General features: G+C 69.2%; 45 protein-coding genes and 6 pseudogenes (1 of these 51 only partly in view). 14 read left to right on the forward strand and 37 right to left on the reverse strand.

The features are described 5' to 3' along the window. The first annotated feature begins 273 nt into the window (after positions 1-273). Entirely contained in the window at positions 274-552 is a 279-nt protein-coding gene (locus tag QSK39_RS53175) for a cupin domain-containing protein (RefSeq protein WP_353051116.1), read from the forward strand. Here QSK39_RS53175 and QSK39_RS44295 read toward each other — a convergent pair. Continuing rightward, the gene (locus tag QSK39_RS44295) at positions 455-3,994 is read right to left on the reverse strand and encodes an indolepyruvate ferredoxin oxidoreductase family protein (RefSeq protein ID WP_285483809.1); all 3,540 of its coding nucleotides are present in this window, start codon (positions 3,992-3,994) and stop codon (positions 455-457) included. The genes QSK39_RS53175 and QSK39_RS44295 overlap by 98 nt on opposite strands. A 57-nt stretch (positions 3,995-4,051) precedes the next feature. After that, complete coding sequence (locus QSK39_RS44300) at positions 4,052-5,452, reverse strand: serine hydrolase domain-containing protein (RefSeq protein ID WP_285483810.1); 1,401 nt, start codon at positions 5,450-5,452, stop codon at positions 4,052-4,054. A gap of 24 nt (positions 5,453-5,476) precedes the next feature. Between QSK39_RS44300 and QSK39_RS44305 the strand changes: the two genes are divergently transcribed. After that, positions 5,477-7,396 carry a PucR family transcriptional regulator gene (locus tag QSK39_RS44305; protein ID WP_285483811.1) on the forward strand — a complete coding sequence of 640 codons (1,920 nt, stop codon included), beginning with the start codon at positions 5,477-5,479 and terminating at the stop codon, positions 7,394-7,396. A 25-nt stretch (positions 7,397-7,421) separates the two neighbouring features. On the opposite strand, the gene QSK39_RS44310 is transcribed toward QSK39_RS44305, so the two are convergent. From QSK39_RS44310 to QSK39_RS44375, 14 genes are all read right to left on the reverse strand, one after another. Then, the gene (locus tag QSK39_RS44310) at positions 7,422-9,008 is read right to left on the reverse strand and encodes an N-acyl-D-amino-acid deacylase family protein (protein ID WP_285483812.1); all 1,587 of its coding nucleotides are present in this window, start codon (positions 9,006-9,008) and stop codon (positions 7,422-7,424) included. Further along, positions 9,005-9,361, reverse strand: a complete 357-nt coding sequence (locus tag QSK39_RS44315) for a RidA family protein (protein ID WP_285483813.1) — start codon at positions 9,359-9,361, stop codon at positions 9,005-9,007. The genes QSK39_RS44310 and QSK39_RS44315 overlap by 4 nt, the downstream gene beginning before the upstream one ends. Positions 9,362-9,412: 51 nt before the next feature. Then, positions 9,413-10,528, reverse strand: coding sequence for an NAD(P)/FAD-dependent oxidoreductase (locus QSK39_RS44320; RefSeq protein WP_285483814.1), 1,116 nt, complete (start codon positions 10,526-10,528; stop codon positions 9,413-9,415). 103 nt (positions 10,529-10,631) lie between these two features. Next, on the reverse strand, positions 10,632-13,985 hold the full coding sequence (locus QSK39_RS44325) for a serine hydrolase (protein WP_285483815.1): 3,354 nt from the start codon (positions 13,983-13,985) through the stop codon (positions 10,632-10,634). Positions 13,986-14,052: 67 nt separating this feature from the next. Then, a complete protein-coding gene (locus QSK39_RS44330) occupies positions 14,053-14,325 on the reverse strand; it encodes an MFS transporter (protein WP_285483816.1) in 273 nt (90 codons plus the stop codon). Between the two features lie 49 nt (positions 14,326-14,374). Then, positions 14,375-15,322, reverse strand: a complete 948-nt coding sequence (locus QSK39_RS44335) for an ABC transporter ATP-binding protein (protein WP_285483817.1) — start codon at positions 15,320-15,322, stop codon at positions 14,375-14,377. Continuing rightward, positions 15,319-17,295 carry a dipeptide/oligopeptide/nickel ABC transporter permease/ATP-binding protein gene (locus QSK39_RS44340; protein ID WP_285483818.1) on the reverse strand — a complete coding sequence of 659 codons (1,977 nt, stop codon included), beginning with the start codon at positions 17,293-17,295 and terminating at the stop codon, positions 15,319-15,321. The genes QSK39_RS44335 and QSK39_RS44340 overlap by 4 nt, the downstream gene beginning before the upstream one ends. A gap of 1 nt (position 17,296) precedes the next feature. Next, positions 17,297-18,283 carry an ABC transporter permease gene (locus QSK39_RS44345; RefSeq protein ID WP_285483819.1) on the reverse strand — a complete coding sequence of 329 codons (987 nt, stop codon included), beginning with the start codon at positions 18,281-18,283 and terminating at the stop codon, positions 17,297-17,299. Beyond that, on the reverse strand, positions 18,280-19,872 hold the full coding sequence (locus QSK39_RS44350; RefSeq protein WP_285483820.1) for an ABC transporter substrate-binding protein: 1,593 nt from the start codon (positions 19,870-19,872) through the stop codon (positions 18,280-18,282). Before QSK39_RS44350 ends, QSK39_RS44345 begins: the two co-directional genes overlap by 4 nt. Before the next feature lie 354 nt (positions 19,873-20,226). Then, a complete protein-coding gene (locus QSK39_RS44355) occupies positions 20,227-21,513 on the reverse strand; it encodes a serine hydrolase domain-containing protein (protein ID WP_285483821.1) in 1,287 nt (428 codons plus the stop codon). Positions 21,514-21,664: 151 nt separating this feature from the next. Further along, positions 21,665-22,354, reverse strand: a complete 690-nt coding sequence (locus QSK39_RS44360) for a response regulator (RefSeq protein ID WP_285483822.1) — start codon at positions 22,352-22,354, stop codon at positions 21,665-21,667. Then, positions 22,351-23,529, reverse strand: coding sequence for a sensor histidine kinase (locus tag QSK39_RS44365; RefSeq protein WP_285483823.1), 1,179 nt, complete (start codon positions 23,527-23,529; stop codon positions 22,351-22,353). Before QSK39_RS44365 ends, QSK39_RS44360 begins: the two co-directional genes overlap by 4 nt. A 110-nt stretch (positions 23,530-23,639) precedes the next feature. Beyond that, positions 23,640-24,044 (reverse strand): hypothetical protein, encoded by a 405-nt coding sequence (locus QSK39_RS44370; RefSeq protein ID WP_285483824.1) that lies wholly within the window; start codon positions 24,042-24,044, stop codon positions 23,640-23,642. Beyond that, on the reverse strand, positions 24,041-24,799 hold the full coding sequence (locus QSK39_RS44375) for an alpha/beta fold hydrolase (protein WP_285483825.1): 759 nt from the start codon (positions 24,797-24,799) through the stop codon (positions 24,041-24,043). Before QSK39_RS44375 ends, QSK39_RS44370 begins: the two co-directional genes overlap by 4 nt. A 166-nt stretch (positions 24,800-24,965) precedes the next feature. Here QSK39_RS44375 and QSK39_RS44380 point away from each other — a divergent pair, with 166 nt between their 5' ends. Further along, the gene (locus QSK39_RS44380; RefSeq protein ID WP_285483826.1) at positions 24,966-25,565 is read left to right on the forward strand and encodes a TetR/AcrR family transcriptional regulator; all 600 of its coding nucleotides are present in this window, start codon (positions 24,966-24,968) and stop codon (positions 25,563-25,565) included. A gap of 56 nt (positions 25,566-25,621) precedes the next feature. On the opposite strand, the gene QSK39_RS44385 is transcribed toward QSK39_RS44380, so the two are convergent. After that, positions 25,622-28,372, reverse strand: coding sequence for an MMPL family transporter (locus QSK39_RS44385; RefSeq protein ID WP_285483827.1), 2,751 nt, complete (start codon positions 28,370-28,372; stop codon positions 25,622-25,624). 297 nt (positions 28,373-28,669) lie between these two features. Continuing rightward, positions 28,670-29,674, reverse strand: coding sequence for a cyclase family protein (locus QSK39_RS44390; RefSeq protein WP_285483828.1), 1,005 nt, complete (start codon positions 29,672-29,674; stop codon positions 28,670-28,672). Positions 29,675-29,703: 29 nt separating this feature from the next. Here QSK39_RS44390 and QSK39_RS44395 point away from each other — a divergent pair, with 29 nt between their 5' ends. Continuing rightward, positions 29,704-31,755: an ATP-binding protein gene (locus tag QSK39_RS44395; protein WP_285483829.1), complete on the forward strand. Its 2,052-nt coding sequence runs from the start codon at positions 29,704-29,706 to the stop codon at positions 31,753-31,755. Positions 31,756-32,004: 249 nt separating this feature from the next. Here QSK39_RS44395 and QSK39_RS53180 read toward each other — a convergent pair. Beyond that, a pseudogene (locus QSK39_RS53180) lies at positions 32,005-32,745 on the reverse strand (FAD binding domain-containing protein); the annotation flags it as partial. Next, a complete protein-coding gene (locus tag QSK39_RS44400) occupies positions 32,742-33,584 on the reverse strand; it encodes a xanthine dehydrogenase family protein molybdopterin-binding subunit (RefSeq protein ID WP_285483830.1) in 843 nt (280 codons plus the stop codon). The pseudogene QSK39_RS53180 and the gene QSK39_RS44400, both read right to left, overlap by 4 nt. On the opposite strand from QSK39_RS44400, the gene QSK39_RS44405 reads away from it, so the two are divergent. Next, complete coding sequence (locus QSK39_RS44405) at positions 33,498-34,109, forward strand: SDR family oxidoreductase (RefSeq protein WP_285483831.1); 612 nt, start codon at positions 33,498-33,500, stop codon at positions 34,107-34,109. The two genes, QSK39_RS44400 and QSK39_RS44405, sit on opposite strands and share 87 nt — an antisense overlap. Positions 34,110-34,393: 284 nt before the next feature. Here the strand turns inward: QSK39_RS44405 and QSK39_RS44410 are convergent, their stop codons facing one another. The 5 genes and pseudogenes from QSK39_RS44410 to QSK39_RS44430 all read right to left on the reverse strand — a co-directional run bounded on the left by QSK39_RS44410 (position 34,394) and on the right by QSK39_RS44430 (position 40,726). Next, positions 34,394-35,416 carry a TRM11 family SAM-dependent methyltransferase gene (locus QSK39_RS44410; protein WP_285483832.1) on the reverse strand — a complete coding sequence of 341 codons (1,023 nt, stop codon included), beginning with the start codon at positions 35,414-35,416 and terminating at the stop codon, positions 34,394-34,396. 302 nt (positions 35,417-35,718) lie between these two features. Further along, a complete protein-coding gene (locus tag QSK39_RS44415; RefSeq protein WP_285483833.1) occupies positions 35,719-36,792 on the reverse strand; it encodes an NAD-dependent epimerase/dehydratase family protein in 1,074 nt (357 codons plus the stop codon). 34 nt (positions 36,793-36,826) lie between these two features. Further along, positions 36,827-38,852, reverse strand: a pseudogene (locus QSK39_RS44420) (CocE/NonD family hydrolase). Positions 38,853-38,872: 20 nt separating this feature from the next. Beyond that, positions 38,873-40,057 carry a zinc-dependent alcohol dehydrogenase gene (locus QSK39_RS44425; RefSeq protein ID WP_285483834.1) on the reverse strand — a complete coding sequence of 395 codons (1,185 nt, stop codon included), beginning with the start codon at positions 40,055-40,057 and terminating at the stop codon, positions 38,873-38,875. A 69-nt stretch (positions 40,058-40,126) separates the two neighbouring features. Continuing rightward, entirely contained in the window at positions 40,127-40,726 is a 600-nt protein-coding gene (locus QSK39_RS44430; RefSeq protein ID WP_285483835.1) for a hemerythrin domain-containing protein, read from the reverse strand. Positions 40,727-41,432: 706 nt separating this feature from the next. On the opposite strand from QSK39_RS44430, the gene QSK39_RS44435 reads away from it, so the two are divergent. The 3 genes from QSK39_RS44435 (at position 41,433) to QSK39_RS44445 (ending at position 43,615) form a co-directional block, all read left to right on the forward strand. Then, on the forward strand, positions 41,433-41,870 hold the full coding sequence (locus QSK39_RS44435; RefSeq protein ID WP_285483836.1) for an Hsp20/alpha crystallin family protein: 438 nt from the start codon (positions 41,433-41,435) through the stop codon (positions 41,868-41,870). 75 nt (positions 41,871-41,945) lie between these two features. Next, positions 41,946-42,383 carry a DUF6292 family protein gene (locus QSK39_RS44440; protein WP_285483837.1) on the forward strand — a complete coding sequence of 146 codons (438 nt, stop codon included), beginning with the start codon at positions 41,946-41,948 and terminating at the stop codon, positions 42,381-42,383. 131 nt (positions 42,384-42,514) lie between these two features. Continuing rightward, positions 42,515-43,615, forward strand: coding sequence for an iron-containing redox enzyme family protein (locus QSK39_RS44445; RefSeq protein ID WP_285483838.1), 1,101 nt, complete (start codon positions 42,515-42,517; stop codon positions 43,613-43,615). Here QSK39_RS44445 and QSK39_RS44450 read toward each other — a convergent pair. Further along, positions 43,577-43,732, reverse strand: a pseudogene (locus tag QSK39_RS44450) (hypothetical protein); the annotation flags it as partial. The gene QSK39_RS44445 and the pseudogene QSK39_RS44450 sit on opposite strands and share 39 nt — an antisense overlap. 285 nt (positions 43,733-44,017) lie before the next feature. Here QSK39_RS44450 and QSK39_RS44455 point away from each other — a divergent pair. Further along, positions 44,018-44,236: pseudogene (locus QSK39_RS44455) on the forward strand (glutamate-cysteine ligase family protein); the annotation flags it as partial. 121 nt (positions 44,237-44,357) lie between these two features. Here QSK39_RS44455 and QSK39_RS44460 read toward each other — a convergent pair. Then, entirely contained in the window at positions 44,358-44,510 is a 153-nt protein-coding gene (locus QSK39_RS44460; RefSeq protein ID WP_285483839.1) for a hypothetical protein, read from the reverse strand. A gap of 145 nt (positions 44,511-44,655) precedes the next feature. Here QSK39_RS44460 and QSK39_RS44465 point away from each other — a divergent pair, with 145 nt between their 5' ends. Further along, positions 44,656-45,018 (forward strand): VOC family protein, encoded by a 363-nt coding sequence (locus QSK39_RS44465; protein WP_285483840.1) that lies wholly within the window; start codon positions 44,656-44,658, stop codon positions 45,016-45,018. 355 nt (positions 45,019-45,373) lie between these two features. Here the strand turns inward: QSK39_RS44465 and QSK39_RS44470 are convergent, their stop codons facing one another. Both QSK39_RS44470 and QSK39_RS44475 read right to left on the reverse strand, forming a co-directional pair. Beyond that, complete coding sequence (locus QSK39_RS44470) at positions 45,374-45,583, reverse strand: hypervirulence associated TUDOR domain-containing protein (RefSeq protein WP_285483841.1); 210 nt, start codon at positions 45,581-45,583, stop codon at positions 45,374-45,376. Positions 45,584-46,341: 758 nt separating this feature from the next. After that, a pseudogene (locus QSK39_RS44475) lies at positions 46,342-46,666 on the reverse strand (DUF3140 domain-containing protein). A gap of 378 nt (positions 46,667-47,044) precedes the next feature. Here QSK39_RS44475 and QSK39_RS44480 point away from each other — a divergent pair. Then, positions 47,045-47,911: an alpha/beta fold hydrolase gene (locus QSK39_RS44480; RefSeq protein ID WP_285483843.1), complete on the forward strand. Its 867-nt coding sequence runs from the start codon at positions 47,045-47,047 to the stop codon at positions 47,909-47,911. 267 nt (positions 47,912-48,178) lie between these two features. Here the strand turns inward: QSK39_RS44480 and QSK39_RS44485 are convergent. The 5 genes and pseudogenes from QSK39_RS44485 to QSK39_RS44505 all read right to left on the reverse strand — a co-directional run. Beyond that, positions 48,179-48,424, reverse strand: a pseudogene (locus tag QSK39_RS44485) (transposase); the annotation flags it as partial. A gap of 120 nt (positions 48,425-48,544) precedes the next feature. Next, entirely contained in the window at positions 48,545-48,877 is a 333-nt protein-coding gene (locus QSK39_RS53185) for an STAS domain-containing protein (protein ID WP_353051117.1), read from the reverse strand. A 174-nt stretch (positions 48,878-49,051) separates the two neighbouring features. Then, complete coding sequence (locus tag QSK39_RS44495; RefSeq protein ID WP_285483845.1) at positions 49,052-49,486, reverse strand: ATP-binding protein; 435 nt, start codon at positions 49,484-49,486, stop codon at positions 49,052-49,054. Next, a complete protein-coding gene (locus QSK39_RS44500) occupies positions 49,401-49,874 on the reverse strand; it encodes an STAS domain-containing protein (protein ID WP_285483846.1) in 474 nt (157 codons plus the stop codon). Before QSK39_RS44500 ends, QSK39_RS44495 begins: the two co-directional genes overlap by 86 nt. Before the next feature lie 127 nt (positions 49,875-50,001). Next, positions 50,002-50,367, reverse strand: a complete 366-nt coding sequence (locus QSK39_RS44505; RefSeq protein ID WP_285483847.1) for an STAS domain-containing protein — start codon at positions 50,365-50,367, stop codon at positions 50,002-50,004. Positions 50,368-50,629: 262 nt separating this feature from the next. On the opposite strand from QSK39_RS44505, the gene QSK39_RS44510 reads away from it, so the two are divergent. The 3 genes from QSK39_RS44510 (at position 50,630) to QSK39_RS44520 (ending at position 53,025) form a co-directional block, all read left to right on the forward strand. Continuing rightward, the gene (locus tag QSK39_RS44510; RefSeq protein ID WP_285483848.1) at positions 50,630-50,962 is read left to right on the forward strand and encodes a plasmid stabilization protein; all 333 of its coding nucleotides are present in this window, start codon (positions 50,630-50,632) and stop codon (positions 50,960-50,962) included. 600 nt (positions 50,963-51,562) lie between these two features. Next, positions 51,563-51,877 (forward strand): hypothetical protein, encoded by a 315-nt coding sequence (locus QSK39_RS44515; protein ID WP_285483849.1) that lies wholly within the window; start codon positions 51,563-51,565, stop codon positions 51,875-51,877. 20 nt (positions 51,878-51,897) lie between these two features. Then, complete coding sequence (locus tag QSK39_RS44520; protein WP_285483850.1) at positions 51,898-53,025, forward strand: glutathione-independent formaldehyde dehydrogenase; 1,128 nt, start codon at positions 51,898-51,900, stop codon at positions 53,023-53,025. On the opposite strand, the gene nrfD is transcribed toward QSK39_RS44520, so the two are convergent. The 3 genes in view from nrfD to fdh are tightly spaced (each overlapping or abutting the next) and all read right to left on the reverse strand, a layout consistent with a single transcriptional unit that may run on beyond the window. Beyond that, positions 53,016-53,936, reverse strand: coding sequence for an NrfD/PsrC family molybdoenzyme membrane anchor subunit (gene nrfD / locus QSK39_RS44525; RefSeq protein WP_285483851.1), 921 nt, complete (start codon positions 53,934-53,936; stop codon positions 53,016-53,018). The two genes, QSK39_RS44520 and nrfD, sit on opposite strands and share 10 nt — an antisense overlap. After that, a complete protein-coding gene (locus QSK39_RS44530; RefSeq protein ID WP_285483852.1) occupies positions 53,933-54,766 on the reverse strand; it encodes a 4Fe-4S dicluster domain-containing protein in 834 nt (277 codons plus the stop codon). Before QSK39_RS44530 ends, nrfD begins: the two co-directional genes overlap by 4 nt. Next, positions 54,759-57,671: the 3' portion of a formate dehydrogenase gene (fdh, locus tag QSK39_RS44535; protein ID WP_285483853.1), read on the reverse strand. It continues 300 nt past the right edge of the window; the window shows 2,913 of its 3,213 coding nt (coding positions 301-3,213); its start codon lies beyond the right edge, outside the window; it ends in the stop codon at positions 54,759-54,761. The genes QSK39_RS44530 and fdh overlap by 8 nt, the downstream gene beginning before the upstream one ends.

The raw sequence follows: 57,671 nt of genomic DNA on the forward strand, positions 1-57,671 counted from the left end.
TTCCCGGCCAAAGACATGAGCTTTCTCGCCGAACAGGGCACGGTGTCGGGCCGAGTACTGGATGAACTGGTGGCGCCGCAGCCCGGAGGGCGTGGTCGCCAACCTGCGCTACGTACTGGACCCCGGCCGCGGCGTCTTCTACGACTATCAGAGCTGTGAGTACGTCGCTTTCCTCTGCGACAACGGCCGACAGGCGAGGCGGTGCTTCGCCGGTCCCCCGACGGAAAACGCGTGGCGGGATCTTTCAAGGAATCCGGAAGCATCACATGGTGATTGCCGTTCGACGAGTTACTCTACGTGATCCACGGTCAGGCGACGGTGACTGTGGAGGGCGTCGGCACCGTCCGGCTGGAACCGGGCGATGTGTGTTACCTGACGCAGGGGCAGACGTCGACTTCGACATGTCCGAGGATTTTCACGACGTCACCGTCCTCATGTCCGACCAAGAGATCGTTTATCGACCTGTCCCCAGAGGCAGTTCGTTCAGGTCCTCCAGCTCCTGTCTCGTCGCGACCAGCTCACGGCGATAGTTCTCGACGTTTCCGAGCTTGATGGATTCGTACCCGCGGATGCCATCGGGGAGGGTGGCGATCTTGACCACCAAGTGCGCGTTCTCCAGGCGCAGCGTCGCGAGGGACTCGGCGACCACGGAGCGGTATTCGGTGACGAGTTCGCGTTCCACTTTCCTGACGTGGGCATAACCGAAGAAGTCGAGCCTCGTACCCCGGACACGGCGCAAAGCGACCAAGACCCGGAAGACAGGCTTGAACCACGCTCCGAGGCTGATCTTCTTTCGCATGCCCAGCGCACGCAGCACGGGTGGGTGCAGGCGGTAGGCGATCCTGGCACCGGATCCGAACTGGGCCTGGACGGCGTCCAGGGCGTCCGGCGCCAGCGAGAGCCGTGCGACCTCGTACTCGTCCTTGTAGGCCATGAGTTTGTACAAGTAGCGGGCGACGGCCTCGCTGATCGCGGTGGACCCCGGAACCCGCTCGGCCTCAAGCCGGCGCACCATGCCGACGAACTCGGCGTAACCCGTGGCGTAGTGGACGCTCTGGTAGCCGACCAGATCGGGGATCCGGATCGAGACCAGGCGGGACAGTTCGGAATCTGGCGGGGCCCCGACGTTCGCGACCAGGGTCCGCACCGCGGGTGAGAGGGTCGCCGGGACGTCGGCGACGTCCGGGAGCGCACCGACCGCGGCGTGGAAGGCGGCCGGGTCACTGACGAGCTGCCGGCCTCGGCGGAACGCCTGCGTGTTGCTGTCCACCTGAACGTCGTTGAGGGTGATCGCTTCCTCGATCGCACCGGCCGGGATCGGCAGCGCGCCCGACTGGCAGGCCGCGCCCACCAGCAACAGGTTCGCGAACTGATCCTGACCGAACAACGCGTTCGACACGGCCCGCGCGTCGAAGAACACACCTCGTTCACCGTCGGTGGATTCCCGGACTCGGCCGGTGAGGGCGGCGAGATCGGGAAACGTCCGGGCCGGGTCGGAAACCATGCCACCTGTGGGCACCTTGCCGGTGGAGACGACCGCGACAGTGCGTCCGGGTTCCGCTGCCATCAGGTGCGCCGGGTCGGCGGCGACCAGCAGGTCGGCGCCGACGTACAGGTCGGCCTCTCCGGTCGCGGCCTTGTTCGCGCCCTCGAATACCGCGGTGCTGATCTTGACGTCCGAAACGACGGCACCGCCCTTCTGCGCGAGACCCGTTTGATCGAGGGACTGAACGTGCAAGCCCGCGTTGGTCGCGGCGACGCTGAGGATCTGGGAAACCGTGACGACGCCGGCGCCCCCGATGCCGAGGATGCGGGTGGTGTGGTGATCCGAGCCGGTCAGCTCCACCGTCGGTGGCTCGGGCAGCGACGTCGCGTCCAGGCGGTCCGCGCGTGGACGGGCAGCCTTCTCCTTCGCCGCGGCCGGAATGACCGTCAGGAACGACGGGCAGTCACCCTTGAGGCACGAGAAGTCCTTGTTGCAGGAGGACTGGTCGATCCGCGTCTTGCGCCCGAACTCGGTGTCGACGGGCTGGACCGAGAGGCAGTTCGACTGGACGCCGCAGTCTCCGCAGCCTTCGCAGACGCGTTCATTGATCACGACGCGCTCCGCCGGCTCCGGAGCGAGGCCGCGCTTGCGCTTGCGGCGTAGTTCGGTCGCGCACTCCTGATCGTGGATGAGCATGGTGACGCCTTCGACCGTGGCGAGGACCTCCTGCGCCTCGATGATCCGATCGCGGTGCCAGACTTTTACGCCACGCGCCAACGAGCGACGCCGGTAGGACCGGGGTTCGTCGGTGGTGACGATGATCTTCTTGACGCCTTCGGCGCGCATGGCCCGCGTGATCTCGCCGACGGTCATCTGACCTTCGGCCTGCTGCCCGCCGGTCATCGCGACGGCCGAGTTGTACAGGAGCTTGTAGGTGATGTTCGCGCCGCCGGCGATGGCCGCACGGACGGCGAGACTGCCGGAGTGATGGAAAGTGCCGTCGCCGATGTTCTGCAGCATGTGCGTGCGGGTGAGGAACGGTGACATTCCGAGCCACTGGGCACCTTCGCCGCCCATCTGGGTCAGCCCGGCGATGTCTCCGACCAGTTCGGGGCTCATGACCAAGGCCAGGGCGTGGCAGCCGATGCCCGCACCCACCAGCGACCCCGCGGGCGTCTTGGTCGAGGTGTTGTGCGGGCATCCGGAACAGAAGTACGGCGTCCGGACAGCGAGGGGAAGCGAGATGCGGGACGAGCGCGGACGGCGGCCGTCCTGCCATTTCGCGACCGCCGGCACGTCGCTGTGGGCCAGGATCCGTTGTGCGAGAACGTCCGTGATGACCTCGGGGCCGAGTTCACCCTGCGTGCTGAGCAGCTCGCGGCCGTCCGCGGCCCTCTTGCCGGTCACGACGGGGGCGTCATGGCGGCCGTACAGCTGTTCCTTGATCGCCGCTTCGAGGAAGGGGCGCTTCTCCTCGACGACGACGATCTCCTCGAGCCCTGCGGCGAATCGATCGATGACGGCCGGTTCGAGCGGGTAGATCATGCCCAGCTGCAGGAGCCTGATGCCGTACTTGGCCAGGTCGTCCTCGGCCAGGCCGAGCGTGCGCAGGCTGTGGCCGACGTCGGCGAAAGTCTTGCCGGCGGCGACGATCCCGATCCGGGCGTTCTCTTCGGCGCCGGAGAGGGTGTTCAGGTCGTTGAGCGCGGCGTAACGGCGGGCGAGTTCGAGGCGCGGGCCGTTACGGCTGCGTTCTAGCGCCATCAGCGTGGGGCCGGCCAGTTTGGCGGTGACCTCGTGCGTGAAGGGCTCGCCGTTCACCTCGAGGCTGGGCATGCTACGGGTCAGGCGATCGGCGTCGACGTGGACCGTGCCGGAGCCGTCGGCGACGTTGGTCACGATCTTCACGGCCGTCCACAACCCGCTCGCACGGGACAACGCGACGGCGTGCATGCCGAAGTCGAGGACGTCCTGCTGCGTCGCCGGGTAGAGCGTGGGGATGCCCAGATCGGCGAGCAGCATCTCCGACGCCCCGGGGACGGTGGACGACTTGGCGGTGGGATCGTCCCCGACGAACAGCACCGCGCCGCCTGCGGGGTGCGTGCCGCAGAGGTTGGCGTGGCGCAGTGCGTCCGACGCGCGGTCGAGCCCGGGCGACTTTCCGTACCAGAAGCCGGTGATGCCGTCGACGCGCTTGTCGTTCATCGTCGCGGCGAGCTGTGTGCCCTCCACCGCGGTGGCGGCGAGCTCTTCGTTGACGGCCGGCCGGAAGACGACGTCGTGCTCTTCGAGGAGTGCGGAGTGCTTGCCGAGTTCGAGGTCATAGCCGCCCAGGGGCGAGCCTTCGTAGCCGGAGATGTAGAGAGCGGAGTCGTGGCCGGCGAGCGCGTCGGCGCGTCGCACGTCCAGCGCCAGTCGCGCCAGGGCATGAATCCCAGTCATATGGACGACGCCCTCGGTCGCGGTATAGCGCCGATCGAGAGATGCACGGGCGGTGCTGTCGGCCATCAGAGGTCCCTTGCCGTTCTGAGTGGTGGATGTTCACGTTTCCGGGCCGCGCGGCTCTCAGGTCGCCGACGCGATACGGCTTCGAGTGCTCGGCGGTTCGGTCGCCGGGCCGCCCACGCGGGGTGTGGCCTGGGAAGCGAAGTGGAGGTAGCGGGTCCCGTCCGGGAGCCGGTAGAACACCGCCGGCGACCATCCCGGCTGACCGGGAACCTGCGCCAGGTAGGTGTTCGGCGCGAACGGGATCAGGGGGCACTCGAGTTCGTCCGCACCGACGTAGGTGGCGAGCACCCCGCTCGGCCGTGCGGTGAGCACGAACCCGCTGTCGCGTTCGTCCACGACGAACTTCATGGAGGCGCGCTCGTAGCGGCCGGCGATGTCCGCGGAGTCGTCAGCCACCGGCTCGGCCGCGGGTGTCAGCCGGGGCGGCATCGTGATGCCGGCGTGCTCGGCCAACAGTTCGGCGAACAAGTCCTGGTACAGCTCTTCGGCGTCACCGCCGGTGACGAGCAACGCGATGGCGACCGGCTCCGGTCCGGGAACGATCCGCAGGTACGCGTTTTGGCCGAGCGTCACTCCGTCGTGACCGAACACCGGACGGCCCCAGTCGTAGAGCATCCAGCCGAGGCCGACGTTCGAACCCGACGTCCAGGGTTCTGGCACTTCGACCCGGGGAATGCGCATGAGCTGTGCGGAGTCGGCTGACAGCACTCGATCGCCGGCGGCGTTCACACCGTCGGCGAGGTGCAGCCTGGCGAACGCGAGCAGATCCAGGGCACGCGCGTGCACCAGCCCCGAGGGGCCGGCGCACCGAGGCAGCGTCCACTGTGGGGTGACGTCGGTCCCGAAGTGGCCGACAGCCGTGCCCCACAGCAACGCCTCTTCCGGCAGGGTGCCGGCCGATGCGAGTCCGAGGGGCGCGAACAGGCGTTCGCGCACCACCGCGTCCCAGGACGCCCTGCGCACCACTTCGACGAGCCGCCCGAGCAGCACGAAGCCGGCGTTGCAATAACTCATCGTCGCCCCGAGCGGGTGACTCGCGGGAAGGCCGGACATCTCCCTGACGTAGCGTTCGAGGCAGTCGTCCCCGCGTCCGGTGTCGGGGAAGAAGTCTCCACTGATGCCACTGGTGTGGTCGAGCAGGTGCGCGGCGGTCACCGACGCAGTGATCTCCTCGTCGGCGACTCGGAAGTCCTTCAGGTAGTGGACGATGGGAGTGTCGAGGTCGAGAAGTCCTTCGTCGACGAGCTGCATCGCCAGGGTGGCCGTCCACACCTTGGTGATGCTCCCGATCTGGAAGACGCTGTCGGCGGTGACCGGTGCGCCGGTACGCCGGTTCAGCACGCCTGTTGCGGCCGTGGCCGTTTCGTCGCCGGCCGCGACGGCCAGGCTCGCGCCGACGACGTTGTGCCGTTCGGCGAGAGAGCTCAGCCGATCGTGCACCGTGGTGGAATCCAGCATCATGCCTCCGGGAAGATGGCTCCGATGTGGTCACGCCGGACGCAAGGCTGCTTCACCGGCCGGGCCAACGGGTTCATGTATGCACGTTATCTGCGGCGCCGTGCGACCGTCCTCGTGCTCGGGCACAAGCCGGGCGTTCACGGGTGGTGGCTTACCACCAACTTCCTGGACAATGCCGACGCTGTCGCTGTCCCGAAGAATGATGATAATGTCACGCAGCGTTCCGCATGGGACAACCAGCCAGCCCTTTTCGGTCGGCCACTCACGAAAATGCGCATGCGCACGTTCCGGGTAATTGTGTTACGTGCTGCTGAAGTCTTGTATACCGCCTCGACGGGAGGAGTTGACGTGGCATCCGTCCACGAGCTGATGACACAGCTCGGGCTTGACCTGATCACGGCACCGGTCGTGCCGGCCGATCTCGCCGTCGAGTTCACCAACGTGGTCATCTACGACTCCTTGGAGATACCCGAGTTCGGCGACGACGACCTCGTCCTCGCGGTCGGGGTGAGCGCGACGTCGCCCTTGGCGCTCCGGCTCGCGGCGGCCCGGCCCGCGGCGCTACTGCTGCGTCACGACGGCCCGCTGGAACAGCGCCTGCAGGCCGAAGCGCTCAACGCCGGGGTCATTCTTCTCGTCGTGCCGAACAGTTGCGGATGGTCACACCTGCACACGATCGCCGCGTCACTGCCCGGTGTGGTGCCCCTCGACCACGTCGACTCCGCAACCGGCTCGGAAGTGATCAGCGACCTGTTCGCGGTGGCCAACGCCCTCGCCGACACCCTCGACGCGCCGATCACCATCGAGGACAACCAGTCACGGCTACTGGCCTACTCCGCGCTGCAGGGCACCGCGGACATCGCCCGGTCGGCGACGATCCTCGGCCACCAGGTGCCCGACGAGTTCCGCCAGGAAGTACGCCGCCTCGGCGTCTCCAAGCGGATTCTGACCGCGACCGAGCCGTTCTTCCTGAGTTCGACCATGGCGGGCATCACCTCACGCACCGTGGTCACGCTGCGTGCGCATGGCGAGGTGCTCGGCTCGATCTGGGCCGTCACGGCCACCCCGCTCGACGATCGGCGCACGGCGGCGCTGGCCGATGCGGCCCGGACCGTCGCCATCCGGCTGGCGCATCACCGGCTCACCGCCGACCTGCGGCGCCAGCACCAGACCGCGACCATGACGTTGCTGCTGCGTGGTGGAGTGTCCGCGGTCGAGGCAGGCCGCCGGATGGGGATGGACGGCGGCGGCTACCGGCTGGCCGCGATCGTCGCCGGCCACCCGGACGGTACGCACGATGACGCCCTGCTCGACCGGTACGCGACCGCGCTGGTCCGACAGCTAGCGCTCACCCGCACCATCGGAGCGACCGCGCGGATCGAGAACACCGTCTACGCCGTGGTTCGCGGTCCCGAAGATCACGTCGAGAGCCTCCGCGGGCTTCGCGGTGTGCTGCTGGCCGCACGTGCCTCGGCGCGCCCGGAAGCGCCGGACCAGGTGACGGCCGGGATGAGCGGATCCCTGGAGAGCCTGGCCGACCTCGCCGGCGCCCGCGAGCAAGCCGAGCGGGTCCTGCAGGTCCTGGCCGGTGCCCGTAGCCACGACGGCTGCGCCGAAGTTGACGAGGTCGGACTGGCGGTGAGCGTGTTACGGCTCGCGGACCTGGAGTCGGCCCGGCGCGGTGGCCGGCGCAGCGCCCTGGACGAAGTCGATGACTACGACGCGGCACACGCCGCCGACTATGGCCGGACACTCCGGGTCCACCTGGCCTCCTTCGGGGATCCGACCGTCGCATCCAAGGCGTTGAAGGTGCACACGAACACGCTGCGCTACCGCCTGCGCCGGTTGAACGACCTGTTCGGCCTGGACCTCACCGATCCGGATACCCGGTTCGGGCTGATGGTGGACATCCGGCTCAAGGGCCACCAGCCCGGTCACGGCTGATGGCCTTTGAGCCGGAATCGGCAAGTCAGCGACCCCTGCGCAGCCGCCTGCCGGGACGGGCAGGCAGGACCTGCCCATCCCTCAGGACCTGCTCGCCGTTGACGAGGACGTGGTGCATCCCGACGGCGTACCGGCGGGGCGCGTCGTACTTGGCGGTGTCGGTGATCGTCGCCGGGTCGAAAACGATCACGTCGGCGAACGCGCCGGGAGCCAGGCGGCCACGGTCGGCCAGCCGCAGCGTATCCGCCGGCAACGAGGTCATCTTGCGGATCGCTTCGGCGAGGGGGAACAGCTCCAGGTCACGGGAGTAGTGGCCGAGGATCCGGGCGAAAGTGCCGTACGCCCGCGGATGGGTCAAGTCATCGGACAACGACGCGGGTCCGACGGCTTCGGCGTCCGAGCAGATCGACACCCACGGCTGACCGAGCCCGAGCCGGACGTTGTCCTCGGACATCACGAAGTAACAGACCTGCTGGGTCGGGTCGCCGCGGACGATGTCCAGCAGCGCCGCGGCCGGCTGGGCGATGCCCAGCTTCCAGGCGACGTCGACGAGCGTCTGGCCCGCTGCCGGGGTGCCGTCGGCCAGGTCACGCAGGAAGACGATGCCGTGTCCCCGGTCGGCGCCGACGAAGAGGTTCTCGAAGCCGCCATCGGCGCTTTCCAGCTCGGCGATGATCTCGGCCCTCACCGCGGGATCGGCCAGCCGGTCCAGCAGTGCTGCCGGTCCTCCGGCGTGGTGGCGCGGGGGGATCACCGCGGCGAGATCGGTGCAGGCGGCCGTGTACGGGTACATGTCGGCACTGACCTGCTGCCCGGCCGCGCGGGCCGCGACGATCCGCTCGATCGCCACCGGCATCTTGTGGTGGTTGTGGGCGCCGGCGGCCTTCAGGTGGTAGGCCTGCACCCGGCACGAAGCCGCCTGACCGATGCCGATCAGCTCGTTGAGGCATTCGAGCAACCGGTCGCCTTCCGACCGCAGGTGGGAGATGTAGAGACCGTCGTGGCGACCGACCACGGTGCACAACTGGGTAAGTTCCTCGGTCGTCGCGTAGTTCTCCGGTGCGTAGATCAGTGCGGTCGCGATGCCGAGCGCCCCGGCCGCCATCTCTTCGTCGACGAGCGCGCACAGCGACTTCAGTTCGTCGTTCGTCAGCCGGCGGTCGTCGGCACCGGCGGCCAGCGCGCGGAGGTTCTGCCCGCCGATGAAGGAGGCGACGTTGACACTGGTCCCGCCGGCCTCGATGTGGTCGAGACCGGCGGACAGCCGGGGGAAGTCCAGCCGCGTAGCTGCACGCACGGGCACCATCTCCAGCAGGGCCTCGCTCGACGGGCCCAGGGAGATCGCCTCTCCGAAGACTTCGGTCGTCACGCCCTGTACCAGGTCCGATTGGCAGCTGCCGTCGAGCTGGATGGTCTGCCAGGCGTGGCTCAGCACATTGATCAGCCCGGGGGCGACGACGAGGCCGGTGGCGTCGATCTCGGGACAGTCCGCCGGCGGGATGTCGCCGATCACCGCGATCCGGTCACCGGCGATCCCGACGTCGGCGTGCCGCGGCCGGCCCCCCAGGCCGTCGTGGACCAGTCCGTGTCGGATCACCGAGGTGAACGTCATGGTGCGTCCTGGGTCGTCGGCGCGTAGGCGACGACCTCGATCTCGACCCGTGCGCCCAGGAGCAGTCCGGAGCCGACCGCCGATCGCGCCGGGGCTGGGGTGCCGAACAGTTCGGCGTAGGCCTTGTTCATCTCGGGCCAGTCGTCCATCGACGCCAGGAAGACGGTGCTCTTCACGACATCGGCCAGTGTCGCGCCGTGTCCTTCGAGGACTGCGGCGACGTTGTGGATCGCTTGCCGGGTCTCGGGCGCGACTCCGCCCGGGACCAGCCCGGCGTCGCCCAGCCCGAGCTGACCGGAGACGAACAACAGGGGGCCGGCTCGGCGGCACGGCGAGACACTCGGGGTGGTCACGCGAACTCCTCGATGGTGTGACAGTGGTGTGACAACGGAAGGAGGGCAAGATCAGTGTTCGGCCACCGCGGGTACCCGGCCGGGATCGATTGCCGCCGCCAGCGCGGTGTCTTGCAAGGTTCCGGTACGGAACAGCTCGGCGCCGACCTGAGCCAGCGCCGGAGCCATCTGGATCCCGTAGCCGCCCTGCCCGACGAAGCTGAACAGCGTCGGCTCGTCAGGATGCGGGCCGACGACCGGTGCCCGGTCGGGAGCGAAGGTTCGCAGCCCGGCCCAGCTGGTTCGGACGCTGCGCAGCTGCAGGGCCGTGACGGCGTTCACCCGCTCCAGGACCATGGCCACCTCGAGCGGATCCGGCTTGACATCCCCTGGTGGCACCGGGGTCTCGTCACCGGGCGACATCAGGATCGCCCCGCCTTCGGGCTTGAAGTACCAGGCCTCCGCAACGTCCGCGACGATCGGCCAGTCGGCCGGGATCCGCTCGGACGTCCGGGCGATGACCACCGTCCGCCGCCGCGGCGACAATCCGTGCCCGGTGCCGGCGCACGTCTCGGCCACTTCGTCACCCCACGCGCCGGCCGCGTTCACCAGACGGTCGGCACGCCAGCTCCGGCCGTCCTCGGTGCGCACCTCCCACTGGGGGCCGCTCTTGTCGGCTGCCACCACGCGAGCACCGGTCTCGGTCCGGCCGCCGAGCCGGCGCAGCCTGGCCGCGTAGTGGCTGTGCAAGGCACTCACGTCGATATCCCGGGCGCTGGAGTCGAGAGCGCACAGCGCCATGTCGTCAACCCGCAGAGTGGGACACAACGCCCGGGCCTTCTCGGCGCTCAGCTCGGTCATGAACGACTGGCTCACGATCGTGGACGTGAGAGCGGCCGCGGACTGGTCGTCCCAAGCCGTGAACAACCCGCCGCGCGGGCTCAACAACGGAGGCATGTCCGGCAACGCGGACAACCGGGCGAACTCGGGCTCGCTGAGCCGCGTCAGCTCCTGCACCGGAGGCGGACCGTAGCCACCCAGGAAGGTGGCGGCCGAGCGCCCGGTGCTGTGCACGGCGAGGGAAGACTCGGCTTCGAGGAGGACGACGTCGTGATCGTGGGCCAGCTCGCTGCCGAGTGAGACACCCGCTATGCCCCCGCCAATAACAAGAATTCGCTGGCGTGTCATGAGATTATTGTCTGCCACCTGCGGTCGGTGATGCTTGTGCCTAACACGAAAATACCTGCTTCAGCCATCTGCACGGACGACAACTTGTGTCCATTGCGAACTTTCAAGACACCTTCGGTGTTGCCCGGACGCCTGAATGCAGGTATCGCTCACCGCTCGGGAGCGCGTAGAACACGACCGGCGTCCAGGTCCGCTTACCCGGTGCCCGGTACACGAAAACGGTCTCGCTGATCGGCACGAGGTCGTACTCGACCACCGGCTCCGGGGTGAGCTCGGCTGACGGGCCGGTGCTCGTCTCCCGGATCCGCACCCCGTCACCCTCGGCGAAGATCTCGACGCGGGTCGAAGCTCGTTCGTAGACACCGAAGTGCCGGCTCGCGTCGACCACCGGCGGCCACGCGGCGGGTTCGAGCGGGCGTGGCATCGCGACGCCCGCCAGCTCCGCGAAGATTTCGCGGTACAGCTCCACGTACAGATCGTGAGCATTGCCTCCGTTGGTGAGCAGCGTGACCGCGAGGCCCTGCTCCGGCAGGACCCGGAGGAACGCCGACTGGCCGATCGTGTTGCCGTCGTGGCCGTACACCCGATGACCGTTCCAGTCAAAGCGGATCCAGCCGAGCCCCCACGAGTCGCCGAGCGTGTGCTCGTCGGGCATGTCCGCCTGGTGCTCCGTCATCGCCGCCGCGGACGCTTCGGAAAGTACGCGCGAGCCGTCCGAACCCAACCCGCCCACCAGATGCAGTCGCGCGAACACGAGCACATCCGCCGCCGACGCCGTGATCAGCCCGGCCGGGCCCACCGAACGCGGCGGCACGGAAACCGGTGCCGGCCGCGGGTCGCCGTCACCGATCGCCACGTGTCCCAACGCCGCGCGGAACAGCAGCGCCTCCTCCGGCAGCGTTCCCGTATGCGTCAGGCCGAGCGGGCCGAACAGCCGCTCCCGCAACGCCGCGTCCCAGCTCGTGCCGGTCAGCTTCTCGATCACCCTGCCGGCCAGGATGAACCCGGAGTTGCTGTAGGACAGCGTTGCGCCGAGGGGATGGTTCTGAGCGGCCTGCTCCAGCACCTCGACGTACTTCTCGATGCAATCGTCACCGCGGCCGGTGTCGGTGAAGATGTCGCCGTCGATACCACCGGTGTGGGTCAGCAGGTGCCGCACCGTGATCTGCTTGGTGACGTACGGGTCGGCCAGCCGCAGCTCCGGCAGCACCTCGACGACGGGCACGTCCAGGTCCAGCAGGCCTTCGTCGACCAGTTGCATGACCACGGTCGCCGTCCACACCTTGGTGATCGAGCCGATCTGGAACACCGAGTCGTCGGTGACCTCGACGCCGGTGGCCTTGTTCAGCACGCCCCAGCCGACTGTGGCCACGTCGTCGCCCACGGTGCCGTCAAGGCGCAGGATGCCCAGCACCGCACCGGGGACACGGTGCTTGCGCGCGAGCGCGGCCAGCCGCCGGCGCCAGTACGTCTCTTCGATCGGCACTCGCACCGCGGCACCGGGTTTGCCGGCGTGCTCCTCCACCCAGTCGACGACGCGTCGGTTGAAGTCCGCGCGGTGTGAGGGCCGGCCGTCGATGACGAACGGGTGTGACGCGCCGGGGTAGAGCACCATCCGGGTCGGCACACCTTGCTCGCGCAGCGCGGTGAACCACTGCTCGGCCTGCCCGGCCGGGCAACGTTCGTCGGCGGTGCCGTGCACGATCAGGGTCGGCGTTCGCACCTGGTCGACCTGCGCCAGCGGGGAAATCGCCGCGTAGCGGGCCGGGTTCGACGCGGGCGTGCCACCCAGTTCTTCAACAGACAGGTAATGCCCTCCGTCGGACGTCCCGACCAGGCTGACCGCGTCGCTGACCGCCCCGCCGGCGACCGCGGCGGCAAACCGGTCGTCACGGCTGGTCAGGTAACAGGTCATGAAACCGCCGTAGCTGTAACCGGACACCGCGAGCCGCCGCGCGTCCGCCACCCCTTCGGCGACGAGCTGGTCAAGCGGCTCCAGGAAGTCCTTGGCGTCGGCGACACCCCAGGCGCCGACCGCGGCGGTGAAGAACGCTTCGCCGTAGCCGTCGCTGCCGCGCGGGTTGAGCAGCAGCACCGCCCACCCGCGCGCGGCCAGCTGCTGGTGGTAGAGGTGGACCGCGTCGGCGGTGCCGTTCCACGCGTTGTGCGGGCCGCCGTGGATGTCCAGCAGCAGCGGCAGCGGGCCGGTGCGGGCGGGGTCGCGCAGCAGCCAGCCGTGCACGGCCGTGCCGTCGGAGACGGTGAACTCCCGCTCCTCGTGGGCGAACAACTCGACGTCGCCGGGGCCGTGGGCGGTGAGGACTTCGGGCGTTCCCCCGGCGACTGCGACCGTCGCGATCTCGCCGTACGACGTCGGCGTGGCCAGCAGGATCGCCGCTGTGTCCCCGGCGATCGTCAGTCCCGACACGGTGTTCCCGGCCCCGCCCACGACAAGACGCGGCTCCCCGCCGCTGGTCGCGACGGCGTAGAGGTGGGTGCACCCGCGGTCGCGCACGCAGAACAGCACAGTCGTGCCGTCGCCGACGAGCTGTGGCAGCGCCCCAGGATAGCCGGGCTCACCCGGCATGACGTTGCGATCCAGCGAAGCGGCGAGGTCAAGGGGCTCTCCGCCGTCCACTGGCATCCGCAGGAGCCCGGCGTTTCCAGCGTGGGTGTCCCGGCGCCCGATTACCAGGAGCGCGCCACCGTCGGCGGTCCAGATCACCGGGCCCGCCACGCCGTCGCCGGCACCGACCAGCCGCGGTTCGGCAGCATTTTCGCCAGGGGCGAGAACGTAGGCACCGGAACGGAACGTCAGGTCTGCGTCGGCGTCGGTGGCGGCGGGGAAGGCCAACAGCTTGCCGTCGGGCGACCACGCGGGATCACCCGCGTGCCAGTCCCCCGACGTAACCTGCCGGACCTCGCCCGAAGCGACGTCGAGGACGTGGACGTGCTTGCGCAGCGCACGCAGCAGCCCGGCGCCGTCCGCCTTGAAGTCGAGCCGGTCGACGACCACCGGCGCGGCCGCCCGGCGTGCGACGGCCGCGCCGTCCTCGCCCTCTTCGGCGGCGAGGTCGACCGGGGCCGAGAAGGCGATCTCGGCGCCATCCGGCCGCCACACCGGAGGTCCCGCGCCGAGCGGGAGCGAGGTGACGCGCTCGGGTTCGCCGCCGTCGGCGGCCAGCATCCACACCTGCGCCGGACCGTCTTCGGCGCGCAGGAAAGCGATCCGCGTGCCGTCGGGCGACCACGCCGGAGCCAGGTCGGCGGTCCCGCGGGTCAGCCGGTGTACCGGGCCGCCGCTCGTGGCGACTTCCCACAGCGAACGGATGTCCTCGTCGGTGTCGCGGTCGGCCTTGCGCACCACGTAAACGATCCGCGCACCATCGGGAGAAAGAGCGGGCTGTTCCGGGAACTCGAAGGCAAACAGGTCGTCGGCGTTGAGGCGTCGGGTCATGTGGTTCTCCTGGGGAACGGGCGCCGGCAGGGCCGGGCGGCGGGTGAGGTCAGGCGGCGAAGGTGAACTAGTCGGCCCACTGCGGCACCCAGAAGGCAACCACCGCGGCGAGCAGCGTGGTGCCGATCAGGAAGCCGAACGCGGCCGGGTAGGAGAACTGGTCGGCCAGCCAGCCCACGGTCACCGGGGTGACTGCCCCCGCGACCTGGCCGCCGAAGTTCAGGATTCCCACGCTGATCCCGGTCACCGCCGTTGGCAGCACCCGCATCGGCAACCCGAACACGCCCATTGTGGCGAGGCCGAAGAGGTCTTCGGCTTGCTTGTCGTCTACTGTGGACACTTCCTACCCGCTTCCCGGGCGAGCCGGTTCTTCGCGATAGTGACGGTGGTCATGACCACTCTTCGGTGAAGTGGCACGCCGAGACGTGGCGGCGCCGTGCCGCGTTGCCGGCCGGGTCGGCGCTGATGCAGATGGTGCGATCGGCGTGCACGAGCGGGCCGATCGGGCACCGCGGGTGGTACTGGCAGCCCGTGGGCGGGTGACGAGGATCAGCGGGCTCCATGTCGGACGACACGTCGTCACCGAGATCGTCGAGCAGTCCGCTGCGCGCGGACGGCGCCGCGGCCAGCAGGTCGCGCGTATAGGGGTGCTGCGGATCGGTGAGCACCTGCTCGGCCGGTCCGGCCTCGACGATCCGGCCGAGGTACATCACCGCGACGATGTCGCTGACGTAGCGGACGACAGCGAGGTTGTGCGAGATGAACAGCATCGAGAGCGCCAGCCGCCGCTGAACGTCGCGGACGAGGTTGAGCACCGCGCCCTGCACCGAGACGTCGAGCGCGGAGGTGATCTCGTCGGCGATCAGCACCTTCGGCTGCCCGGCGAGCGCCCGCGCGAGCGCGACGCGTTGCCGCTGTCCACCTGACAGCTGCCCCGGCAGCTGTCTGGCGCGCTCCGGGCCCAGGTTCACCAGTTCGAGCAAGCGCGCCACCTCGCCCCGCCGCCCGGCGGCCCCGCCGTGCGCGCCCCGCGGCATCGCCTCCGTGATCGACTCGCCGACCGCCATCCGCGGGTCCAGAGAGGAGTAAGGGTCCTGGGACACCATCTGCAGCGGCTTGCGCCGGGGCAGCCGCCGCACGTCGACGCCGTCCACCAGCACCCGGCCCGCGCTCACCGACGTCAGTCCGACCGCCGCACTGGCCAACGTCGACTTGCCGGAGCCAGATTCGCCGACCAACCCGACGACCTGTCCAGGAGGGACGACCAGGCTCACGCCGTCGACTGCGGTCAGCCTGCCGTAACGCACGCTGACGCTGTCGAATCGCAACTCACTCATCCGGCACCTCCGGTGCGCCAGGTCGACTGTCCCGAAACGACGCTCACGCCGATTCCCTCACCTCTCGCCGCTCCTCGCCGCTCTGCGGGCTGCAGCCCCTGCGGATGCCAGCAGGCGACCCGGTGCTCGGGTCCCGCCTGCTCCAGTGCCGGATCCTCAGCCAGGCAGCGCTCACTCGCGACGGGGCAACGGGCCGCGAAGGCACAACCCGGCGGAGTCCGGTCCGGCTCCGGCGGCCGGCCGGAGATCACGGCCAGCGGTGCGCCGCGGTCGGTCTCGAGGCCGACCGTCGTGGCCAGCAGGGCCCGGGTGTACGGGTGTCGGGCCGCGCCCGGGAGGTCCGCGGTCGGCAGATCCTCGACCACCCGGCCGGCGTACATCACCAGCATCCGGTCACATGTCTGGGAAATCACCGCGATGTCGTGGCTGATCAACAGGATCGCCGCGCCCTCGGCGTCGCGTGCGCGGGCGAGCAGCCGCAGCACCTGGCGCTGGACCGTGACGTCGAGGGCGGTCGTCGGCTCGTCGGCGACGACGAGCTTCGGCTGCCCCATCAGGCCCATGCCGATCATCGCCCGCTGGCGCATGCCGCCGGAGAACTCGTGGGGGTACTGCCGGGCGCGCCGCCGCGCGGCCGGCAGTCGCACCGCGGCCAGCCGATCCACCGCCCGCTCGAACGCCGCGCGGCGCGAAAGGCCGTGGTGCTGTCGCGACACCTCCGCGAGCTGTCCACCGACCCGGCGGGCCGGGTTGAACGATGTCATCGGGTCCTGGAAAACCATCGCCAGCGACGTCCCGAGCAGGCCGCGCAGCTCCCGGTCGGACGCGGTGAGCAGCGACGTCCCGGCAAACTCGAGGCGGTCGGCCGTCACCACTCCGGGCAGGTCGATCAGTCGTGAAACGGCCAGCGCCGTAAGGCTCTTGCCCGAGCCGGACTCGCCGACCACACCAACGGTTTCTCCGGGGCGCACCGCGAAACTCACGCCCCGCACCGGGACCACCCAGCCGCCGGGCTTCGGGAACGCCACCCGCAGGTTTTCCACGACCAGCACCTCGTCGCCGGCGGGTTTCCCCGCGGCCAGGGACCGCTCCGCCGAAGCGGGCGCGGACCCGGGCGTGGCTTTGCGGCCGCTGACGCGTGTGCGGACCCCGACCACCGCGGCCACGGTTTCCCCCACCAGGTTGAAAGCCAGCCCGGCGAGTACGACCGCGGCCCCCGGTGCCAGCGCGGCCGCCGGACTCACGTAGATCCCGTCCAGGCCTTCACGCAGCAGCCGGCCCCAGTCGAAGTCCGGGGCCTGCACGCCGATGCCGAGGAACGAAAGCCCGGCGAAGGCGAGCAGCGCCGTGCCGGCGCCGATGGTCGCGTTCACGACGAGGGGCTCGCCGATGTTCGGCAGCACGTGCCGGACCAGCAGTCGGATCCGGCCGACACCGGAAATCCGGGCCGCGGCTATGAAATCGCGGCCGGCCACCGATGCGGAGAGCGTCTGGACCAGCCGGGCGAACGCCGGCGCCATCGCGAACGCGATCGCCAGGACCGCGCCGTGCGTGCCGACCCCGAAGATCACCGCGAAGAACAGCGCGAGCAGCAGCCCGGGGAACGCCACCGCGATGTCGATCACCGCGGTGAGCAACCGCCCCGCCCACCGCGGCAGCACCGCCGGCAGCATGCCCAGCACGACACCGGCACCCACGCCGATCGCGGTGGCGAGCACGGCCAGCCCGACCGAGAGCCGGGTCGCCACGAGGGTGCGCAGGAAGATGTCGCGGCCGAGCGAGTCGGTGCCGAACCAGTGGCTCCCGGACGGGCCCTGGCCGATCGCGTCGGTGTCGATTGCGGCGGCGCCGTCGCCCCACAGCAGAGGCGCCAGCACAGCCAGCAGCACGACCAGCGCCAGCAGCACCGCCGAACACGCGCCGACCGGCGTGCGCACGGCGACCGACCACGTCGATCCCTGACGTCGCGCCATTTCAGGCCTCCCGGATCGTCGAACGCGGGTCGAGTAGCCCGAGCACGACATCGACCAGCAAGTTCACCAGCAGTACGCCGAGTCCGTAGACCAGCACGATCCCCTGCACCAACGGATAGTCCTTCTGCAAGATCGACTGAACGATCGTCGAACCGAGACCCGGCCAGGCGAATACGTTCTCCACCAGCACCGTGCCCGCCACCAGGCCGGTGAGCATCAGTCCACCCAAGGTCAGTGTCGCGGTCAGTGCGTTCGGCAGCGCGTGCCGGACGTACACCAGCCGCGCGGGCAGCCGCTTCGCCCGCGCAGTGCGGACGAAGTCGGCGCCCAGCACCGAAAGCAGCTCCACCCGGACAATCCGGGCGAGCACCGCCGCCGGGCCGATCGCGAGAGCCGCGACCGGCAGTACGTACGCGCCCGCGTCGTCGCCGCCGGCGACCGGGAACCAACCCAGGCCGACCGCCAGCAACGCCACCAGCCCGACCGCCACCAGGAACTCCGGGACAGCGGCGAGGAACACGCTCACCGACGTGAACGCCAGCTCACCGCCCCGCCTGCGGCCGCCGCGTGTCAGTACCGCGAAGCACACACCGACCGGCACGGCGACCACGACGACCACTGCGAACGTCGGCACGGCGAGCTGCAGCGTCGCCGGCAGCCGGTCGCCGATCACCTGCGCCACCGGCTGCCCGCTCGACATCGACTTCCCGAAGTCGCCGGTGAGCAACCGCTGCAGGTAGTGCGCGTACTGCGTCCACAATGGATCGTCGAGGCCGAGCTCGGCCCGCCGAGCCCGCACCAGATCGGCGGGCGCGGTGAGCCCGAGGGCGGCCCGCACCGGGTCACCGGGGACCAGGTGGATCATCAGGAACGCCGCGGTCACCAGTGCCCACAGCGACACGGCGAACCGGACCAGCCGACGCGCGGCGAACGCCGGCCACGGGCTGCCCCGCAGGAAGGCGGGCACCGCGGCCGTTGTCGTCGTCATTTCGCATACATCCGGATGGACGACGGAGTGATGCTGCCTTCGTTGACCTCGAACCGGGTGCCATTGGCATAGGCCGGCGCGACGGAGTTGATGAACGGCACCACGTCCACCCGCTTGATCAGCGCGGACTCCGCGGTGTTCCAGGCGGGACAGCTGGACTCGGCGGACATCGACGACGCCTGCTGCACCGCGTTGTCGTAGCCGGGGTTCACGATGTGCGCGAAGTTCGTCCCGTCCGGGGCAGCCGGGCCCGACACGAACGGCACCAGCTGCGTCGGCAGCGCGACCCCGATCGCGCCGAGGGACACGTCCCACTCGCCGGTGCCGAACAGCACCTGGGAAAGGCCCGGGCTGTCGACGGCCTTGAGGGTGACCTCGGCACCGAGTGACTTCCAGACCTGCTGGATCAGCTCACCGGTCGACGCCACCGTCGGCCCCGGTTGAGTGCTGTAGACAACGGTCAGCGCCAGCTGCTTGCCTGCCTTGACCCGGACCCCGTCCGGGCCCGGACGCCAGCCTGCCGCGTCCAGTGCGGCCGCGGCCGCCGCCGGGTCGTGGGCAGGCAGGTTGCCGACGACTGTGTCGCCCGAGCACGGCTTGGGGTCCGAGGTGACCAAACCTTCCGAGGGCTTCCCGGTACCGCTGGTCAGCACCTTGCCGAGCTGGGCCAGATCGAGCGCCTGGGTCAGCGCGCGTCGCACGGCCTCGTCCTTCGCGGGGCGATTGTCGGCCTCGTTGTAGAAGATTTCCCCCATCGGCTCGAGTGAATCGGCGTGGAAGAGCTTCTTCGCCTCCAGCCGTTGCCGGTCCGGCCCGTTCACAGTGGCAGCGTTGAGCTCGCCCGAAAGCAGCAGGTTCGCCGTCGTGGTCGCGTTCGGGACCACCCGGACGATTACCTTGTCCGGCAGGCCTCGCTGGGTGGGTTGCCCGTCGCCCGGCCCCCAGGTGTAGTCCTTGCGGCGAGTGAACGTGTAGTGGTCGTTGGGCACGGCTTCGGTGACGGCGAACATGCCGGTCCCGCTTCCGCCCTTCTCCAGCAGTTTCCGGTCGGCCAGGCCTTTGCCGCAGGCGATCGGCAACCCGCCGATGTTGCGGAGGAGGAATGCGTCCGGCGCGCCGCTGGTGACCGTGACCGTGCGAGCCGCCTCGTCCGCCGTCGCCTTCGTCCCCGGCGCGACGACGAGTCCGGTGAGCGCCGACTTGTTCGCCGGGTCACCCACGAATCCGATGTTCGCCGCGACGTCGGCGGCGGTCAGCGGCGCGCCGTCAGCGCAGGTGATGCCCTTGCGCAAGGTGAACGACGCCGTGGTCGTCGTCGCCTCCCACTTATCGGCCAGCCCGGCGAGCGGCTTCCCGTCGGAAGTGAGACCGAGCAGGGTGTCGTAGAGGAACTGGTCGACCTGGGTGGTCACCGAAAGCACCGTCATGTGTGGGTCGAGGCTGCCGGGGTCGGATCCGATCGCCAAGCTGAACGTCTGGCCGTCGGCAAGAGTCTGGTTCCCGGTTCCCGTCTCGTTCGCTCCTCCGCACGCACTCGCTGTCAACGCCACTACCCCGAGCAGGGCTGCGGTTAGCTGTGTTTTCGTCAATGGGTTTCCCTTCACGGGTGGTCCGGGGTGAGACGGGCGGGTTGCTGTGCGCGGTATCGACCCCCGTGACCGGGGGGCCGCGACCGTCCGTTCAGGACGCGCCCGACGTCTCGCTGCGCGGCGGGGAAGGGACCGGACAGCCCCGGCCCGATCCAGTTCCCGGACTCGCACAGGTTCAGCATGGCTCCCTCTCGCCGCCGTGGGATGAATCGCCGATTTTGGGATGCTAGGGCGCGTGTCACAGCGGCGGTATTGCACGAAGCGACAAGACTCGAAGGCGCGTTGATCGCCGCCGACAAGACGTCCGGCCGCCGAGCACCGCCCCGCACCCGTCACGACAGAGGTCGAGCGGCGCTACTTCGGCAGCGACTTGCCCAGCATGGTGCAGACTGCCGTGTTCACCAGTTCGCTGTACGCGGTACCTGCCGCGGCGCTCGCCTTGAGTCCGAACCGCGTGGTGCTGAGAACGGCAACTGTCCGCTGCCCCGTCTGGTCGGTGTAGGTGTCACTGCTGTACCCGGGCCACGAGCCCTGGTGTCCCCAGACGACGCCGCACGGCGAGTTGTACTGTTCCAGCCCCAGCCCGTACTTGTGATCCGGGCCGGCGGCCTCGTCTTCCGGAACGACGGTGCGCATCGCGCGCAGCAGCGGTTCGGGTACGAGATTTCCCGACATCAGCGCGCGGTCGAACTTCGCCCAGTCGGCCACGGTCGAAACGACGGCGCCCTCGGGCCCGACCCACGAATGGTCGACGGCCGTGACATCGACACGCTCACCGCGGGCCGCCCCGACGAAGCCGAACCCCTTCGGGAGACCGGGCGGCAGGATCGCCGCGAGTTCAGTGGCATCAGGCTCGTAGCCGTGTGCCAGCGGGGCGTGGACAACGGACTCGGACCGGCTACCGGCCACATAGGTATGCTGCAGCCCCAGAGGCCGGACGATCCGTTCCTCGACCAGGTCAGCGTACTTCTGACCGGTGACCTTCTCCAGCACCAGGCCCAGCGCGCTGTACCCGGTGTTGCTGTAGTGCCAGCTCGCACCAGGAGCCGCGAACGGCGGCAGTTTAGTGCCGAAAGCGAGGACCTCGGTGGGACTCGGCTGCTGCGTCTGCCGGCCGGTCATCAGGTCCAGTCCGTCGAGCGTGTAGGCGTAGTCCTCGAGCCCGCTGGTGTGGTTCAGCAGCATCCGCAGGGTGATCAGACGCCCGTTCGGAACAGCGCCGGGAAGGAACTTCTCCACGGAATCGTCGAGGCCCACGCGGTTTTCGGCGACCAGTTGCAGCACCAGGGCAGCGGTGATCGTCTTGGTATTCGACCCCATCTTGAAGTCGTCGCCCGCATCGAGCCGGTGATCGGCGGACGCCCACGACGCCTGACGGACGACGTTCACGGCCGGACTCTGCCCGCCGTCGACCCGGACGATGACACCGGGGAGACCTGCCGCGACTGCCTTGTCCGCGCTCTTTTCCAGGTTTTCGACCGCGGCGCCGTCGATCGGAGCCGAGCTTGCGGCCGGTGCCGCACTCGAGAACAGGGACATCGGCCCCGCCGCAACCGCGACTCCGGCACCGATGACCAGTGCCACAGCGATCCCGATGCCGGCGCGACGACGCGACGACCCCGGCTTCGAATTCTCCGACATGACATTCTCCGCTTCCGCCAATACCGGCCAACAACCGGTGATGACACGAACGGTAGAAGCACAAGAGGGGCCGCTACATCACCCGCCGGTGAGCGCCGGGTAGCTCTCCAGGGGGATGGACAGGCTCGCGAACAATCGGGAACCAGCGACTTCAGGAGTCGACGGAGACGATTCCGAGTCGGTGGGCGAGGACGACGGCCTGGACACGGTCCCGCAACTCGAGCTTGGCGAGAATCCGTGACACATATGTCTTCACCGTTTCACGGCCCAGGAAAAGAGTGCTCGCGATTTCGGAGTTGGACATTCCCAGCGCGATCAGGCGCAGAACTTCGACCTCGCGTGCGGTCAAGCCGGACAGGGCATCCTCGGCAAGCTTGGCCTTCGCGCCGTCGTCCCGGATCCGCCGTCCGAATCGGCCGATCAACTGCCGGGTCACCTCCGGCGCCAGCAACGCGTTCCCGGCCGCGATCGTCCGGACCCCCGCGATCACATCGCCCGGAGGTGTGTCCTTGAGCAGGAACCCGCTCGCGCCGGCACGCAAGGCCTCGAAGACGTACTCGTCGAGGTTGAACGTCGTCACCACCAGCACCTTGACCTGGTCGGCGGCATCAGGCCCGGCGATCTGCCTGGTCGCTTCGATGCCGTCCAGCCTGGGCATCCGGACGTCCACGACGACGACGTCAGGACGCAGCCGCCGCGCCTGCCGCACCGCTTCGATACCGTCGCCGGCCTCCCCCACGACCTCGAAGTCTTCCTGCGCGGACAAGATCGTCACGTAGCCGGTACGCATCAACGCCTGGTCATCGCAGACAAGAATGCGAGTGCGGGGACCACCGCTCACGCGGCATCACCCGACCGGGTCGGCAGCGTCGCACGGAGCACGAATCCTCCATCGGTTTCCTGTTTCGTCGTCAGTTCGCCGGCCGCCAAGCGCACGCGTCGTTGCAGTCCGGCGAGGCCGCGCCCCGAAGAAGTGAGCCGCGGGACGCGGCGGACCTCGTCGCCGGCGCCGTCAGTCGTCACCTCGACCGTCACCCCGCCGGAGACAAGGTACGTCAGGCTGACGAGAGTCCGTCGGTTCGGCGCATGTTTGAGTGCGTTGGTGAGCGCTTCCTGCACCACCCGGTACACGGCTAGTCCCGCGATACCATCGATCACCCGCGGCGAGCCGTGCTCGACGTACTCGACCGGCTGCCCGGCGAGCCTGGTCTGCTCGACGAGTTCGCCGATCCGTCCTGCCGTCGGCGACCGGGGAACCGCGTGTGCGTCGTGATCAGGACTGAGCAGGCCCAGTAGTTCACGCAGGTCAGCCAAGGCGCGCCGGCCGGTGGTACCGATCGCCGACAAACCGGCCTCGATCTTCTGGCGATCCGCCGGGTCCACGTACTGCGCCGCATCGGCCTGCATGACCATCGCCGTCACGTGGTGGGTCACCACATCGTGTAGTTCCCGGGCGATGTTCTCCCGTTCCTCGTTCATGGCCGACTCCATCCGCCACTGCTGGAACTGAGCCTGCTCGATCAACCTTCTCCGGCCCCACGCGCCCAGCAACCAGCACCCCGCGGGCAGGACGAAGAAGTTCACGTATTCGATGGACCGCAGTTCACTGCCGAGAGCGATCAGGAAGCCGGACAAGCCCGCGTAACCACCGGTCCAGAGCACCGCCGTGATCTGCCGGCCACGAGCCTGCAGCATGCCCGCGCTGCACAGCGCGATATATAGCGTGATCGTCGCGAGCGAAGGCGGGTAGGAGAGACATTGATAGGCGAAGAAACACGCTGACACCAGCAAAAGACACACCGCGGGCGCCCGGCTCCTCAGAACGAGCGGCAAGCACTGGCCCAGCACCAGCAGTACCGCCGGTAGATCGACGGGGCGGGTGGTCGCGAGCGAGTCGAAGACGACGCCCTTGTCGGCGAACCCGGGAGTAAAGGACAGAATCGTCACGACCGCGGCCAGGAGGACGTCCCGCCTGCCGACCGGGATGACCTTCCACCGTTCGACCAGCCACTGCATCCCGGGCACTACCGAAGCCTTCTTTCGCGCATGAGCGGAGTATAGGTTCGACGTACGGGAGGGCCGACGTCGTGGACTGGCGCGTACCTCATCCACAATGGACTGACAACTCATCCGTCCCGACGAAGACTGCCGCGCCGGTTGTGAACCCAGGGCAGTTCGCCTTCGTCTGGAGACCGCTCGAGAAGTTCGACGATCAGATGCGTCGTCGCGTTGTCACCCACGTTGCGAATCCGGTGCGGTCGCATCGGCTCGGCCGTTCCTGCGGTCTTGTAGAGTACGAACCCCGGCTCGGCGTCCTGGACGATGCCCCAGCGCTCGTCTCCGAGCTCCTGCCCCTGGGACACGCCGGCTTCTGGCCAGATCACCACATGGTCGTGGTGATGCTGGTGGAAGTCGAACATCTCGCCCGGCTCGAGGGTCATCGACCACACGCGTACCCGCGCGTTCTCGAAGAGCAACGTGTCGCCGGGCGCCGGCGGCCACCCGGCTTCCTTTGGCGGCACCGTGGTCACGACTTCTCTCCTGCGCTCCGGCTCCCGCCGCTGACCGTGATGCCGGCGAATGCGTGTTTCAGCACGAATCGCCGCACCAGCCCCGCCGTGACCTCGCGCTGTTCGAGCGTGAGCCCGTGCCGGCCTCCTTCGAGCAGTTCGAGAACCGCACCCGGAATTCGCTCGGCGACCGATTCCGCGGTGGAAGCCGGCATCAGCGGATCGTCGGTCCCGTTGAGCACCAGGGTCGGCGCACCGATCTCGTGGAGCCGGTCGACGCAGTCGTGGGTCCGGATCGCGTCCCGCCGTCGCTCGCCGATTCCGCCCGCCCCGAGCAGTGCCTGGACTTGCTCCACGAGCTCCGGCTCGCGACGCCGGCCTTCCGGTGAGATCACCGCGTCGAGCATGAACTTCGCCCGCTCGCCGGGGCTCATGGCCATGACCTTCTCGGCGACACCGCCAGGAGCCTCCTCGACAGTCGGCGGCGCGGAGATCAGCGTTAGGCTCGCGACCCGTCCAGGGTGGTCGAGCGCGACGTTCATCGCGATCGCACCGCCCAGCGAGGCACCGACCAGGTGCGCACGCCGGCAACCGAGTGCGTCGATCAAGCCAGCGCAGTCCTCGGCCAGTGTCGCCATGGTGTAGGGCTCCGGCCCGTTCACGGTGTCCCCGACGTCGCGCTGGTCGTAGGAGATCGCCCGTATCCCTTCGCCCAGCAGCGGAGCGAACAGGTCGTATTGACGCTTGCTGCTTTCGCCACCGTGCAGGAGCACCACAGACTCTCCCCTGCCCGACTCCACGTACGCGACAGAGGCCGAGCCGACCTGGATCCGCGAGTGAGACTCCGACATGAGCAGACCATAGCACTTGATGCAACTTTCTGTTGCTTTAAGATGTGAGCTACCGTCGGACCCACCGAACAAGGGGTACGAGAGGCAATCGATGATCGAGCACCCAGAGCAGCCGGCTGCGCAGCGGCCGGGAGGCCGCACGGCTCGCGTGCGCGCCCAAGTCCTCGACGCAGCGGTGCAGCTCATCGCCCGGCGCGGCGTCGCGGGGCTGCGCTACGACGAAGTGGCAACGCTCGCGGGCGTGAACAAGACCAGCGTTTACCGGAACTGGCCGGACCGGGAAAAGCTCGTCAGTGAAGCCCTGGTACGACTCGCCGACCAGCAGGCTCCGATCAAGGACACCGGGGAGCTGCGCCGGGATCTGGTGGAGTTCCTCATCGCCCTCGCCGCGAGCTTGTCCACGCCGACCGGGCGCGCGATCGTGAACGCTCTGCAGACAGCGGACGACAGCTCGGAGATCCGGGCCACCGTCGAGACGTACATCAACCAGCGAGTGGGCACGCTCCAGCAACGGATCGGGCAAGCCGTCGCGCGAGGTGAACTGCCAGCCGTCGACGCGTACTTGCTCGCCGAACTGCTCTCCGGCCCCGTACATCTCTATGTCAACCGGGGTATCCGACCGTTCACCCGCGACGAGGCCGAAAGGGTCACCGACATCGTGCTGGCCGGAATCCGCGCGACCGCGTCCTGACCGGATAGCCTGAGGCCTTCCTGCCGGGACGGCACCACACCGTCCCGGCGGGACACTCAACCGGCAACGACATCTGTTCGAGTCTCACGGTCGTCCCCTGTGGCAAATTCGTCCGCAGGCGTTTCAATCGGTGCGGAGGGTTCCCGGCCCAGCAGGGCGATCGCGAGCTGGCCGTGGAGCCAACCGAGCCGGGGCATCACCCAGGCGCCGATCGGCGAAAGCACGATCGCGATCAGCGCAACCCCCAGCTCGACGGATGCCAGCGGGAACGCCAGCACCAGGTAGGCCAGTTCGCGCCACATCGAAGGGTCGGTGAGATGGGTCAGCCACCGCCGGGCGGGCGGCAGGCCGCTGGCCGCGCGCCGCCGCGCCGGTGCCGGAGAGACGTCGAGCATCGTCCGGACCCAGCCTCGCTCGCGATCACCGGACCAGCGGACGAAGCTCGCGGTCGCCAGCAGGACCGGGATGCCGATGCCTACCACGGCTGTCGCCACACCCACCGCGACGCCGGTGACGATCAGAACGAACTGCGTTGTCCGGAAGAACCAGCTCACGACCATGTAGACCGTTGTCCGGACCGCCTTCGGCCGCGGGTGATCCACTGGTGTCGCCGGCCGTGCCCCTGGCACGACTCCACCATTCCGTCGCGGCCGGGCGCCGGGCCCCACCTTGGACGGCCACCAGTTGGCCTGTCCCAGCAAGGCCATGAGGGACGGCAGCACCAGCACCCGGATGATCACGGCGTCCAGCAGCACGGCAGCGGCGAGCCCGAACCCGACTTCCTTCAGGTCGATCATGCTGAGGGTGACGAACACCGAGAAGACCGACACCATCACGATGGCGGCGCTGGTGACGACACCGGCGGAGTTCGTGATCCCGTGGCGGACCGCCTCGCGGGTCGGCATGCCACGCTGAGCCGCTTCCCGGATCCGGCTCACCACGAAAACGTGGTAGTCCATCGACAACCCAACCAGAACCACGAAAACGAACAGCGGAACCCACGACACGATCGCGCCGGTGGACCGGAATCCCAGCAGGGACTCCGCCCAGTGGTGCTGGAAGACCGCGGTCAGCATCCCGAACGCGGCCCCCGCCGACAGCGCGTTGAGCAACACTGTCGACAGCGCCAGCACGACCGACCGGAACGTGATCATCATGACCAGGAACGTCAGCAGCAGAACGGCCCCGATGACCCACGGCAGCGTGTCGGCCTGATTCTGCTGGCTGTCGACGTTACCGGCGACGTCGCCGCCCACCGCGTACGAGACTCCGGGTATCAGGCCGACCGTCACGGGCAGCAGGTCCTCACGCAGCACCGACAATGACCGCACCGCCTCGGGCGCGTTCTGGTCGTGCGGAGTCACCAGGTCGACAGTGCTCACCCGGCCGTCCGCGGAGGTCCGCACGGCGGACGCGGAGCCGCTGGCGAACAGCGGGTCCGCCTTGGTGTATTGGACCAAGGCTTCCAGCGCCGCGCGCACCTCGGGAGCCCGCTCGGGGGGCGCCTCCGCGGCGATCGTGTGGTTCGCGCCTTCACCGGGAAAGGCATGGGTCAAGCGATCCAATGCCTGCACGACGGGGACCGACCGCGGCAGGATGTCCGGGCTCGGTGCCCGCAGCGTCAGGTTCAGCGCGGGAAGTGCCAGTGCGATCATGGCCAAGGTGGAAACGAGCAGTGTCACACCGGGGCGGTTCACCGCCGGCCTCAGCAGTGCGGGCCACAGCCGGGGCGTGCCCTGCCGGTTGGTCAGGCGCCACAGCACCGGCACCCGCGGGCGGTCCAGCCGCGAACCGAGTTTGGCCAGCAGCGCCGGCAGCACCGTCAGCGAACCGAGCATGGCCACCGCCACCACGATGATCGAGCCGGTGGCGAGGGACGAGAACACGGTGTCACCGGCCAGGTAGAGCGCCGCCATCGAGACGATCACGGCGATCCCGGAGACGACGACCGTGTGCCCCGCGGTGGCCGCGGCGATCTCGACAACCGCGATCTTGCTGCCCGGACGGCCATCGAGCCGCTGCCGCTCCTCGCGCTCACGTTTCAGGTAGAACAGCGAATAGTCCACCCCGACCGCCATGCCCATCAGCAGGATGACGCTGTCGACCGATCCGACGGACGGGATCACGTGGGACGACAGAGCGGACAGACCCGTTGCCGACCCCACTGCCGAGATCGCCAGCAGCACGGGCACGCCGGCAGCGATGACGGCCCCGAACGCGATGAGCATGATCAGCAGCGTGACCGGCAGGCTCAGCAGCTCTGCAGTGCCCAGGTCCTGACCGACGGCCGCGTTGATCCCCCGGTTCAACGAGACGCCGCCGACCTCCTCGATGCGCAGCTGCGGGTGATCCCGCTGCGCCGCTTCCACCTGGTCGAGCAGCGGCTGGATCCGGTCTGCCGCGGTGTCCGGGTTGCCGCTGACGGCCAGCGGGATCAGCAGCGCCGAGCCGTCGTGCGCCGTCACCGGGTCTCCCACCTGCACGGCCTCGGGGCGGGTGCCCAGGCGGTTGCGCACGTCCTGAGCGGCGGCGCGTGCGGCACTCGTGTCCAGCTTCCCCGATCGCGCCGTGATCAGGACGTTCTCCTTGGCGGGGCGGTCGAATTTCCCGGCCTGCACCATCGCCACCGCCCGACCGGATTCGCCAACCTGCGTGTCGCTTTCCTTCGCCTGGTTGGTTCCGACTGCACCGCCCACAACGAAGCACAGCACGACGAACAGGATCCACAGACCGATCGCCCACCACGGGTGTGTGGCGCTCCACCGCGCTATCCGTACCGTGCGTGCTTGCTTGCCCCAAGTGCTCATGAACTCGTCCTTTGTCCAGGTTTGCCGATCGGATGACGTCTCCGGCCATGACGAAGAATCGAAATGGCAAGCTTGGCGGGGACGAGACCGTGCACGAGGTTCTCGCGACCAGGCCAAGTATTTTCGGCGAGGACCCAAACGTAGAGCCGCACACGAACGAGCACATCACCTACGAGTGAGCACCGAATGGCTCCCGCGGGGGATGGACAGCCGCGGCCGCGCGGACTTCCGCCTTTTCATGTTCCGCGCAGTAACCGCACCCAGAACTCACGATCGCGGCGTAGTAAGAACTCGAGCTCAGAAGATGGCCAGCGGGTTTACCGGTAGACCGGTGGTACCGAGGATGCGGGGAACCGCGGCCACGAACAGGAACGTGTACCGGCTTTGCTCTTCGCAGACGGCGACGAGTTCCTCACTGCGGGCGCCGTCGACCAGCACAAGGCCGAGACGGCCGAGCCCCAGCCGATGCAGCGCGCCAGGGACGTCGTCCTTGAGCGGCGGGGACGCATCGCCGATGTCTCCGGCGTAGACGGCGATCCCGCGGTCGTGCATCCACCGGACCGCTCCCGAGGTCATCCCCGGCAACGCCCGGCCGTGATCGGGAACCCGGTCCCAGCCGGCCCGCACCACCAGGGCGTCACCCGACTGCACCACGACGCCCTCACGCTCCTCCGCGGCTTCGAGGTCATCGGCCGTGACCGCATGCCCGTCGGGCAGCTTGCCGTCCGGGGCCAGATCGAGCAGGACACCCCGGGTCACGATCCCGTCGGCGAACACATCCGCCGCGCCGTGGGTCACTCCCGCGGGCCCGGAGCTCTCCACCTGCGCGATCCCAGGATAGACCTGCCCGTCCATGACCATGTGCGACACCGCATCCAGGTGCGTGACCTCGGGATGGTGCGTCGTGACGAGCATCAGCTCGGCCATCGCCAGCGGCGGCGAGCCGGTGAACGACATGATGGTCTGCACTCCCGTGCTGTCCGCCTGCAGGGCGGCCGCCGGCCCGCCCATCAGCGGCGCCGTCGGGGTCTCCCGGGCCAGTGAGACCGCCGATCCCGTCCGCACCTGTGCGGCACCACGCGCGCGGGCCTCCGCGGTGATCAGGTTGACGGTGCCGAGCTGATCGGTGTCACCCCAGCGCCCCCAGTTGCTCGGGAAGCCGGCGGGGTCGAGGTCCATGATGATGTCCTTTTCGGTGGGATCGCCCGTGGAGAACGACAGGCGCGCAGCAAGATCGTCACCGCATCGGCCTGCGATCACCAGCCCGTCCGGTGCCCACCTGGTGCCCATCCTGGCGGGCACCGGCGATGGATATGGATACAGTCGGGTGCATGACCTCACTCGGACACACCGTGCGGGAGCTGCGGCGGCGGTCTTTCACGGGCCGGGCCGACGAGATCGCCGTGTTCCGGAACGCGCTGGGCGCGCCCGGCGTGCTCTTCGTGCACGGGGCCGGCGGAGTGGGCAAAAGCGCCTTGCTCGACGTCTTCGCCGACATCGCCACCGAGAAGGGCTTCGACCCGGTGCGGGTCGACGCCCGGCACCTGACCCTCGGGCAGACAGCGCTGCCCGCCCCGGCCGCCGACGCGCCCGCCGTGCTGCTGATCGACACGTACGAACTGCTGGAACCGCTCGACGACTGGATCCGCGAGCACTATCTGCCGTCCCTCCCGGCCTCCTGTCTGGTGGTGATCGCCGGGCGGCAAGGCCCCGGGCCGCGGTGGCGCGCGGACCCGGCCTGGCGGGAACTGACGCAGGTCATCGCGCTCGGCAACCTGTCTTCACAGGACGGGCTCGCCTACCTGACCGCTCAGGACGTTCCCGGGGACGTGCACGACCGGCTGCTGAAGATCAGCCGCGGCCACCCGCTCACCCTGTCGATGATGGTGGACGCCGTGCGCCGCGGCGCCGCGCCGCGAGCCCTGTCCGACCTGCCCGGCGGGGTGGGCGCATTGCTGACGCACCTGCTCGGCGAAGTGCCGAGCACCCGGCATCGCACGGCGCTGGACGTGTGCGCGCTGCTGCTCGTCACGACCGAGGACCTGCTGCGCTCGATGGCCGGCGGTGATGCCGGTGCGTTGTTCGCCTGGCTGCGGACTCAGCCGTTCATCGAAGAGTCCCCGTACGGGCTCTACCCGCACGACGTGGTCCGCGACGCCATCACCGCCGACCTGCGCTGGCGCGACCCCGCCCGGTACGCCGAGCTGTACCGCCGGAAACTGGCGGTGTTCCACGACCAGGTCCGGGCGACGACGAGCGAACGCGAACGGCTGGACCTGGCGGTGCTCACCGTCGTGCTGAACGGCACTCGTTCCCCGCACACCGCGCTGGCGTCGCTGCCGCCGACGATGCAGGCCTACGCCGACGGGCTGCACGACGGTGACCGGTCGTCGATCGTCGCCATGACCGCGCAGTGGCAGGGGCGTGAGCAAGCCGAACTGGTGGCTTACTGGATGGAGCGCCGGCCGGACGCCTTCCGCGTCTTCCGCACCAAGACCGGTGAACCGCACGGTTACGGTGCGCGCCTGGACCTGACCGAGGCCGATCTCGGTGTGGATCCGGGCGCGGATGCGATGTGGGCGTACGCGTCGAAGTACGGGCCGCCGCGCGCCGGTGAACAGGTCCGAGCCTGGCGCTTCTTCCTCGACCGCGACCACGGGCAACGCCCGTCACCGTCGCTGACGCTGTTCGTCGCGTGGCAGATTCTGGACATTCTCCTGATCGGCGACGACACAGCCTGGAGCTTCGTGGGCGCCTTCGATGACGGGGAGCTGTGGACGTCCTCGATGGAATCTCTCGACTTCTGGGCCGCTGACGAAGCCGGCTACACCGTCGGCGGGTCGCGGTTCCCGGTGTTCGCGCACGACTGGCGCCGAACCGGCATCGCGAAATACACGGAACTGCTGCACGCCTGTCAGATGGGCGTGCCGACGCGGCCGTCCGCGCAGGTCCTCGACGAAGCAGTGCTGTCCCAGCCGGAGTTCACCGACGCCGTCCGCTCGGCCCTGCGCACCTTGCACACGCCGGAACTCCTGCGGTCGAACCCGCTGCTGCAGTCCCGCATGGTCCGGCAGCACGGACGGGTCGAACGCACGCCCGCCGACACCCTGCGGGATCTGCTCGACGAGGCCGTCGGCACGCTGAAGCCCGAACTCCGCGTGCTGCTCGATCGTACGTTCCTGCGACCGGCCGGCGTTCAGGAGCGCGTCGCGGACTCCCTGCACCTGTCGTTCAACACCTACCGGCGACACCGGGACAAGGCGATCACGCAGCTGACCGAAGAGCTGTGGCGACGCGAAACACGACCCAGACCCAGCACGCCAGCGCACGACGCCGACGCACCGAAGCCGGACCACGCCGGTTCGACGGACCCGACGGTGTAGGGCATGATCGCCGCTCTCACCGGGGTCGGCCCGCGCATGAGCGTGCCGAAGGACCACACAGTGCCACGTCCACTCGACTCGTCCCAGGTCAACGACACGCGGAGCGATGCGGACAGTACGAGTGCGCCGGCCGCACCACTTCGCCGCGCCGCTGGAACGTGAGCCGCTCCTCCTCCAGTACCGGTGAAACGAGCGGCTCACCCACCCGGGCGTTCGCCGTTGAGCTGCTCGACCGCCGTCCGGACGCAGCACCGTCTCGCCCGGTCCGGTGTAGAACTCCGCCATCGGCACCGTTCGGCCGGGCAGTTCGACCACGGCGTCATAGGCGAGCAGGACGGTCGCGAGGTCCGACGGGGTCACCGCCTGGCACCGGTGCCCGTCCACCGCCGCGTGCTGGAACCGGTGGTCGCCAGGCACCGCGTAGCAGGGGCTGGTCGCGCCGTTGCGTTTGTAGCAGTCGAAGCCGTTCCGGAAGAACCAGCAGCGCTTTTCCTGCACCAGGTTCCCGCCGACGGTCGCGGCGCTGCGGATCTGCGGCGACGCGATCGTGCCCACTGCCGCCGCTATCGCCGCCGGGATCTCCCGGTGTGCGGCCAGTTCGCTCAAGGTCGTCGCGGCGCCGATGCGCAGCCCGTCCGGTGTCCGCTCGATCCCCCGCAACCCGGTCACCGCGGATACGGCCACCAGCACCCGCGCGGGATGTGCCTGACGGCGCCGTTCGACCGGCAGGTCCGTGGCCCCGCCGAGCACCGCCGTTTCCGGTGCGGCCAGCATCGCGGTCGCCTCGGCGACCGTGCCGGGCACGCGTACCTCGGGTTCCGGCGCGGCCGGACGGCGTCGCGCCCGGTAAGCCGCGCCGAGCCGGGTGCCGTAGGTGTCCAGTGCCCAGTGCAACCCGCGCGGGTAGGCCCACCGGATCGCCGCGATCCACCACCGGTCGGGCCTGCGCCACAACCGGTGCCACCGCCCGCCGCCGCCCAGCGCAGTCATCCCTTGTCCGGGGTGATCGGAAGCTCGCGGATCCGCACGCCGATCGCGTCGGACACGGCGTTCGCGATGGCGGCGCCCGGCGGGATGATCGACATCTCGCCGACGCTCTTCGCGCCGTACGGACCGTTCTTGTCGTTCCCGTTCACGATCACCGCGCGGATCGAGGGCAGGTCTGCGTTGCGAGGCAGCGCGTAATGCAGGTAGGTGTCGTTCACGATCCGCCCGCCTTCGCGGATCAGCTCCTCGCCGAGCGCGGCGCCGATCCCCATCGCGGTGCCACCGATGATCTGCCCCTCGACCGCGATCGGGTTGATGGCCGTGCCGACGTCGTGGGCGGCCACGTAGTCGGTCACCCGCACTGCGCCGGTGCGGCGGTCGACCTCGACCGTCACGCCGTGCGCCGCGAAGGCGTAGCTGGGCGAGAGGTTCGCGGTATCCTTGTCGGGGCTGAGGGGTTCCGTGCCTTCGAGGACGTAGCTCGTTTCGTGGCTGAGCAGGGATTCCCCGGACAGCGTCACCAGGTCGCCGAGATCGACCGCCTCGTCTCCGCCGACGGCCTGCCCACCCGCGAGTGTCACCTCGGCGGCCGCGACACCCAGCTTTTCGGCCGCTAGCGCGCGAAGGCGTTCGGCGAACTCTCGCGCCGCCTGGCCGACCGAGGAGCCGGTCATGTGCGTGCCACGGGAGGACCAGGCGCCCAGCTCGAACGGCGTCTTCTCGCTGTCCATCGACAACACTTCGACGTCCGCGAGGTGCACGCCGAGTTCGTGCGCCGCGATCTGCGCGAGGATCGTGTTCTGCCCCGTGCCGGCGTCGCCGCTGCCGTGCCGGACCCGCACGTGCCCGTCGGGGAACAGGTCCAGCGCCGCGTCGCTGCGGTTCGCGAACTCGTACGCTTGCTCGACCTCAACGTGCTCGCCACGGTCCGAGCCACCCGCGCAGCCCTGCCCAGCATCATCGAGCGCCGCGGAGCGATCGTCAACATCTCCTCCATCCTCGCTCTGACGCCCGGAGGCTTCCCGGTCGCCATGAGCTCGGCCAAGGCGGCACTCACCGCACTCGGCAAGTCCCTGGCCGAAGAATTCGCTCCCCGAGGCGTCCGCGTGAACACCATTTCCCCCGGACTGGTCAACACGTCCGTCTACACCGACCCTGACGGCCAGGTCGCCCGCTGGGCCGCCGCATCCGGCCAGAGCCTGGCCGAACTGGTCCAGGGCATGGTGGCAGCCCAGAACGTCTCCACCGGCCGCGCCACCGAACCCGAAGAAGTCGCCGCCCTCGTCGCGTTCCTCCTGTCCGACGTTGCCGGAAACATCACCGGGGCCAACCACATCATCGACGGCGGAACCATCAAGACGGCCTGAGCCGACGCAGACTGCTCCCCGACCTCACTCTCCACTGCCGGGTCGGCAGTCGGCCATGATCGTCGCAGGAATGCCAGCAGCACCAAGGCGCATCGCCAAGCGCCTGCCGACAGTGCTCCCGCCGTGCGAACGCGACAACGGACCGCGATTCACCAGGCTCTGCGCTTTGGCCTGTCGGAGGAAACGCGGCGGCGCGCCCGATGGCCGCGATCGGATCGCCGGTCCTCTCCTCGGCCGACCTACCTCGTAGATCGGCTGCGCGGCAGCCCGCGCTTGCCCGAACTTCATGCCGCCCAGCGGCCTGGCGAGATTGCGCCATCCTCGTGGTGGACCTCGCGTACGCTCTGGGTCAAGTCAGCTGCACGCAGAACGATCACATCTTCGTGTGCGATCAGGTGTAGTGGCAGGCCGGCTTCGCGCTGTTTGCGAACGAAGTCGCGTTGGAAAAAGCTACCGCGCGGGACCAGCTCGGTCTCGGCCACGCGGGCGAGGAGGGCGACGCACCGTTCGACTGGGATCAGGCCGGCAGCGGCGCCGCAGGAGATGATCTGGGAGGGCAAGTCGATCAGCTCGGCGTGTTCGCGCCAGGGCCGAACTGTGATCGCGACGTGGCCGCCTGGGCGCAGGATGCGGGCGCATGCGGTGAGGATGCGGGTGAAGCCGGTCAGCAGGCGGTGGTGGCCGATGTTCGCGAGGTTGCCGCGGTCGAGCGCGCTGCCGTAGCGGTAGTGGCGCTTGCTGACCTTGTCGACGCCGGCTTCACGGTTTGTGCTGACCAGGCCGTGCACCGACGAGCCGTAGGGCGGTGAGGTGACGACCAGCGCGACCTGGCCGACGTACTCGGCCGGCAGCAGCGTCTCGAGCTGGCGGGCGTCGCCGTGGACGACCTGCCCGTCGTGGCCGTGCCCGCGCTTGCGCGCGAAGCGCAGGTTTGCACGAGCGATGCCGACCCAGTGCGGCTCGTACTCGACGCCGACCGCACGGCGTCCGAGGTCGATCGCCTCGACCAGCGTGGTGCCGATCCCGCACATCGGATCCAGCACCACCTCCCCCGCCTTGGTGTAATGCTCGATGGCGTGCGCGGCGACGGCGGGCAGCATCTTGGCCGGATGCGCGGTCGACTCCGGCACATACCGGCCCTTGCGCTGCGCGGCCGGCGAGGTCTGCGCGGTTGCCCACACCGACACCCGCAGCTCTCCGAAGTCTGTCTGCGTACCGGTGGGCGGGCTGCTGTCGAGCGCGTCGATGAATGTGCGGGACAGCGGAACGGTGGGCTCGTCGGTCGGTGACGGCGGAGTGGTGGTCATAGCGGTACCGATCCCTTTCGGTCGGTTGGTTATCGGAGGTCTTCCGGCTGTGTAGCGCCGGCGTGTGCGACAACCCGCGAGTTCTCTCGTCCGATGTGGACCGAGCACATCGTCCGCGGCCCGGGCAAGGTGCTGCCCGCGTCCGTGCAGTCGCTTCTGATCAAACCGCGCAACACGGAGTCTTTGGCCCGGTTGGCGGACCTGTCGACCGGAAAGCACACCCGGGCGAAAAGCGGACACTCGGGCCCGTAGCTCCAGGCGAAGCGCCCGGTCACAACGGAATCACTGGCGGCCTCCGGAGCTCAAGACTGCGACTGGCGGCTCGGCCCGATCCGGGTAAGGGAGCGGAGCCGGGCCAAGGTCCCGTCGCGGCGCGGCGGAGTCAACGGCGCGCTCGACGCCCCCGCACCGGACCGGAGCCCGGTGACCAGCTCCGCGAGCGCGGACGCGGCGTCGTACCGAGGTCGCCAGCCCAGCTCGGTCTCCGCCACCGCAGTGTCGGCGAGCGCGGCCTGGTCGGCGAGCTCGAGCCAGCCCGGGTGCAGCGGCAGCACGCCGGTCCACCACGCGGCCCGGGCCGCGACCTGCACCAGCGGCTTCGGGACCGGCACGCGGACGCCGCCGAGGACCGCGGCCAGCGCGTCGGCGTCCAGGATCTCGGGCGCGGCGAGGTTGACCGGGCCGCCGAACCGGGCGTCGAGGATCAGCCGGATCGCCTCGGCGACGTCGGAGGTGTGCACGATCTGCGCGCGCAAATCCCTCCACAGCGGAACCGGCAGTCCGCGGCCGCCGACGAGTCCCGCGGGCACCAGGGGGTCGAGCAGCCAGCGCGCGAACTCCCCGGCGGCGCGGCGGTGCAAGATCGCGCACGGCCGCAGTCGCGCGACGCGCACTTCCGGGTGGTGCTGCTCGAACCGGCCGAGCAGGGTCTCCAGCGCGGCCTTGCCCCGGCTGTAGGCGCTGCCCGCGATCCCGGTGCAGGGATGCGCCTCGGGCACCTTCTCCCAGCGCGGCGCCAGCCCGTAGGCGGCCACGGAAGAGGCGACGACCAGGTGGGGCACGCGAGCGGCCGCGACTGCGGCCAGGACGTGCCGGGTGCCGTGGTCATTGGTCTGCCACATCGGCGGGTCGCCGCGGACCGGCGAGATCGCCCACGCGAGGTGGACGACGGCGTCGGCGCCCTCGAACAGGTCAGTCAGCTCACGGTCAGCACCGGGCTCCCCGATGTCGACGGCGCGCCACCCCGCGACGCGGTAAGGCTCGGCCGTCGTGTCGGGCAGCCGGCGAGCCAATCCGACGACGTCATGGCCGGGTTCGAGGGTGTCGAGCAGGGCTGTTCCGACATTGCCGGTAGCTCCGGTGATCACGATCCGCACACCTCGGTGCTTACCCGGTGTGGCGGCGGCGAAACTAGACGAGGTCGCGCGGAATCCGCCGGTGCCAGTTGCGGGAGACGATCCGCCGGGCGCCGTCGTAACCGTCGAGCCGGGCGTCGACGACGAACTCGGTGTCCGTGCACGACACCCGGGTGCGGGTCTCGCTGCGCGCCTGCCACTCGCCGCGGGTGAACGTGACCGACCATTCGGTCTCGGCGACCGGCGAACAGAAGTCGTCGGCGATCCAGCTGTAGCGCTCCCGGACGTCGCGGGTGACCTCCAGGTCGAGGTCGTCGAAGCGCACCGTGCCAGCGTTCTTCACGATGTCCAGCGCGGAGTGGTAGTCGACGAGGTCCCGGGAGACGGTCCAGCGCTGCTCGCCTGGCGTCAGCGCGGTCACCGGGATCGGCGGTGTGCCTTCGGGCTCGCCGAACGGCCGGGCCGGCAGCTCGTCGGGTTCGCTTACCGGGCGCACCGGCAGCCCGAGCCGGCTGTGTCCCATGTGGACGGACAGCATCACCGGCTTCGGTGGCGGCCACGCCAGCGGCCAGTACGAAGTGGACAGAGAGAGCCGGATCCGGTGTCCCGCTGGGAAAGCCTGCGCCACGGCGTTCAGCTCGATCTCGACCGTGCAGCGCTCACCGGGTGCCATCGGCGCGGGCTCGTCGTGGCCGTCGCGGTGGGTCAGGTTTGAGCAGGCCGTAGGTGACGCGCGTGGCCCGCTCGTCCGGTGCGACGTCCGATAGCCGTGCCGCGATCATCGCGATCGGCTGGTCGGCCGAGACTTCGAGGCGCACCTTCGGTGAGCCGAGGATTTCGCAGCGCTCGGTGAGCACGTCGGTGTCGAAGACCAGCGAGCCGCCGTCCTCTTCGCGCTGGTCGTAGGGCAGGTCGGGCGGGGCGCTGTAGGAGGCCCACTTGCCGGAGAACTGTCCGACCGACAGCGGCGACGACACCGTCAGGACGTGGTCCTGCACTGCCTCCCCGGATCGAGCGAGGCGGTGCGGGGCCAGCGGCAGCTCGGTCGGCTTCACGTGCGGTGACGGCCAGGTGGCTTCGCCCACCCAGCGGCCGGGCCGGTCCTCGTAGGATGTCGAGGGCGGGACGCTTTCCTTCATCCACGTCCGCAGCATCGGCCCGTCCATGGCGTCGTTGTCGACGCCGCGGAGCCAGTGGTCCCACCATGTCACGACTTCCTGCAGGTAGCCGATGGCCGGCCCCGGTTCGCCGAGGTGCGGGTATTTGTGCGACCACGGCCCGATCAGCCCGCGGCGCGGGACGTCGAGGTGGGCGAGCAGCCGGATGACGGCGTTGGAGTAGCCGTCGGCCCAGCCGCTCGAGGCGAGCACCGGCACCTGGACGTCGCTGTAGTTCCCGCAGACCGACGCGTGCCGCCAGTAGTCGTCGCGGCGCTGGTGGGCGAGCCAGTTTTCGATCCACAGGCTGCAGTTCTCCAGCCGCTCCCGCCACATTTCGTGCCATCGCTCGCCCACGACGGCCGGGTCCGGTGGCAGCGTGGCGTAGGCGAACATCGTGCCGGATTCTGCGACGTTGTCCGAGAGCAGGCAGCCGCCCATGTAGTGCATGTCGTCGGCGAAGCGGTCGTCGGTGAACGACGAGATCACGATCGCCCGCAGGCTCGGCGGTTTCCGGGCCGCGACCTGCAGGGCCGCGAACGCGCCCCAGGAGATCCCCATCATCCCGGTGTCGCCGGTGCACCACGGCTGCGCGGCGATCCACTCCAGGACGTCCTCGGCGTCGAGCTGCTCGCGTTCGAGGTATTCGTCTTCCAGCACGCCCTCGGACTCGCCGGTGCCACGGATGTCCACCCGGACGCAGGCGTACCCGTGGCCGGCGAGGTAAGGGTGATGGATCGAGTCGCGCGGCGCGGTCAGGTCGCCCTTGCGGTAGGGGATGTACTCGAGGATCGCCGGGACCGGTTCGGTGTCCGAGGAGACCGGCCGCCAGATGCGGGCGGACAGGACGGTTCCGTCGGACACCGGGATCCGGACGTGGTCGGTCTCGGTGATCGCGTGGGGCAGCGAGGTGACGGCTCGCAACGTCGGATTCCTCCCGGGGTTTACGGCTGCAGCAGGACCTTCTGGGCGCCGTCGAGCTTCTTCTGGAAGATCTCGTACGCGCGGGGCGCGTCGGCCAGCGGAAGCTTGTGCGTGGCGAAGCCCTCGACGCCGAGTGGGTCGCCGTCCGCGGTGAGCACCGGCATGATGGCCTCGAGCCAGTGCCGGACGTTGGCCTGCCCCATCCGCAGCTGAACCTGCTTGTCGAACAATTCCATCATCGGCATCGGGTCGACCATGCCGCCGTAGACGCCGGACAGCGAGATCGTGCCGCCGCGGCGGACGCTGTCGATGGCCGCGTAGAGCACGCTCAGGCGGTCGATGCCGGCCTTCTCGGTGATCTTGGCGCCGAGCTGCTGCGGGAGCAGGTTGACGAGGTTGTGCGCGAGCTTGCCGACCGGAGCACCGTGGGCTTCCATGCCGACGGCGTCGATGACCGAGTCCGCGCCGCGGCCGCTCGTCAGCTGGCGGATGGTGTTGCCGACGTCTTTGTGGTCGCGGGTGTCGATCGCGGTGGCGCCGTGCTCGCGGGCGCGGGCGAGCCGTTCGGGTACGAGGTCGACGCCGATCACCTGGCCGGCGCCGCGGTGCCGCGCGATGCGGCAGCTCATCTGCCCGATGGGCCCGAGGCCGAAGACGACGACGGTGCCGTCCTCCGGGACGTTGGCGTACTCGACGGCCTGCCACGCGGTGGGCACGACGTCGGAGAGGTAGACGAACCTCTCGTCCGGCGGGCCGTCCGGCACCTTGATCGGGCCGTACTGCGCCTGCGGGACGCGCAGGTATTCGGCCTGGCCGCCCGGGACCTGGCCGTAGAGCTTGGTGTAGCCGAGCAGCGCGGCGCCCTTGCCCTGCTCCTTGACCTGCGTGGTTTCGCACTGCGACTGGAGGCCGCGTTCGCACATCCAGCAGTGCCCGCAGGAGATGTTGAACGGGATCACGACGCGGTCCCCTGGTTTGATCCCGGTGACGGCGTCCCCGACCTCCTCGACGACGCCCATCGGCTCGTGGCCGAGGATGTCGCCTTCGGTCATGAACGCGCCGAGCACTTCGTACAGGTGCAGGTCGGAGCCGCAGATCCCGGTCGAGGTGACGCGGATGACGGCGTCGGTGGATTCCTCGATCTTGGGGTCCGGCACGTCTTCGACGCGGACGTCGCGCTTGCCGTGCCAGGTCACTGCTTTCATGGCGCTCCTTTCGGGGGCGGAACCGGCTCACCGGTTTCCCGCCCACCGCCCGGTTCAACCGGCGATCCTTCAGGCGTGCGCGCTGGCGATCTTCAGAGGATCGTCGGGCGCGTCCGGGCGGGCGTCGAGCATGCGCTGCCCCACCTCCTGCAGTCGCTTGCGGCCCAGCGCCTTGCGCACCTCCGGGAACCACTCGTCCTCTTCTTCCTCAACGTGGTGACGCACGTTTTCGGTGAGCACGGTGACTTTCGCGTCGAACGTCTCGTCCTGCGGGTCCAGATCTCGCAACTCGGCCATCAACCACACCATCACGTGGTGTTCTTCGACGCTTTCCAGCACGTGGTCGCGCGTTTCCGGGACGGCTTCCTTGGCGACCGGGTAGAAGATCTCTTCTTCGATGTAGGTGTGGGTCGTCAGCTCCTCGATCATCGCGTCGACGAGCTTCCGCTTCTCCTTGAACGCTTTGCCGCCCGCCTTCTCGAACTGCTTGAACAGCTTCTCGACTTTCCGGTGATCCTCTTTGAGCAGCACAATCGCGTCAATCGACATGGCAGCCTCCTCGTAGTCCGTGCGGGAATACCCGGCCTGATCCACCTCAACCAGGCGAGCGAGGCCCCAGGCCTCCGATCCATCCCGCAGCCCGCCGAGTTCCCCCATGAGCTTGGCCACGGATGGGCTCGCGGAGGTCGCCTCAGGGTTAAGTGCCGTGCCTGCGCACGGTGCCCGGCAGCGTCCGGCGCAGCCGCGCCGTCTCCTCGCCGATGTCGCCGAGCCGATCGGCCGGCCCCGCGTGATTCACGCTGAAGATGCCCCCGCACCGCGGCCAGCGGAGACAGCAGGGTGGTGACGTCGTCCTCGCCCAAGGCCACGCCAAGCCGGCCGGCACTCTCGCGAGCCGCCGCCGCGTCCAGGCCTTCCAACGCGCTGACCTGCCCCGCCAACTGCCGCAGCACTGACACGTTGCGCCGAGCCCAGTTCGCCACCGCGCGGTCCCCCGCGAGCCGATCGCGCTCGGCGTCGACCCAGGCCTCCCCGGTCGCTTCGTCCCGTCACCGACGGCTGCAGGCCCAGGACCCGCCGCTCCGCCGCCTGCCGGCTCGTCACCCCCCAGCACCGGAGCCACGACGGCCCAACTCCGCACCACCCGGCGAGCTGCTCCCGCACCGATCACAACGCGGCCAGCGTCCCCAGCAGGTCCTCGGACGCCATGTCGCCGCGCCGGAGCGCGGCGACCACCTCCTGCACGTTCCGCGCCACTTGAGCCGGGCCAGCCATCTGTCATCCCTTCGACGACTCACTACTTGTCATCGTTTCGACGACATGTTAGAAACGTAGTGCGTGTTGACGACCCCGAACGGCGAACAGGAGGAGAACGATGTTGATGCGCACCGACCCGTTCCGCGAGCTGGACCGCTTCGCCCAGCAGGTCTTCGGCGGCCCCGGCACCTGGTCGAAGCCGGCCGCGATGCCGATGGATGCCTATCGCGCCGGCGACGAGTTCGTCGTCTGCTTCGACCTGCCCGGCGTCACCAAGGACGCCATCGAGCTCGACATCGAGCGCAACGTCCTGACCGTCAAGGCCGAACGACGGCCCCTCCCCGGCGGCGGCGACGTGCAGATGCAGGTCTCCGAACGCCCCCTCGGCGTCTTCTCCCGCCAGCTGTTCCTCGGCGACACCCTCGACGCCGACCGCATCGCGGCCGACTACGAGGCCGGCGTGCTGACCCTGCGCATCCCGGTCGCCGAAAAGGCCAAGCCGCGCCGCATCGACATCACCGGCACCCAGTCCGACCGAAAGGAAATCCAGGCCTGACGGCCCCGTCCCGCGCAGGACCGGCAACCCGGGCCGGTCCTGCGCAGGGGCGCCCGCGCATGAAAGGCACCACCCGTGACCGCATCGCTGCACATCCCGGCCGGCCACCCCGCCCTCCTCAGGCTGCGGGGCTACCTCGCCGATGTCACGAACGCGCTCGGCATCGGCCTGGAATCCTGCACCATCGACCCCGACACCCCCGTCTCGGCGTACGTCGCCCTCGACGAGCGCCTGCCCGGATACCCCGACCACGACGTTGCGCTGCTGTGGGACGAAACGCACGGCTGGGCCGCCGCCCTCGAAACACACTCCGGCGAGGACCTCATCGTCGTCCGCTACCTCGGCGGCGCCACCATCACCCCGTCCCCCGCCCGCGTTACCCGGTTCATCGGGGCGTTGCGCGAGGACGATAACCGCATCGGGCTTCTCGATGCGCCGAGCATCCGCACCGCAGCCGGTCTGGCTGAGCTCGATGCAATTCTCGCGAACTCGGCGCGCACTGCACCCACCTGAGCTACCTGGCCGCGTCCACCAACCCGGCTTGAGAGCTCGAGTCGACAGTGGAGTGAAGCGGCTCAGGTGGGGTACTCGGAGCCTCCAGTACTCCAGGAGGATCCATGCGTTTGCCTCACCATCGCGGACCGGTGAGCTCCGCGCTCACTGCCCGGCTCCGCAGCGAGCCCGACGAAGTGGCCGTCGCCCCAGTCCCGGCAGGCACCGGCCTTCCCGTCCTTCACGACGACGACCTCCAGCTGACCCTGTGGATCTGCTACGAGCTGAGCTACCGCGGCTTCGACGACGTCGATGCCGGCTGGGAGGACGCACCGTTCGTCACCGGCCTGCGCCGGCAGCTGGAAGACCGTTGGGCGAAAGGCCTCCAGGACCTCGTGGCACCGATCCCGGTGGAGCCCGACGCCGTGGCGCGGACCTTAGCCGACCTCGTTCGGGCCGACGAAGGCCCACCGCTGGCGAAGTTCCTGCAGCGTCGCGCCTCCGGCGAGCAGTTCCGCGAGTTCGTCACGCACCGATCGGTGTACCACCTCAAGGAAGCCGATCCGCACAGCTGGGCCATTCCGCGGCTATCGGGGGCGGCCAAGGCCGCTTTGATCGAGATCCAAGCCGATGAATACGGGCAAGGCCGCCTCGAACGGATGCACTCCGAGCTCTTTCGCGCCACGATGCGATCACTCGGACTGGACGACGGCTATGGCGCCTACGTCGATCGCGTCCCGGCGGTAACCCTCGCCGTGAGCAACCTCATGTCCCTGTTCGGTTTCCACCGCCGCTGGCTCGGAGCCTCTCTCGGGCACCTGGCGGCGTTCGAGATGACCTCATCGCTGCCGAACCGCCGTTACGGCAACGGGTTGCGCCGCCTTGGCGGCGATACGACGGCGACCCGGTTCTTCGACGAGCACGTCGAAGCCGACGCGGTTCACGAACAGATCGCCGCCCACGACTTATGTGGCTCCTTCGCGCGGGAGAACCCCGCCGCCGCGGCCGATGTCCTCTTCGGCGCGGCGTGCGGGCTGGCGGTGGAAGCCGAATTCGGCCGGACTTTGCTGCGGCAGTGGGAAGAAGGCCGGTCGTCGCTTCGACCGGAACCGCCCTCAGCGGCGGTCGCCGGAGGGCGCGCGGAAACCGCGGACCTTGTGAGTACCGTCGCAGAACGGCTTCACAGCGGAAAGGCCGCACCGGCACAGCGCCACGACACTGCGGCCGGGATCGATGACTTCGCCGTCTGCTGAGCGGATCTCGAACTCGCCGCGCACCAGCAGCGGCCCGTCTTCGTACGGGGTGATGGTCACGGGGTTGTCAGTGTCGTCGGTCACCGGCCGCGAATACCCCGTCCCAAACGGGTTCATGCCGGCGGAACGGATCGGACGGTGACCGCCGGCGTCACCGTGGGCGTCGAAGCTGAGTTCCTTGTCCTCGACGCCCAGACACGGCGACCCGTACCTCGGGCGGCGGAGAATCTTGGCTCGACTCCAGCCCGAGCTGTATCAGTCGCAAGTCGAAGCGACGACCGGAGTCCTCACCGACCTGCGCGACGTCGCCCGGGCACTGACGGCCCACCGCGAGGCGCTGGCCGATGCGGCGCGGGAGGGGCGCGCTGATCGTCCCGGCCGGGACACCTCCGCTGGCCGGGAGCCCACCCCCGGCTTGCCGTCGGGCCGCGCCACCGCGCGATCGGCGACACCTACCGCCGGGTCCTGGCCGACTACGAAACTTGTAGCTGCCACGTCCACATCGGCGTCTCCGACCAGGCGCACGCCGTCGCCGTCGTCGACCACCTGCGCCCGTGGCTGCCCACACTGCTCGTCCTGTCCGGCAACTCGGCCGTCCACCACGAACGCGAGACCGGCGACCAGAGCTGGCGGGTGATCCAGCAGGCCCCGCTGCCCGGAGGCCGGGTGCTGGTCGACGAGCGGATGACCTTCTGGCTGGCCCGCCCGTCCCCGGTGTACGTGGCTGCCGGGCCCCGAGCGCTCAATCTCGTGCCACCGGCGAAATCCACCCCGGCGTCGACCCATTCGCGTTGCCGTGCGGGAATGCGGTCTCGTCCGCTGACAGCGGTGGTTGCCGGTCCCGCGCGTGGCGGAAGACCAGCCACAACGGCGGCTGCTTGGCGTCGAGCAGCACCAGTATGACGATGAAAGGACGTTGACGAACGCGACCAGCCTTGGCGCACGTCGTTCCGGGCTGAGGCCAGCGCGGCGAGATCGCCCTACGGCTGATCACTGGCGGACGCCGTGTCGATCTCCCACTCCCAGGGTACCCCGTCGGCATGAACGCCCGGATCATCGCCGTCACTGTCGACTGCCACGACGCCGAGCAACTGGCCGATTTCTGGGGGCGGACGCTCGGCTATCCCCAGATCCAACGCTGGCAAGACGGCCACGGACTGACATACGTCGAACTCGGTCGCGACGGCGAAGTGCCGCTGTTGTTCCAGCCTGTCGGCGAGAACAAACAAGTGAAGAACCGCGTGCACATCGACATTGCTCCCACCGAACTCGACCAGGATGCCAAGATCGAGCGGCTGGTCGCGCTCGGAGCCCGGGTACTCACCGACGACCCGGCGGAACGCTTCACAGTACTCGCCGACCCGGAGGGCAACGAGTTCTGCGTCCTCCCGCAGCGTGGGTAAGCGGGTGGAACATCCCGCCGCCGGCGACCGCCTGGACGGCCGGGGCAAAGGCAGGGCAGCAGCCCGTCAGATCATCAGTGGTCGTGTCGAAAGACCGTTACTCACTCGCGTGCAGGTGCGTCCACCTGATCGCCGCGCGCGGTGAGGACGCGGGTGAGCAAGCCGAAACCGTGGCTCGGCGACCTTCATCTGCGGAAAGTACCGCGGCAGGTTCTCCGGATGGCCGAGGAAGGCGTACAACTCGTCGGCGGGGATGTCGGCGGTCGCGGTGTGCCGATATTCGGCCATCATCTGCTTCTCGGTGTGGCGGTAGCGACCCGGTTACCCAGCTGCGGCGCCACCACACCTAGCGCGCTCAGACCGGGTGAATCTTGTCGGGGTGATGTACTGCCGTCCTGCCGGTCTTCTCGCTGCGCACCAGGTACTGCGGCTCTTCTTTCGACGCCTTGACATGCCGGCCACCGGCTTCGGTCTCGCCCGTGATCACGTCTTCAACCGTGCCGACGGAGCTTTCGTTGCCGGCGTCCCACCGGACACGATCACCTTGGACAAATTTTCGAGTCACACTGACCGGGTAACCACCGAAGGAGCCGGGTAATCACTCGACGACGGCTGTGCGCCCGAAGGAAAACGTGAATGGGTGTCGTGACTGTCGGCGGCGGGTCCGACGAGTATCCCGCGGCACAGAGGCTGCGACAGGCAACGCCGGACGTCGACATCGTTTGTGGTGAACACGACCGACTACTTCCTCTGCCTGCTGTCCGAGGTGTCGGCCGGGATTCTCGACCCCGGCGGTGACCGTGTCGATCCCGCAGGCACAGCCCGGCGTCCGGCTGCTACTCGCCAAGGCAACCGTGGTCGACTTCGATGACCACGCCGCGACCTACACCCACCCCCGAGGACGACGAGCACCGGATCGGGTAAGACCGGCCGGTGCTCGCCGCCGGCAGCGTCAACAAGCTGCTGCCGATCTCAGGCAGCGCACCCAGCTGCAGGCGCGCCGCCGATCGCCGCGACGCTGGCCAAGGCACATGATGTCGTGCGCGACAACGACACCGCAGCTGACTGGCTTTCCGCGAGGACCAAGGTTTCGCTGTCGATTAGCTAGCTACTCCGATGGGGACGGAGGTACTGGTCGATCCTCAGGCAAGAGCGGTTACCGGCGCTCGTCCGGCTGCGGGTGCGGGGTTTCAGGTCAGCAGAGTGAGGATGGTCCTGACCGCCTCCGCCACCCACTGCACCGGCCCGCGAGCGTCCTGACGGCGCGTGGCCGATCCACGCGTGGGCTTCTCGCCGGTTAATCGCGGACACGGTCCAGCGCGATCAGGACGCTTTCAGCGGGTCGTGGCCCCAGTTCATCAGCGAGTGCCGCCAAGTCGTCTTCCGCACGTCGCCGGCGGGGCGCTGCGCCAGGTGCCGGTGGAGGTAGCGACGACGGTGCGCATGTGCTCGTAGCCTGCTCGTTCAGGTCGGCTTTCTTGGTGTCGAGGATGGCGACGGTGCGGCGCCCGGACTGGTGTCCGGTCGACTCACCATGCTTGTGCTGCCCGGAGCGTTTCGACTCGTCGGTATGCAGCCATTCACGCAGCTCGGTGGCGGTCATGGTGACGCAGGCGCCGAATTCGGCGCGGACGTCCTCGTCGTTCATGAACAGTGGACAAACCCGCGCCCAGCGAGCCCAATCGCTGCCCGGCACATGCGGATCGGCTCGGGAGCGTTCAGCGCAACCCGAACCGCGACCGCTCCGCCGCGATTCCGATCGTAACGGCGGCGGTGACGGTGGTACTCACCGCCGGCGCGACGACCACGGCCCTGTAGTCACGCCGGCGCCTGCCCAGGGCCGTGATCGGCGCGCTGGACATCCTGCACCGCGCGCACTCCGGTCAGGCCGGGGACTACGTAGCGCAGCTGCTCGCCGGGATCTCCGTCCTGGCCGGCCTGGCTCTGAGGGTGATCCACCGGAAGAACTGGGTACCCGCCCCACGAGGCCGCTCGCACACGCCGGCCTCCGCGGAAGGGAGTGAACGTGTTCGAAGGCTTCACACACGAGACCGTCGACATCGGACCCGTTCGGCTTCGGGTTCGGCACGGCGGATCGGGCACCCCCGTCGTCCTGGTCCACGGTCATCCCCGGACGCACACCACCTGGCATCGCGTCGCGCCGCGACTGGCGGACGACCACTTCGTCGTCTGCCCCGACCTGCGGGGCTATGGATGTTCCACGCTGCCGCCGGACGAACCCGAGCACGCGCAGTCGTCCAAGCGAGCGATGGCCGGCGACGTCGTCGCCCTCCTGCGGCGCCTCGGGCACGACCGGTTCTCGATCGTCGGCCACGACCGCGGCGCGCTCGTCGCCTTCCGCACCGCGATGGACCACCCCGATGTCGTCGACCGGCTCGTGGTGATGGACGGGCTGCCCATCACCGAACATCTCGAACGGCTCAACGAGGACTTCGTCCGCAGCTGGTGGCACTGGTGGTTCCTCGCCCAGACCGACAAACCCGCCGAGCGCATCATCAACACCGACCCCGACGCCTGGTACCGCACCCCCGGGCCGCAGGAGATGGGCGAAGCCAACCACGCCGACGTGTGGGCGGCGCTGCACGATCCCGCCGTCGTCCACGGGATGTGCGAGGACTACCGCGCCGGACTGCGCGTTGACCGCGCCCACGAGGAAGCCGACCGCGCCGCGGGCCGCCAGGTCCGGTGCCCGACGCTGCTGCTCGCCGCGACCGAGGACGACATCGACATCCACGGCGACCCGCTCGCCATCTGGCGGCCCTGGGTCGCCGGGGATCTGCGTGGCGTGGACGTCCATTCCGGACACCACCAGGCCGAGCAGGCGCCCGGTGAAGTGGCCACGGCCATCGGCGATTTCCTGCGCGCGACGTGACCGGATACCCGCTCGGGGGTCAACCGGCGGTCAAGGGGGAACCCGCGCAATTACGGAGGTACTGATGACGCAAGGTCTTCGCGCGCTGGCCCTGGTGTGGCCCCTCAAGCCGTCACCGGCGAAGTCGAGCAGCGATCTGATCGCCGCCCAGCTGCTAGGATTCTTCGCCCAGCACGGCGTCACCGGCGAAATCGTGCGCGTCGTCGGCCACGACGTCCGCCCCGGCGTCGAAGCCGGTTCTGGCACGCTTTCCGTGATCGGCTCGTGGGCGAGGAGGATGCGCTTGCGGAGCAGGTCGGGCTTGGCGCGACCGAACATCTGCCGCTTCAGCATCTTGTTCCGGTTGACGTGCCCTTCGACGACTCCGCTGGTCCAGGGCAGGGTGAGTCCTGCGGTCGCCGCGTCCTGATCCCGGCGCAGTCCCTTGACGAAAGACCGCAGGGCAGGAAGGTCGTCGACCTCGACGGCGGTCACCCAGTGCTCGAGACGCTGGCGATGCGGTGAACACATCATGCAGGCGAACCCGCGGACGTAGCCGGCCAAGGCCGTCGGCGCGGGGCTGGCCGCGATGGCGGCGCGGAGGCGTGTCTGGTCGGCCGGGTCGAGGTCTTACCGGGCTCCGTGACGCAGTCCCTACGTGGCGAGGGCGGTGTCGAGGTCTGCGCAGATCGGGAAATGAGGACTCAGACCACCGACGTCGTGTACCCGGGTGACGGCACGGGTGGTGGTGGCGAGGGCAATCGTGACGCCGGTGCGCGCGGCCCGGCTGCGGTGGTCGGCCAGCAGTTCCAAGCCGACGGAGGCGAGGAAGGTGACCGTGCGCCAGGTCGAACACGAGACGTTTGCGCGCCCTGGCCGCGGCCTTCTCGTGTGCCCGGGTCGCGAGGGCGCGGGCTTCGGGTGCCGTCGCGAGATCGAGTTCACCTGTGAAGGCCAATACCACCGCTCCGTCGTGCTGGTGATCACGCCGACGTGCGCGGGGATGACCCTGGGGACCTCGTTCGTTCAGCTCGGGATCCGCCGAGAAGCCGGTGAACACGCCTACCGGGGGACGCTGTACCCCGCGGTGAAATAAGGCGACGCGCTGCGGCGGCGCGAGCCCCCACGCGAAGGGGTACCTCAAGACCTCGGGGGGCGGGTTCAGCTCATGGCCACCTCGGTGCCCGACGGACCGGTCGTGAAGGCGGCCTTGTCGGCCAGGGTGTGGATCAGCGGCAGTCCTCGGCCGTGCAATGGCCCGGGCCGGGCATGGGCTTGCCACCGGCCGTAGTCGGTGACGGTGACCGTGATCAGGTCGCCGCGGCTCGACGCGCGCAGGTCGAGAACGCCGGTCTCCTCCCCGTAGGCGTGCACGACCACGTTGGCCATCGCCTCGTACGCCGCCAGCAGCACGCGCTCGGAGGTCTCCGTGCTCAACCCCGCTCGCATTCCCCAGGCGGCGAGCTCGTCGCGCAGCAGGGCCAGCTGACCAGGATCGGCCGGGACCGCATCACGCCGCAGGTCTTCGGGCGCGGTGTCGCCGCACGGCGAAGACGGGTCCCCGGCGGGGCCGTGAGCAGGGGTCGGAACGGGCACTGCGGGTCATCACCGGCCGAACGCGGCGGCGCGGGCCGGGACGACGTTCAAGAGCTCGTGCACCCCGGTCAGCTGCAAGGTGCGGTCGGCGGCGCTGTGCTCGGGGGGCGACCACCCGGAACTGGGTGGCGTTGCCGGCTTGCCTGCGGGCCGTCAGGAGGAGGGTGATGCCGACCGAGGGCAAGAAGGTGATGGCGGTCAGGTCGATCACCAGCATCGACGGGCCGTTGGCGAGCGCGGCCGTGAGCGCGTCTTCGAGCAGCGGGGCGGTCAGCAGGTCGAGTTCCCCGGCGACGTCCACGAGCACGGCGTCAGTGTCGTCGCCGGGATCGAGCGAGGTGACTCGCAGCAACTCCTGAGGGCGAATCCGGTCACCGTCAGTGCTCACTCTGATCTCCGGTTCGCCATTCCGCCCTGGACCCATGCCGTCCTGGCGCCTATACCCACTTCCTCGATGGATGAAACAAAAAACAGGACATGCGTGAGCGGACACCCTCCGGGTCAGGTCGCTCGGCTCATTGATGTGCGACGTCGACCTCGTGCAGCACCGCCAGCCATTTCCGGGCGGCTGTGAGGTTGTCATGCACCTGAAGGAGGTGGTCCAGCTCCAGCAAGCTGATCGGACGCCGGACCGCGTGCTGGTCGCTCACGATCGCGCACGGGATGCCGGCGGCGTGGGCCTCGGCCGATGCGACGAGCAGGGCTCGCAGGATGCGCGCCGAGCAGAAACCGACGCGGGTCAGGTCGACCAACAACGCGCTCGGCCGGAGGGCGATCTCGTCGCTCAAGCGGTCCAGCAGGTGCTCGGCCACCGTGGAGTCGAGGCTCCCCGTAGCGGACACAACTGTCGAGTCGGCCGTGCTGGTGACGGTGAAGGTCACGTCGTGTCGGTGGTATCCCTGCAAAGGATCACGCATTGCTGCTGCCTCCTCGGTGAAGACGGAGACGTGGGCTACCCGGGCCGAGCGCACAAGTCTCTGGCCACCGGTCGACCGACGACCGGTGTGCAACGACGGCTGCTCGGCTGAACCGCGGACACTGGCAACGTACCCAAGTCGGGTGAACTTCATGCACCCCGCGAAACCCTGTTCGTTTGTCTTCCGGACAGGCGGGTAAAAGTCTTGCAGGACGTAAGGAGGAGCTGTGCCTGAGCAGAGTTGGAGCACCAAGCGCGAACGTCAGTACGAGCACATCAAGTCCTCGGCGAAGAAGCAGGGCGCCAGCACCGGGCGAGCCGAAGAGATCGCCGCGCGGACGGTCAACAAGAACCGCGCGCAGTCCGGGGAATCCCGTACCGCCAGTAAGAGTTCCACGCGCGACATGTCACCGCAGAAGCGCGGCGGGAAGCGGTCCGGCAACCGCCAAGGACCGGGCGGGCCGACCAAGGACCAGCTCTACAACGAGGCGAAGAAGCGCAACATCAAGGGCCGCTCGAGCATGACCAAGAAGAAACTGCAGAACGCACTGGGCCGCTGACGCCGGCGTGACCTTCGCCGAGTGCCCCGTCGACATCGTGCCGGTCGACGGGCGCGGACGTCGTAGTCCTGCAGGGTGGCGATCCGGTCACCGGAGTCGAAGACGGACGGATCTTGCGGATCGGCCAAGCCGGACACCAGGTGCTCGCCGACACGGGCGGACGTCCGCTCGGAATCGAAGCTGCGCCCGACGGCACGATCCACTTCACCGACTCGTCCCGGCGCCACGACCTGGCTCAGTACCCCGGCCGACGTCATTGAGAACGTCGGCACCGGCCACGATCTGCGCCGCTCCCCCAGCGGCCACGTCGATGTCCTGCACAGCGGGCTCCGGTTCACCAACGGTCAGCGGCCTACCCGGTCATCCCGACAACATCACCGCGGGTCCCGACAGCCCGTTCTGGGTCGCGCTGCCAAGGCCGGTCCGCAGCGCCGCCGCGCTTGTCGTCCGTCCGAGGGACGCCCGGTGGTCCGACGTGATTGAACTGGACGAGACCGGGAAACCGTGCGCAGGTTCGGGCGCACGACGGGAGGTTGTACCTCGGCAGCCTCATCGAACGCGGGATCGCGGTATTGAACTTGACCGTTGCGAGAAGGGACCGTGGATGAGGCCTCCGTTGAAGACGCTAAAGAACGCCGTCGCGAACCGGTCGCGGCTGCGAATTCCCAGTCGCGCGTCCGATGTGGAGACAGCCGCCTTGCGGTACCTGCTCTACGGCATCCTCCCGATCCGGCCCATGAGGCCACCGCGCTGTGGGACGTCAAGACCGCCGCAGACAGCGGCCGCGAGGTCAAGCCGATCGAGCAGCGCATCCACAGCTTCCTCGAGTCGCTGCCGTTCATGGGTACCGCCGCGATCGCCTGCCTGCACTGGAAAGACGTCCGTGCCGCGGCGAACCGTGCCCAGCCTGCCTGACCGAGATAGGAGAGGAACCGATGAAGGCACTCGTTTACCAAGGACCGTACGACGTCGCCGTCAAGGACGTGGCCGACGCGCGGATCGAAGACCCCAAGGACGCGATCGTCCGGATTACCACCACCAACATCTGCGGTTCCGACCTGCATATGTACGAAGGCCGCACCGACGTCGAAGAGGGCAAGGTCCTCGGCCACGAGAACATGGGCATCGTCGAGTCCGTCGGGGACGGCGTCGAGCGGATCAAGGTCGGCGACCGAGTCTCGCTGCCGTTCAACATCGCCTGCGGCACCTGCGAGAACTGCTTCAAGGGACTGACCGGGTTCTGCCTACGCGCCAACCCCGGCTCCGCGGGCGCCGCGTACGGCTACGCGAGCATGGGCCCCTACAACGGCGGCCAGGCCGAATACCTGCGCGTGCCGTGGGCCGACTTCAACGCGCTCGTGCTGCCCGAAGGCACCGAGCACGAGCTCGACTACACGATGCTGTCCGACATCTTCCCGACCGGCTGGCACGGCGTCGAGCTGGCGAAGATGCAGCCGGGCGAGACCATCGTCATCTACGGTGCCGGGCCCGTCGGGCTCATGGCCGCGCACGCCGCCAAGATCAAGGGCGCCTCCCGCGTGTTCGTCGTCGACCAGCAGCCCGACCCGCTCAAGCTCGCCGAGCAGATCGGCGCGATCCCGGTCGACCGCTCCGCCGGCGACGCGGTCGAGCAGGTCACCGACCTCACTGGCGGCGGCGCCGACCGCGGTGTCGACGCGGTCGGTTACCAGGCCCACGGCCCCGACGGCGTCGAGCAGCCGGAAATCGTGCTCAACGAGCTGGTCGCCGCGGTCAAGCCGACCGGCGGCATCGGCGTCGTCGGCGTCTACGTGCCGCAGGACCCCAACGCCGAAGGTGACCTGGCCAAGGAAGGCAAGCTGGCGTTCGACTACGGCACGTTCTTCTTCAAGGGCCAGTCCATGGGCACCGGCCAGTGCAACACCAAGCAATACAACGCCCAGCTGCGGGACCTGATCACCGAAGGCATCGCCACGCCGGGGTTCCTGGTGTCGCACGAGCTGAACCTCAACCAGGCCGCCGAAGGCTACGACCACTTCGACAAGCGTGAAGACGGCTGGACGAAGGTCGTCCTTCACCCCTGAGCGCGGTTGAGCCGCTCACGCTGCGGCACGACGACGTACTTCGGGTCCTTCGTGGACTCGATGCCGGCGGCGTAGACGCCGAACCGGGTGCAGAGCCCGGACGCCAGGTAAGCCGCCCCCGCCGCGATTCCGGCGGCGCGGTGGCGCCTGGCGACCAGCGACAGCGCAGCGCCCGTCGCCGTGAGCGCCTTGGCGGCCTTGAGCAGCTTCCCCGCCCGGCCAGTGCGGTACGGCTCGGACGCCAGACCCAGGCCGGTTTCCAGGTGGTGCTCGGCGACGAGTTCGGCGACCGCGCCCACCAAGCCGGCCCGTACGACCGGGCCCGTCTCGGACGGGCGGACGGCCATCAGTGCCGCCCCGGCGCCGCTGGTCATAGCGCTGCCCGCGAACAGCACCGGGAGCGTGCCGTGGGCTTCGTGCCACGACGGCGTCGCAGTGTCGGCCAGCAGCACCGCCGTGTACGTGCACATCGCCGGACCCAGCACGCCCGCGGCCGCGCCGGCCAGCCGTCCGATGCGCGGGAAAACACCGCTGACCTCGGAAAACGCCGCCACGGCCGCGAGACCGGAGAACGGCGAGAGGATCCACGATCCCACCGACAGCGGTGACGTCGGCTTGAACACGCGCAGCATGTGCAGGAATCGCGTCGCCTTGCCGAGGTCGTGGATCAGCGCGACGACGCTGGCGATGGACCCGCCCGAGGCGACCAGCCGCCCGACGCGGGCCAGCTCCGGACGTCCGGTGAGATCGGCCAGCGCGGCCATCGACGCCGACGCCCCGGCCGCGCCGCCCAGGAACAGGTACAGCGGGACGTCCGGCTGCTTCCAGGCGGGTTCCTTGAGGATCGGCCGGCCGTAATAGGAGCGGAACTCGGCGGGTTCGACCATCGCCCGTTCGCGGCGGGGGCTCATCGGCGCCGTCCCAGGAACGAGACGACCAGCGCCGCGGCCACTCCGGCGGCCGTCGTCGCGGCGCGTTTCCACATCTGAGGGAGGTCGCGGGTCGTCACGACCGGGTCCGGCGGGAAGCCGTAGACCTCGGGTTCGTCCAGCAGCAGGAAGAACGCGCCGTCGCCGCCGACGCCGTCGTTCGGATCGTGGCCGTAGAGCCGGGCTTCCGGCACGCCGGTTTCGTGGAGCGTCTCCACGCGGGCCGCGGCGCGTTCGCGGAGTTCGTCCAGTTCGCCGAACTGGATGGAGTCGGTCGGGCACGCCTTGGCGCAGGCGGGTTCCAGCCCGGCGCCGAGCCGGTCGTAGCAGAGGGTGCACTTGAACGCGCGGCCGTCGCTCTCGCGCTTTTCGATGACGCCGTAAGGACAAGCCGGGACGCAGTAGCCGCAGCCGTTGCAGATGTCTTGCTGCACAACAACTGTGTCGAACTCGGTGCGGAACAGCGCTCCGGTCGGGCAGACATCCAGGCACGCGGCGTGGGTGCAGTGCTTGCAGACGTCGCTCGACATCAGCCAGCGCACGCCGGGTTCCTCCGGGTGCTGCTCCGGCGCGCCGATCGTCGGCATCCCCAGTTCCACGGCCGGTTTCTGCTGCTCGATGAACGCCACGTGCCGCCACGTGTTCGAGCCGAGGTCGCCGGTGTTGTCGTACGACATGCCCAGCAGATCCAGCCCGCCAGCCTCGGGGACGCCGTTCCACTCCTTGCAGGCGACCTCGCACGCCTTGCAGCCGATGCACACCGACGTGTCGGTGAAGAACCCCATGCGGGGCTGGGTGCCGTACTCAGCCATCGGCTCGCCTCCGGTACTCCGCCACGAAGTCCAGCAGCTCCGGCCCGCGGGGCCGCCGGCCCGGGCGGATGTCGCAGGTGGCGGCCTTGGACTCCTGGATGTGCACGTTCGGGTCCATCACGACCGACAGTAGGTCGTTGGCCGCGTCGCCGCGGGATAGGCCGTTCGGGCCCCAGTGATACGGCAAGCCGACCTGGTGGATGGTGCGGCCGCGGACCTTGAGCGGCTTGACGCGCTCGGTGACGAGCACGCGTGCCTCGATCGCCGTCCGGGCCGAGATGATCGTCGCCCAGCCGAGGTGCTCGAGGCCGCGTTCGGCCGCCAGCGCCGGAGAGACCTCGCAGAAGAACTCGGGCTGCAGCTCGGACAGGTGCGAGAGCGTCCGGCTCATCCCGCCCGCGGTGTGGTGCTCGGTGAGCCGGTAGGTGGTGAACACGTACGGGTAGACCGGGCTGCGCGCCGGGTTGTACGGGTTCGACGCGCTGTCCAGGGTCTGCCGGGTCGGCGATTCCTGCTGGCTGTACAGGGCGTTCTCGACGGGACTTTCGAACGGCTCGTAGTGCGTCGGCAGCGGGCCGTCGGCCAGTCCGGCCGGGACGTAGAGCCAGGCTTTGCCGTCGGTCTGCATGATGAACGGGTCGCCACCGCCGAGCGCGTCCTGTGCCTTCGCGCCCTCCTCCGGGACGAAGTCCGGAGCCTTGGTCGGCTCGAAGTCCGGGACGTCCGGCCCGACCCACTTGCCCTGCTCCGCGTCCCAGGAGAGCAGCTTCTTCCGTTCGCTCCACGGCTTTCCGTCCGGATCGGCCGACGCGCGGTTGTAGAGGATCCGCCGGTTCGCCGGCCACGCCCAGGCCCAGCCGTTCGCCACCCAGTCCTGTTCGGACCCGGGCTGCCGGTTCGCCGCGTGGTTGTGGCCGTCCGCGCGGACACCACAGTAGATCCAGCAGCCGCACGACGTCGAACCGTCGTCCTTGAGCTGGGTGTACGCCGACAGCGGGCCGCCGGGACCGTGGCCGTTGATCTCCGCGAGCACCGACTCCGCGCTCGGGTCGGCCGTCGGGCCCTCGGTCGGGTAGCTCCAGGTGAGGTCGCGGATCGGGGCGTCGCGCGGGTCGTCGCCGATCCGTTCCCGGATCAGCCGGCCGAGGTGGTAGTAGAACCACAGGTCGCTGCGGGCGTCACCGGGCGGTTCGACGGCTTTGTGGTGCCACTGCAGGAGTCTCTGCGTGTTGGTGAAGCTGCCGTCCTTTTCGGTGTGCGCGGCGGCGGGCAGGAAGAAGACCTCGGTGCCGATTTCGTCGGACTTCAGTTCGCCGGTCTCGATCTCCGGGCCGTCCTTCCAGAACGTCGCGCTCTCGATCATCTGCAGGTCGCGCACGACGAGCCAGTCGAGGTTCGCCAGGCCGAGCCGCTGGAACTTGCCGTTGGCCGAGCCGACCGCCGGGTTCTCCCCGACCAGGAAGTAGCCCTTGCACTCCCCCTCGATCTGCTTCTGCACCGTCGCGTACGTCCCGTGGTCGCCGGTCAGCCGCGGCAGGTAGTCGAAGCGGAAGTCGTTGTGCGGCTGGGCCGAATCGCCCCAGTAGGACTTCAGCAGGCTGACGGTGTAGGAGCGCATGTTGCCCCAGAACCCGGTCTTGCCGGCGTCCGCCTCCACGAAGCCGTCGAGGTCGAGGTGCTGGTGGGCGTGCGGCATCGGGATGTAGCCGGGCAGCAGGTTGAACAGCGTCGGGATGTCGGTGGAGCCCTGGATGCTGGCGTGCCCGCGCAGCGCGAGGATGCCGCCGCCGGGCCGGCCGATGTTGCCCAGCAGGGTCTGCAGGATCGACGCGGTGCGGATGTACTGTGCGCCGACCGTGTGGTGCGTCCAGCCGACCGAGTACACCCAGGCCGTGGTGCGGTCGCGGCCGGAGTTCGCGGTGATCGCCTCGGCGATCTCGGTGAACTGCTCGACCGGCAGGCCACAGATGTCGGCGACCATCTCGGGCGTGTAGCGGGCGAAGTGCCGCTTGAGGACCTGGAACACGCACCGCGGGTGCTGCAGTGTCTCGTCGGTCTTCGGCTTGGCGCCCACCGACGCGCCACCGCTGCCGTACGACTCGCCCCGCGCCGCGCGCTGGTGCTTCTCGCCGCCGTGGTGCGCACCCGGCTGCTCCGCCTCGCCCGAACCGGCCGCCGGGGTCGCGTCGGCGCCCTCGTACACCCACGTCGACACGTCGTACTGGCGCTTCTCCGCGTCGAAGCCCGAGAACAGGCCGTCGAGGTCCTCGGTGTCGGCGAACTCCTCGGTCAGGATCGCGGACGCGTTCGTGTAGGCCAGCACGTACTCACGGAAGTCCAGCTCGTGGTCCAGAACGTACTTGATCAGGCCGCCGAGGAACGCGATGTCCGAGCCGGCCCGCAGCGCCGCGTGGACGTGCGAGACCGCGCTAGTGCGGGTGAACCGCGGGTCGACGTGGATGATCTTCGCGCCGCGCGCCTTCGCTTCCATCACCCACTGGAACCCGACCGGGTGGCACTCGGCCATGTTCGAGCCCTGGATGACGATGCAGTCGGCGTTGGCGAGGTCCTGCTGGAACGTCGTGGCGCCTCCACGACCGAAGGAGGTCCCCAGACCGGGAACCGTGGCGGAGTGTCAAATACGGGCCTGGTTTTCGATCTGTATCGCGCCGAGCGCGGTGTACAGCTTCTTCATCAGGTAGTTCTCTTCGTTGTCCAGCGTCGCGCCGCCGAGGCTCGCGAAGCCGAGCGTGCGGTTGAGGCGGCGGCCCTGGTCGTCGACGTCCTGCCACGTCTCGGCGCGTGTCTTGAGCACGCGGTCGGCGATCATGTCCATCGCCGTGTCGAGGGGCAGGCGCTCCCAGTCGGTGCCGTACGGGCGGCGGTAGAGGACTTCGGTGACGCG

This window comes from Amycolatopsis sp. NBRC 101858, assembly GCF_030269325.1.
GTDB lineage: Bacteria > Actinomycetota > Actinomycetes > Mycobacteriales > Pseudonocardiaceae > Amycolatopsis > Amycolatopsis ponsaeliensis.

Bases quoted from the DNA above. Each gene is read 5' to 3' on its own strand.
- QSK39_RS44295 (WP_285483809.1), bottom strand. From the start codon at position 3,994: ATGGCCGACAGCACCGCCCGTGCATCTCTCGATCGGCGCTATACCGCG.
- QSK39_RS44300 (WP_285483810.1), bottom strand. From the start codon at position 5,452: ATGCTGGATTCCACCACGGTGCACGATCGGCTGAGCTCTCTCGCCGAA.
- QSK39_RS44305 (WP_285483811.1), top strand. From the start codon at position 5,477: ATGTGGTCACGCCGGACGCAAGGCTGCTTCACCGGCCGGGCCAACGGG.
- QSK39_RS44310 (WP_285483812.1), bottom strand. From the start codon at position 9,008: ATGACGTTCACCTCGGTGATCCGACACGGACTGGTCCACGACGGCCTG.
- QSK39_RS44320 (WP_285483814.1), bottom strand. From the start codon at position 10,528: ATGACACGCCAGCGAATTCTTGTTATTGGCGGGGGCATAGCGGGTGTC.
- QSK39_RS44325 (WP_285483815.1), bottom strand. From the start codon at position 13,985: ATGACCCGACGCCTCAACGCCGACGACCTGTTTGCCTTCGAGTTCCCG.
- QSK39_RS44335 (WP_285483817.1), bottom strand. From the start codon at position 15,322: ATGAGTGAGTTGCGATTCGACAGCGTCAGCGTGCGTTACGGCAGGCTG.
- QSK39_RS44340 (WP_285483818.1), bottom strand. From the start codon at position 17,295: ATGGCGCGACGTCAGGGATCGACGTGGTCGGTCGCCGTGCGCACGCCG.
- QSK39_RS44345 (WP_285483819.1), bottom strand. From the start codon at position 18,283: ATGACGACGACAACGGCCGCGGTGCCCGCCTTCCTGCGGGGCAGCCCG.
- QSK39_RS44355 (WP_285483821.1), bottom strand. From the start codon at position 21,513: ATGTCGGAGAATTCGAAGCCGGGGTCGTCGCGTCGTCGCGCCGGCATC.
- QSK39_RS44365 (WP_285483823.1), bottom strand. From the start codon at position 23,529: ATGCAGTGGCTGGTCGAACGGTGGAAGGTCATCCCGGTCGGCAGGCGG.
- QSK39_RS44380 (WP_285483826.1), top strand. From the start codon at position 24,966: ATGATCGAGCACCCAGAGCAGCCGGCTGCGCAGCGGCCGGGAGGCCGC.
- QSK39_RS44385 (WP_285483827.1), bottom strand. From the start codon at position 28,372: ATGAGCACTTGGGGCAAGCAAGCACGCACGGTACGGATAGCGCGGTGG.
- QSK39_RS44395 (WP_285483829.1), top strand. From the start codon at position 29,704: ATGACCTCACTCGGACACACCGTGCGGGAGCTGCGGCGGCGGTCTTTC.
- QSK39_RS44410 (WP_285483832.1), bottom strand. From the start codon at position 35,416: ATGACCACCACTCCGCCGTCACCGACCGACGAGCCCACCGTTCCGCTG.
- QSK39_RS44425 (WP_285483834.1), bottom strand. From the start codon at position 40,057: ATGAAAGCAGTGACCTGGCACGGCAAGCGCGACGTCCGCGTCGAAGAC.
- QSK39_RS44435 (WP_285483836.1), top strand. From the start codon at position 41,433: ATGTTGATGCGCACCGACCCGTTCCGCGAGCTGGACCGCTTCGCCCAG.
- QSK39_RS44465 (WP_285483840.1), top strand. From the start codon at position 44,656: ATGAACGCCCGGATCATCGCCGTCACTGTCGACTGCCACGACGCCGAG.
- QSK39_RS44520 (WP_285483850.1), top strand. From the start codon at position 51,898: ATGAAGGCACTCGTTTACCAAGGACCGTACGACGTCGCCGTCAAGGAC.
- nrfD (WP_285483851.1), bottom strand. From the start codon at position 53,936: ATGAGCCCCCGCCGCGAACGGGCGATGGTCGAACCCGCCGAGTTCCGC.
- QSK39_RS44530 (WP_285483852.1), bottom strand. From the start codon at position 54,766: ATGGCTGAGTACGGCACCCAGCCCCGCATGGGGTTCTTCACCGACACG.